The organism is Halopseudomonas sp. SMJS2, assembly GCF_029866945.1.
GTDB lineage: Bacteria > Pseudomonadota > Gammaproteobacteria > Pseudomonadales > Pseudomonadaceae > Halopseudomonas > Halopseudomonas bauzanensis.
Map to the genome: position 1 here is coordinate 795,903 of NZ_CP123445.1, position 57,671 is coordinate 853,573.

The 57,671-nt window shown below is 60.6% G+C and carries 47 protein-coding genes and 2 pseudogenes (2 of these 49 cut by a window edge); 33 read left to right on the plus strand and 16 right to left on the minus strand.

The features are described 5' to 3' along the window. From dapE to rlmF, 5 genes are all read right to left on the minus strand, one after another. Positions 1-364 carry the 5' portion of a succinyl-diaminopimelate desuccinylase gene (gene dapE, locus QAO71_RS03935; RefSeq protein ID WP_036990913.1) on the minus strand. Its footprint begins 776 nt before the window's first position, so 364 of the gene's 1,140 nt are visible here — the first part of the coding sequence; it begins with the start codon at positions 362-364; its stop codon lies beyond the left edge, outside the window. An 82-nt stretch (positions 365-446) separates the two neighbouring features. Then, positions 447-779 (minus strand): YgaP-like transmembrane domain, encoded by a 333-nt coding sequence (locus QAO71_RS03940; RefSeq protein ID WP_036990912.1) that lies wholly within the window; start codon positions 777-779, stop codon positions 447-449. Between the two features lie 72 nt (positions 780-851). Further along, positions 852-1,625 carry an OmpA family protein gene (locus QAO71_RS03945; protein WP_036990911.1) on the minus strand — a complete coding sequence of 258 codons (774 nt, stop codon included), beginning with the start codon at positions 1,623-1,625 and terminating at the stop codon, positions 852-854. Positions 1,626-1,730: 105 nt separating this feature from the next. Next, on the minus strand, positions 1,731-2,051 hold the full coding sequence (locus tag QAO71_RS03950; RefSeq protein ID WP_280165285.1) for a DUF4398 domain-containing protein: 321 nt from the start codon (positions 2,049-2,051) through the stop codon (positions 1,731-1,733). 220 nt (positions 2,052-2,271) lie between these two features. Beyond that, the gene (gene rlmF / locus QAO71_RS03955; protein WP_280165286.1) at positions 2,272-3,255 is read right to left on the minus strand and encodes a 23S rRNA (adenine(1618)-N(6))-methyltransferase RlmF; all 984 of its coding nucleotides are present in this window, start codon (positions 3,253-3,255) and stop codon (positions 2,272-2,274) included. Between the two features lie 222 nt (positions 3,256-3,477). Here rlmF and tcdA point away from each other — a divergent pair, with 222 nt between their 5' ends. The 5 genes from tcdA (at position 3,478) to QAO71_RS03980 (ending at position 11,512) form a co-directional block, all read left to right on the plus strand. Beyond that, complete coding sequence (gene tcdA, locus QAO71_RS03960; protein ID WP_036990906.1) at positions 3,478-4,254, plus strand: tRNA cyclic N6-threonylcarbamoyladenosine(37) synthase TcdA; 777 nt, start codon at positions 3,478-3,480, stop codon at positions 4,252-4,254. Between the two features lie 201 nt (positions 4,255-4,455). After that, positions 4,456-6,489, plus strand: coding sequence for a type VI secretion system tip protein VgrG (locus QAO71_RS03965; RefSeq protein WP_280165287.1), 2,034 nt, complete (start codon positions 4,456-4,458; stop codon positions 6,487-6,489). Then, positions 6,486-7,109: a DUF4123 domain-containing protein gene (locus QAO71_RS03970; RefSeq protein WP_280165288.1), complete on the plus strand. Its 624-nt coding sequence runs from the start codon at positions 6,486-6,488 to the stop codon at positions 7,107-7,109. Before QAO71_RS03965 ends, QAO71_RS03970 begins: the two co-directional genes overlap by 4 nt. 225 nt (positions 7,110-7,334) lie before the next feature. Then, positions 7,335-10,742 (plus strand): T6SS effector BTH_I2691 family protein, encoded by a 3,408-nt coding sequence (locus QAO71_RS03975; RefSeq protein ID WP_280165289.1) that lies wholly within the window; start codon positions 7,335-7,337, stop codon positions 10,740-10,742. Further along, positions 10,742-11,512 carry a hypothetical protein gene (locus QAO71_RS03980; RefSeq protein ID WP_280165290.1) on the plus strand — a complete coding sequence of 257 codons (771 nt, stop codon included), beginning with the start codon at positions 10,742-10,744 and terminating at the stop codon, positions 11,510-11,512. The genes QAO71_RS03975 and QAO71_RS03980 overlap by 1 nt, the downstream gene beginning before the upstream one ends. A 149-nt stretch (positions 11,513-11,661) precedes the next feature. Here QAO71_RS03980 and dapD read toward each other — a convergent pair whose 3' ends face one another. Genes dapD through map form a run of 5 tightly spaced genes read right to left on the minus strand, consistent with a single transcriptional unit; the run spans position 11,662 to position 17,790 of the window. Next, positions 11,662-12,699, minus strand: coding sequence for a 2,3,4,5-tetrahydropyridine-2,6-dicarboxylate N-succinyltransferase (gene dapD / locus QAO71_RS03985; protein ID WP_211242638.1), 1,038 nt, complete (start codon positions 12,697-12,699; stop codon positions 11,662-11,664). Between the two features lie 23 nt (positions 12,700-12,722). Next, the gene (locus QAO71_RS03990) at positions 12,723-13,064 is read right to left on the minus strand and encodes an ArsC family reductase (protein ID WP_074780878.1); all 342 of its coding nucleotides are present in this window, start codon (positions 13,062-13,064) and stop codon (positions 12,723-12,725) included. Positions 13,065-13,066: 2 nt separating this feature from the next. Beyond that, positions 13,067-14,263: a succinyldiaminopimelate transaminase gene (dapC, locus tag QAO71_RS03995; protein WP_280165291.1), complete on the minus strand. Its 1,197-nt coding sequence runs from the start codon at positions 14,261-14,263 to the stop codon at positions 13,067-13,069. A 13-nt stretch (positions 14,264-14,276) separates the two neighbouring features. Continuing rightward, positions 14,277-16,976: a [protein-PII] uridylyltransferase gene (locus QAO71_RS04000; protein ID WP_280165292.1), complete on the minus strand. Its 2,700-nt coding sequence runs from the start codon at positions 16,974-16,976 to the stop codon at positions 14,277-14,279. Between the two features lie 25 nt (positions 16,977-17,001). Next, entirely contained in the window at positions 17,002-17,790 is a 789-nt protein-coding gene (gene map / locus QAO71_RS04005; protein WP_074780869.1) for a type I methionyl aminopeptidase, read from the minus strand. 288 nt (positions 17,791-18,078) lie between these two features. Here map and rpsB point away from each other — a divergent pair, with 288 nt between their 5' ends. The 26 genes and pseudogenes from rpsB to QAO71_RS04135 all read left to right on the plus strand — a co-directional run bounded on the left by rpsB (position 18,079) and on the right by QAO71_RS04135 (position 48,929). Next, entirely contained in the window at positions 18,079-18,819 is a 741-nt protein-coding gene (gene rpsB / locus QAO71_RS04010; protein ID WP_036990884.1) for a 30S ribosomal protein S2, read from the plus strand. Between the two features lie 146 nt (positions 18,820-18,965). Continuing rightward, complete coding sequence (gene tsf / locus QAO71_RS04015; protein ID WP_036990882.1) at positions 18,966-19,835, plus strand: translation elongation factor Ts; 870 nt, start codon at positions 18,966-18,968, stop codon at positions 19,833-19,835. Positions 19,836-20,016: 181 nt separating this feature from the next. After that, on the plus strand, positions 20,017-20,751 hold the full coding sequence (gene pyrH / locus QAO71_RS04020; protein WP_036990880.1) for a UMP kinase: 735 nt from the start codon (positions 20,017-20,019) through the stop codon (positions 20,749-20,751). A 3-nt stretch (positions 20,752-20,754) separates the two neighbouring features. Beyond that, a complete protein-coding gene (gene frr / locus QAO71_RS04025) occupies positions 20,755-21,312 on the plus strand; it encodes a ribosome recycling factor (protein ID WP_036990877.1) in 558 nt (185 codons plus the stop codon). Positions 21,313-21,410: 98 nt separating this feature from the next. After that, the gene (gene uppS, locus QAO71_RS04030; protein WP_074780863.1) at positions 21,411-22,157 is read left to right on the plus strand and encodes a polyprenyl diphosphate synthase; all 747 of its coding nucleotides are present in this window, start codon (positions 21,411-21,413) and stop codon (positions 22,155-22,157) included. Further along, a complete protein-coding gene (locus tag QAO71_RS04035; RefSeq protein WP_136869152.1) occupies positions 22,157-22,972 on the plus strand; it encodes a phosphatidate cytidylyltransferase in 816 nt (271 codons plus the stop codon). Before uppS ends, QAO71_RS04035 begins: the two co-directional genes overlap by 1 nt. Further along, the gene (gene ispC / locus QAO71_RS04040; protein ID WP_280165293.1) at positions 22,969-24,153 is read left to right on the plus strand and encodes a 1-deoxy-D-xylulose-5-phosphate reductoisomerase; all 1,185 of its coding nucleotides are present in this window, start codon (positions 22,969-22,971) and stop codon (positions 24,151-24,153) included. The genes QAO71_RS04035 and ispC overlap by 4 nt, the downstream gene beginning before the upstream one ends. 37 nt (positions 24,154-24,190) lie before the next feature. Beyond that, positions 24,191-25,552, plus strand: a complete 1,362-nt coding sequence (gene rseP / locus QAO71_RS04045; protein WP_036990867.1) for a sigma E protease regulator RseP — start codon at positions 24,191-24,193, stop codon at positions 25,550-25,552. 106 nt (positions 25,553-25,658) lie between these two features. Continuing rightward, positions 25,659-27,977, plus strand: coding sequence for an outer membrane protein assembly factor BamA (gene bamA, locus QAO71_RS04050; RefSeq protein ID WP_036990864.1), 2,319 nt, complete (start codon positions 25,659-25,661; stop codon positions 27,975-27,977). Between the two features lie 37 nt (positions 27,978-28,014). Further along, positions 28,015-28,521 (plus strand): OmpH family outer membrane protein, encoded by a 507-nt coding sequence (locus QAO71_RS04055; RefSeq protein WP_036990861.1) that lies wholly within the window; start codon positions 28,015-28,017, stop codon positions 28,519-28,521. A gap of 5 nt (positions 28,522-28,526) precedes the next feature. After that, a complete protein-coding gene (gene lpxD / locus QAO71_RS04060) occupies positions 28,527-29,588 on the plus strand; it encodes a UDP-3-O-(3-hydroxymyristoyl)glucosamine N-acyltransferase (protein ID WP_036990859.1) in 1,062 nt (353 codons plus the stop codon). A gap of 46 nt (positions 29,589-29,634) precedes the next feature. Continuing rightward, a complete protein-coding gene (gene fabZ / locus QAO71_RS04065; protein ID WP_036991225.1) occupies positions 29,635-30,075 on the plus strand; it encodes a 3-hydroxyacyl-ACP dehydratase FabZ in 441 nt (146 codons plus the stop codon). After that, positions 30,072-30,848 carry an acyl-ACP--UDP-N-acetylglucosamine O-acyltransferase gene (lpxA, locus tag QAO71_RS04070; RefSeq protein WP_036990858.1) on the plus strand — a complete coding sequence of 259 codons (777 nt, stop codon included), beginning with the start codon at positions 30,072-30,074 and terminating at the stop codon, positions 30,846-30,848. Before fabZ ends, lpxA begins: the two co-directional genes overlap by 4 nt. 3 nt (positions 30,849-30,851) lie before the next feature. Then, positions 30,852-32,033: a lipid-A-disaccharide synthase gene (lpxB, locus tag QAO71_RS04075; RefSeq protein ID WP_280165294.1), complete on the plus strand. Its 1,182-nt coding sequence runs from the start codon at positions 30,852-30,854 to the stop codon at positions 32,031-32,033. Then, positions 32,030-32,698 (plus strand): ribonuclease HII, encoded by a 669-nt coding sequence (gene rnhB, locus QAO71_RS04080; RefSeq protein WP_280165295.1) that lies wholly within the window; start codon positions 32,030-32,032, stop codon positions 32,696-32,698. The genes lpxB and rnhB overlap by 4 nt, the downstream gene beginning before the upstream one ends. A 111-nt stretch (positions 32,699-32,809) precedes the next feature. Further along, positions 32,810-36,333, plus strand: a pseudogene (gene dnaE, locus QAO71_RS04085) (DNA polymerase III subunit alpha). A 115-nt stretch (positions 36,334-36,448) separates the two neighbouring features. Beyond that, entirely contained in the window at positions 36,449-37,405 is a 957-nt protein-coding gene (gene accA, locus QAO71_RS04090) for an acetyl-CoA carboxylase carboxyl transferase subunit alpha (protein ID WP_036990853.1), read from the plus strand. Position 37,406: 1 nt separating this feature from the next. After that, a complete protein-coding gene (gene tilS, locus QAO71_RS04095) occupies positions 37,407-38,732 on the plus strand; it encodes a tRNA lysidine(34) synthetase TilS (protein ID WP_280165296.1) in 1,326 nt (441 codons plus the stop codon). 106 nt (positions 38,733-38,838) lie between these two features. Further along, positions 38,839-40,473, plus strand: coding sequence for a CTP synthase (locus QAO71_RS04100; RefSeq protein ID WP_036990848.1), 1,635 nt, complete (start codon positions 38,839-38,841; stop codon positions 40,471-40,473). 11 nt (positions 40,474-40,484) lie between these two features. Continuing rightward, positions 40,485-41,330: a 3-deoxy-8-phosphooctulonate synthase gene (kdsA, locus tag QAO71_RS04105; RefSeq protein ID WP_074780839.1), complete on the plus strand. Its 846-nt coding sequence runs from the start codon at positions 40,485-40,487 to the stop codon at positions 41,328-41,330. Between the two features lie 59 nt (positions 41,331-41,389). Beyond that, entirely contained in the window at positions 41,390-42,679 is a 1,290-nt protein-coding gene (gene eno / locus QAO71_RS04110) for a phosphopyruvate hydratase (RefSeq protein ID WP_136869160.1), read from the plus strand. Positions 42,680-42,706: 27 nt separating this feature from the next. Continuing rightward, positions 42,707-42,982: a cell division protein FtsB gene (gene ftsB / locus QAO71_RS04115; protein ID WP_036990845.1), complete on the plus strand. Its 276-nt coding sequence runs from the start codon at positions 42,707-42,709 to the stop codon at positions 42,980-42,982. Beyond that, complete coding sequence (ispD, locus tag QAO71_RS04120; protein ID WP_136869161.1) at positions 42,975-43,667, plus strand: 2-C-methyl-D-erythritol 4-phosphate cytidylyltransferase; 693 nt, start codon at positions 42,975-42,977, stop codon at positions 43,665-43,667. The genes ftsB and ispD overlap by 8 nt, the downstream gene beginning before the upstream one ends. A 168-nt stretch (positions 43,668-43,835) precedes the next feature. Beyond that, on the plus strand, positions 43,836-44,441 hold the full coding sequence (gene imuA / locus QAO71_RS04125) for a translesion DNA synthesis-associated protein ImuA (protein WP_280165297.1): 606 nt from the start codon (positions 43,836-43,838) through the stop codon (positions 44,439-44,441). Between the two features lie 2 nt (positions 44,442-44,443). Continuing rightward, positions 44,444-45,856, plus strand: coding sequence for a DNA polymerase Y family protein (locus QAO71_RS04130; protein ID WP_280165655.1), 1,413 nt, complete (start codon positions 44,444-44,446; stop codon positions 45,854-45,856). Beyond that, positions 45,853-48,929, plus strand: a pseudogene (locus tag QAO71_RS04135) (error-prone DNA polymerase). Before QAO71_RS04130 ends, QAO71_RS04135 begins: the two are co-directional and overlap by 4 nt. A 4-nt stretch (positions 48,930-48,933) precedes the next feature. Here QAO71_RS04135 and QAO71_RS04140 read toward each other — a convergent pair. From QAO71_RS04140 to QAO71_RS04150, 3 genes are all read right to left on the minus strand, one after another. Next, positions 48,934-49,803 (minus strand): MBL fold metallo-hydrolase, encoded by an 870-nt coding sequence (locus QAO71_RS04140; RefSeq protein ID WP_280165298.1) that lies wholly within the window; start codon positions 49,801-49,803, stop codon positions 48,934-48,936. A gap of 126 nt (positions 49,804-49,929) precedes the next feature. Then, entirely contained in the window at positions 49,930-51,312 is a 1,383-nt protein-coding gene (locus tag QAO71_RS04145) for a solute carrier family 23 protein (protein WP_280165299.1), read from the minus strand. A 145-nt stretch (positions 51,313-51,457) separates the two neighbouring features. Then, entirely contained in the window at positions 51,458-53,077 is a 1,620-nt protein-coding gene (locus QAO71_RS04150) for an acyl-CoA synthetase (RefSeq protein ID WP_280165300.1), read from the minus strand. A gap of 145 nt (positions 53,078-53,222) precedes the next feature. On the opposite strand from QAO71_RS04150, the gene QAO71_RS04155 reads away from it, so the two are divergent. Both QAO71_RS04155 and QAO71_RS04160 read left to right on the plus strand, forming a co-directional pair. After that, a complete protein-coding gene (locus QAO71_RS04155) occupies positions 53,223-54,689 on the plus strand; it encodes a PAS domain S-box protein (RefSeq protein WP_280165301.1) in 1,467 nt (488 codons plus the stop codon). A gap of 17 nt (positions 54,690-54,706) precedes the next feature. Beyond that, positions 54,707-55,348 (plus strand): response regulator transcription factor, encoded by a 642-nt coding sequence (locus QAO71_RS04160; protein WP_280165302.1) that lies wholly within the window; start codon positions 54,707-54,709, stop codon positions 55,346-55,348. A 7-nt stretch (positions 55,349-55,355) separates the two neighbouring features. Here QAO71_RS04160 and QAO71_RS04165 read toward each other — a convergent pair whose 3' ends face one another. The 3 genes from QAO71_RS04165 to QAO71_RS04175 all read right to left on the minus strand — a co-directional run. Further along, a complete protein-coding gene (locus QAO71_RS04165) occupies positions 55,356-55,529 on the minus strand; it encodes a hypothetical protein (RefSeq protein WP_280165303.1) in 174 nt (57 codons plus the stop codon). Positions 55,530-55,693: 164 nt separating this feature from the next. Next, positions 55,694-56,845, minus strand: coding sequence for an acyl-CoA dehydrogenase family protein (locus QAO71_RS04170; RefSeq protein WP_280165304.1), 1,152 nt, complete (start codon positions 56,843-56,845; stop codon positions 55,694-55,696). Positions 56,846-56,865: 20 nt separating this feature from the next. Then, a protein-coding gene (locus QAO71_RS04175) for an enoyl-CoA hydratase/isomerase family protein (protein WP_280165305.1) crosses the window boundary here: on the minus strand, positions 56,866-57,671 show its 3' portion. The gene runs 277 nt beyond the window's last position; 806 of the gene's 1,083 nt are visible here — the last part of the coding sequence; its start codon lies off the right edge, out of view; the stop codon is at positions 56,866-56,868.

A 57,671-nucleotide genomic window follows, 5' to 3' on the forward strand; every position in this document is an offset into this window, starting at 1 on the left:
GGGCGGCGACAAAGCGTTCCACAGCCACCACCATCGCCGCCAGGCTGCCTTTCATATCCGCTGCGCCACGCCCATACAGCATGCCATCGCGCATGATTGGCTCGAAGGGCGGATTGTCCCATTGCTCCAGCGGGCCGCTGGGTACCACATCGGTATGGCCGGCGAAGCAGAGCACTGGCGATTGGGTGCCGCGGCGTGCCCAGAGATTGTCTACCTCACCGAAACGCAGGGACTCCAGGGTGAAACCACAGGCGGCCAGACGATTGCCCATCAACTGCTGGCAACCGGCATCGTCCGGGGTGGTGGAATCGCGGGCAATCAGCTCGCAGGCGAGGGCAAGGGTAGGGGAGAGCGTGGTGGTCATGGTCGCTGGCCGGGTCTGAAATCGGCCGTCATGATAGCAGAGTTGAGTAGCACCACGCTCTCGTGTCGGTCGCGGACCCGGGCTACGGCTTGGCCGGATGGGTTTCGTGGCCCATCGGTGTGCTGTCCGGCAAAGCGGTCTGGCTGCGGAAGTCCGGGCTGTGGGTTTCCGAATCCAGGGGCATGTGACTGTAGCGCTGGATATTGGCCGAATCGTGCTTGTTCTCGTCCAGTATGCGCTTGAGTTCGCAGTGGCCAGTGGCGCCACGGAAAATGGCCATACCGCCCAGAGCCATCTGTAGCACGCCAGTCAGGCCGCCGGTGCGCAAGCCATTGCCCAGCAGCGCGAGGCCACCGATGATCGAGGCGGCGCGCTCTGCGCCGTCTACATTCTTGGGTGTGGTCAGGTGAAGCATGGTAGGAGTCCTCTGATTGAAGAGCAGGGCGGCTCGCGTCGGTCAATTACCGAACGCGGCCCCCGATGGATGTCAACGCGCGGGCACTTGTTGCGCGTCATGGGAAATGGTGACTTCAACCCGGCGGTTCATCGCCCGGGAAGCCGGCGTGTTGTTGTCCGATACCGGGTGAGCTTCACCCAGCCCCACGGTCTGGATACGGCTGGCATCGACGCCCTCCTGTACCAGTGCGCGGCGTACCGAGTCTGCCCTGGCCTGGGACAATGTCAGGTTGTAGGCATCGGGGCCGGTGCTGTCAGTGAAGCCTTCGATCAGCACCTTGCGTTGCTCGTTTTCCTGCAGGAATTGCGCAAGCTTGCGCACACTGGAGTTGGCTGCCGGTTTCAACTCGGACTTGTCCAGATCGAACAATACGTTGCTGAAGGTTACCACCGAACCACGGTCGGTCTGTTTGGCGTTCAGCTCTTCCTGCAACTTGCGGATCTGCGCATCGCGCGCCTCCAGGCGGGTGCGGGCCCGTTTCTCGGATACTCCTTCGAGTTCTTGTTCGGCTGAACGCAACGCTATGGTCTGGCGTGCCAGCTCGACCCGCCGCTCGGTCAGGTAGGCCAGGTGGTCGATTTCGTGGGGCTCGGCACCTTCCTTCTGGGCGAGCTCGGCGCGGCCGAGTGCGTCGCGCGCATCTTCGGTTTCGACGGCGGCGAGCTGCCGTGACTGTGGATGATTCTGCAGCTCGGTCACGTCCAGTCTTGCCTGTTCCAGATTGGGGTTGAGTTCATTGGAAGCACAGGCCGTCAACAGCAGCCCCATAGCCAGGCAGGCAGGGATGGTCAGTTGAGTACGCATGGGGTCTTCTCCTCGCAATTGGATAGGGTGGCCGCAATCACTGCAGGCCGCGCAGGGTTTCTTCGCGCAGTTCCTGGGTGCCCCGTTCGGCTTCTCCCACGACCTTCAACGCCTTTTCCGCGCGGCCTTGCGTTCAGCAACGCGGGCATCCCATTCGGCTTGTTCGGCAAGATAGCGAGCGCGCTCATACTCTTCGGCCACATTGGCCTGTTCGGCCTGGAGCATCTTTTCCCGTGCCTTGCGCAACTCCACCGGGGCGTAGCGGGCGCTTTCCGCGGTATCGGCGGCATTGAGCGCCTGCTGCGCGGTGGCAAGCTGGCTGGTTGGCGGTGGGGTGCTGGCACAACCAACCAGCGCTGCTGCAGCGCCGATGGTCGCGATGGCAATCAGATGTTTGGGGACGTGTAACAGAGCGTGATTTGACATGGTTCCGACTCCAGATTGAATGCATTGCGTCAACAATGGTTGCGGAAAACGAACTGTGCTTTCTTACTGGCTGGACCGGTCCGGGCCATGAGCATTGCGCTGCCAATGCGCTGTAATCGACCAGTGTGAGGCTGTTGCAATCACAGTGTGTACAGAGATTCTGACCGCCGGGGGTGGGGGCTGTTCAACAAAAACGTGCGGCTTGGCTGCGGTGGAAAGCTCAGATGACGGTGGATTCAGCCCAGCGGGCTTTGCGCCAGGCGCGTCGCTGTTTCTTATCGAGGAAGGTCCAGGCGAGCAATCGGCTGTGTTTTTGCCCTTGCGCCATGGGGATGACGCGCACGTTCGTGGTAGGTAAAGCGGCGAGCTGCTGCTGCAGCGCCGGCAGGTTGGCAGCCTTGGAAACCAGGCTGGTGAACCAGAACACCTGGCCGGCCAGGGCGGCACTTTCATCGATCATGCGAGCCAGGAACCCGGCCTCGCCACCGTCGCACATCAGCTCGTTGGCCTGGCCGCCGAAATTCAGTGCCGGCTGCCTGCCGGAGCGGTCCTTGCCGAGGTTGCGCCATTTGCGTTGGCTACCGGCACTGGCCTCGGCCTGACTGCCATGGAAGGGCGGATTGCACAGGGTAAAGTCAAACTGCTCATCGGCGCCGACCAGCCCGGTGAATATCCGGGATGGCACGGTCTGGCGGCGCAACTGGATACCCGCCGCCAGCCCTGGATTGGCTGCCAGAATATGCGCCGCATTATCGAGTGCCTGGGGATCGATATCAGCGCCGACGAAGCGCCAGCGGTATTCCACCCGGCCGAGCAGTGGATAGATCAGATTGGCGCCGGTACCGATGTCCAGGCCCATGAGTCGCTCGCCTGTGGGTATGTTGCCGTCATGACTTTCACCCAGCAAGTCCGCCAGGGCGTGAATATAGTCGGCGCGGCCGGGCACGGGCGGGCAGAGATAGCCATCGGGAATAGTCCAGTCGCGAACGCCGTACTGATGCAGCAGCAAGGCGCTGTTCAATACCGTCACTGCTCGGGTATCGGCGAAGTCCACCGTGGATGAACCATCCGCAGCCCTGATGATATGGGGCTTCAGCGCCGGGCAGGTACGGACCAGCGCATCCAGATCGTAATGGCCCTGGTGGCGATTACGCGGATGCAGGCCGGTTTTCTGCGGGCGACGCTGGTTTGGTCTGGTTGACATGGCTGGGTCTCTCGGGCAAGCGGATGATTGTCCCACAGCGGCGCGGGAGGATCATCCAGCTTGTGCACAATTAGCGTGGATGAATCTGTGGATAACCCTGTGATAGAAGGAGCGAGGCCGCATTCACGATGGTCTTGCGGGAACTGGTGATTTATTGACCAGCTGCGGATATCCACTATGGCCATGCGTTATACTGCGCGGTCTCATTTGTGCGAGGTGTACATGGCGATTGATGATCCCCGTTTCGGCGGTATAGCGCGGCTGTATGGTACCGAGGCGTTGGCTCGCCTGCAGGCCAGCCATGTGGCGGTGGTCGGCATCGGTGGTGTCGGCAGTTGGGCCGCCGAAGCGCTGGCGCGTACCGGGCTGGGCCGCATCACGTTGATCGATATGGATGACATCTGCGTCACCAACACCAATCGCCAGCTGCCCGCCATGAAAGGCAATATCGGCCGGTTGAAGGTCGAGGTGATGGCGGAGCGTTTGCAGGCCATCAACCCGGCCTGCGAGGTGCGCCCGATCATGGGCTTTGTGACGCCGGATACCCTTGCTGAATACATTACCGATGACATCGATTGCGTAGTGGATTGCATCGACAGTGTGGCGTCCAAGGTCGCGCTGATCGCCTGGTGCCGGCGGCGCAAGATCGGCATCGTTACCACCGGCGGCGCTGGTGGTCAGATCGATCCGACCATGATCAAGGTCGCGGACCTGTCGAAAACCGTGAATGATCCACTGGCAGCCAAGGCCCGCTCGCTGCTGCGGCGCGATCACAACTTCCCCCGGGCCGACAGCAAGCGCAGCTTCGGCGTGCCCTGCGTCTATTCCACCGAACAACTGCGCTACCCCAAGCCGGACGGCTCGGTATGCCAGCAGAAGACCTTTGTCGGGGAGGGCGTGAAGCTGGATTGTTCCGGCGGCTTCGGTTCCGTGACCATGGTCACCGCGACCTTTGGCATGGTGGCCGCCTCCAAGGCGGTGGAGCGGTTGCTGCGTTAGGCTGGCCTGAATATCCGGCCAGCCTGGTTTACCGCAGCCACCCCATAGCTGCGTAGCGCTGGTTCTTGACTGCGCGAAGAGATTTTCCGATAGCTTGCCAGTATTTTGCCAACTGACTCACAACCCTGTTTCCCAAGGGCGGCCTTGACGGCTGCGGTCTGATATAACGGCGGCTTTGTTCGTCAGACAAGGGAATACAGGATGTTCGCCCCGGCCAATACCGCGCACTTCAGCCTCGCCATTCCGCACCTGGAACACGACTTCAAGGTGCTGGCCTTCCAGGGCACCGAAGCCATCAGCCAGCCTTATTGCTTCGAACTGGACCTGGTCAGTGAGCGACCGGACCTGGATATCGAAGGGTTGCTGCATCAGCCGGCGTTTCTCAGTTACGCCGGGCCGGACCAGGGCGTGCACGGCCTGATCCACAGCGTCGCCCAGGGCGAATCCGGCAAACGCCTGACCCGCTATCGCATCACCCTGGTCCCCCGGCTGGCCTATCTGCAGCACGCCACCAACCAGCGCATCTTCCAGCACCGCACTGTGCCGCAGATCATCACCGAGGTGCTCAAGGGCCACGGCATTTTCACTGATTCGTTCCGCTTCCAATTGCGCGAAGACGGGCCCGAGCGGATCTACTGCACCCAGTACAACGAAACCGACCTGCACTTCATCCAGCGTTTATGTGAAGAAGAAGGCATCCACTACCACTTCCAGCACAGCCCCGAAGGCCACCAGCTGGTGTTCGGCGAAGACCAGACCGTCTTCCCCAAACTGACCCCGACCCGCTTCAACCAGGGCAGCGGCATGGTCGCCGACGAGCCGGTCATCAAACGCTTCAACCTGCGCCTGCAAACCCGCCCCAGCCAGGTCAGTCGCCGCGACTACAACTTTGAGAAGCCGCGCCTGCTGATGGAAAGCAAAGCGCAAAGCGAAGCCCTGCCCGCACTGGAATACTACGACTACCCCGGCCGCTTCCAAGACCGCACCCGCGGCCAACATCTGGCCACCAGAACCCTCGAAGCCCACCGCAGCGACTACCGTGTGGCGCAAGGCGACAGCGACCAGCCAACCCTGATCAGTGGCCACTTTCTGGCTTTGACCGAACACCCAAGAGCAGACTGGAATGATCTTTGGCTATTAACCGCCGTCAAACATGAAGGCAAACAGCCCCAAGTGTTGGAAGAATCGGTGACCAGCGCCACCAACCCCGGGGATGACTTCACCCAGGGCTACCGCAACACCTTCACCGCCACCCCGTGGGACGTTATCCACCGCCCTCAGATAAGCCACCCCAAACACCCCATCAACGGCACCCAAACCGCCGTCGTCACCGGCCCCGAAACCGAAGAAATCCACTGCGACGAGTACGGCCGCGTCAAAGTCCAATTCCATTGGGACCGCCAAGGCCAGGCCGATGCAAACACCAGTTGCTGGCTCCGCGTCGCCAACAACTGGGCCGGCGACCGCTACGGCGGCATCGCCATCCCAAGAGTCGGCATGGAAGTGCTGATCACCTTCCTCGAAGGCGACCCCGACCAACCACTGATCACCGGCTGCCTGTATCACAAGACCCACCAGGTCCCGTACAGCCTGCCGGAGCACAAGACCCGCAGCGTCTTCAAAACCCTCAGCAGCCCCGGCGGCGACGGCTTCAACGAACTGCGTATCGAAGACAAGGCCGGTGAAGAACAGATATTCATCCACGCCCAGCGCGACTGGGACCAGAACATCCAGCACGATCAGCACATCCGCGTTGGCAATGAGCGCCACGACCGTGTCGAAGCCAACAGCTACACCGAGCTGCTGGCCGAAGAACACTGCACCACCCATGCCGACCGCAAAACCGAGATCACGGCCGACGACCACCTGACCGTTGCCAACAACCAGCACATCAAGATTGGCACCGGCCAGTTCATCGAAGCCGGTCAGGAAATCCACCTGTCCAGCGGCATGAAAGTCGTCCTCGAGTCCGGCAGCGAGATCACCTTCAAGGCCGGCGGCAGCTTCGTCAAGATCGACCCCAGTGGGATATCGATGGTCGGACCGCAGGTGCGGATGAACTCGGGTGGGAGTGCGGGTAAGGGGAGTGGGGCGGCGCCGGCGCTACCCGGGGAGACCGCAGCAGCACCTGACGCTTTCTCCGGCAATCTATTGGTACCAGCGCAGCGGCAGGCACTGTCGTTGGCGCCCCCGTTGTGCGCTATCTGTACCCCAAATAATGGGGGCGACGCGTGAGCACACGGTATCTGTTACTGGATGGTGTGCGTTATGAGCAAGCGCTGGAGCGCCTATACCGGCGTGATGAAGAACTGCAAATAGAACCGCTCTACGCCGGCACGCCTTGGCAGGATCTGGCTGACCTGGGGCCCATCCTGCTCGGCCTGCATCAGGACTCAACACTATGGCAGGAGGTCGATGATGAGCCGGAATGGCACGCGGCTGCGGCTATATTGACCAGCCCTGCACCCATGACACAGATAGCCGACCATCTACGTCAGTTCAATCAGGTGACCGATACCCAGGGTAGCGCCTACCTGCTGCGCTATGCCGATCCACTGGTTGCCTGGTTCTGGCTGAACAGTTTCGGCAGTGACACCGCAATACACGTGCTTGGCCCAATCAGCCAATGGCATATCGTGCGACCGCAGGTAACCTGGCAGCCAGCCGACGCAGGTTGGCAGGTATTTGACGGCCCGGCCCGGAGCCATTGCATCGCCATGCAATCCATTTGGCGAGGCACAACAACAAGGGCTGGATCAGGCTTATCGTTGGCAATTGAAATCCCGCCTCTATGCATGCCTGCAAGCCAACCACCCCGTTGCATTACAGCATCTGGCACCAAACGCTCTGGATAGCTGGTTGGATAACCGGCTACTCACCGCTGAGGCTTGGGGGCTGGCCAGTGAACGCAGCCAGGTTATCTGGTGCGCATTGAGCCTGACCCATGGCGATGACTTCGCCACCGCCACTGATGGGTGCTACCAGCATTGGCTAAGCCTTCATCAAACTGCCGCATTCACCCCCGACCAACGCCTCCAACAGTATTACCGGACTATGGCTGAGCCAGAAGGACTACCGACATGACCAGCATGCGCACGCCCAGCGAGATCAGAGACAACCTTTTCGCCACGTTTGCTGACAAGCCCATGACCAGTATCGGACAGTGCCCTTTGCAGCAGGTAGAAATAGCTATTTTCCCGGTGCGCTATGCACTCGATGAAGCCGCGCACACCAGCGGTGAACCGGGCCCGCATCCGATACCCGCCACTTGGCAAGGCGCAGCCTCCTTACCTGTTCTGCACACGCGGACCTATACCCAGCGTCAGTTGCGTGATGGGTGGCTGTACGTCATCGACCAGACCGCCAACACACTGGATGAATACCGTGTGCAAGACGCGACCTTCAGCAAGCAGGCTGCAGCAGCTGGGGGTAGCGCGGAGCCCGCGCTGGGCCATCTGTTGTATCCACGAGGGCACCAGTTGCTACTGGCTTACTCCAGTGTGAAGTGGAGTGAGTACACTCACGAACGTATGGCTGATCCAGCAGAGCAAGCGCGCTGGATGCGCCCCCTCGATCTGGCCGGATATGCCCACACCATGCAGGCACCCCACTGTGCTGCACTGACTGAAATAGCAGAGCATGTCGCTGATATTGACCCCGGCACGGCGAAGGCGGACTTGCGTTTCGACAGCACCTTGGTGGCCACCCAGGCCCAGGATGCGGAGCAGGCCTGCAAACCGGCTCTGGGGAGTGACCGGGTGTTGGCCTGCGTGCCGGATCAGGACTCAGCCCTGTTCATTGCACTGGATGACCCGCTGGGCATACTTGAAGACCTGAGCATGCAAGCGGCTGGCCCAGCACTGGCCCTGGCCCAGTTTGAAGAACAGCATATGCACCGGCTGACAGTGGCTCAGTATGTGGAAATGCTGGCGGGAGCGGACTTTTCTGATCTGGAAACCACACTCAATGTGGATGACCAAGCCTTTCACACCTTCAAACGGAAAGCCCAGCGTTATCTGGATGCGAGGGTCATGCAGCAGTTCGATGCCGCCAATGGAGGAACCGTCGGGCTCCAGCAGGCCATCAAAGAGCGGGACTTGCTGATCGCCGAATATGGCGAAGACATCGTCGATCGCGTGGATAGGCTGTTGGCCCAGTGGCGGGCCAGAGACTCCTTGCGCGGGCAGGTGCGCTTTGGCGAAGCTCAGCAATATGTACTGGAAAAGCGTGCAGAGCTCGACGGCCATCAGGCCTCACTGAACATCTGTCTTGAAGACCTGATCGTCTGGCTGAAGCGTTTGGGGACAGACCCCCTCTGTGTATTTCATGATCAGACCGAGGAGAGTCAATGCCTGAGCCTGATAGAACACGCGGATGCCTGGCTGGGTCTACTCACTCAACATGAAGCCGGTCGTGACTGGGTTATCAAGGACTACGCCGAACCAAACACCCTGATGGGCTTGGCACACTACAACTTCGACAAGGAACTGGCGTCGAATATTGACCGATTGGCACAGGAATTTACCGAGCAGGAAGGTATCAACCTGGCGGTAGCCGGTTCAGTTGCGAAGCGCTCCCAGGAAATCACCGACGTACTCAGCAACGAAACCATCCGCAACAGCGCCCTGTTTCAGCGTATGAGCCAACCGGCCCAACGCGCCTATGACACACTATTGAAGGTCGCCAGCCAACATTTCGAAGACCTCTGGGAAGCCTTCGAGTACAAACTGCTGCCCGCCGTCAGCAGCCGGCTTGGCCCGCAATGGAAACCCGTTGCCTATCTGACCATCAGCGTGGCAGTGCAAAGCACAGTCGATGAAATCAAACCCTATCTCATCCTCGACCCAGAGTACCGACAGAAACATGCACGCTGGACGCGACAGGTCGTCATGGTCACCCGTAAACTCAATGCCCAGAGCCACGTAGCGCGCACCGGAGCACGCCATGATCGTCAAGCTGCCACCCGGGATGTGAGACAGCTCAAACAACAACTGGATAGCCTGATGCTGGAAATGCCCGCCAAAATTCTTGCGCGTGGCGAGATCCACCAGCAAACGCAGCACACCGCCATTCAGCAGCGGACTTTCACCATCGAAACTCTCGGTCGAGCTGAGCTGGCCCAACAGCTGGAAGCCAAAGCCAAGGATTATGGCAGCTATATCAAACGAGCCAACGACTGGGTCAAGAACAATATCAACAAGGGGTTGGCAGGGTTGGTCACGGTACTAAACTTCTGGAACGTCCACACCGCCATGGCCGACGCCGGAGCCAGCGGCGAATGGACTACCAAGGACCAGCTATCAGTCAGCACAGCCGCGGCCACCATGCTCAGTGGTTTGACTGCGCTGGCGATAATGCCGGCTTGGGCGAGGATGGCTGGCCTTACTGGTGAGGCAACCGTTAAAGGTAAGGCTGTTCAGGTGCGTCTTGTGGATGCCGCAGCCAAGTACTGGCATCCGGACCACGGACAGCATAAGGCCCTGTTCAAGACATTTGCCAAGCGAGCCTTTGCTATGTCGGGGTTGGCGGTGATTGCATCGGTGGCTGAGACCTTCCAGATAAAAGAAGAAATCGACAATGCGGACTCTGAAGCTGAAAAGCTGGCACTCCAATCCAAACGTGTTCTGACTATTGGGATGGGAGGGGTAGGGACATTCCAAGTGTTTCGTTCTTTAGGAGTGTTCTTTGGAAGCCGCGCAGCAGGGCTTGTTTTCGCGCCGTGGATCATTGTCGCGTTTGCAATTGCGGGTGCCGCCTATCTGATCATTTCATTGGTGGCTGATAGCCTCAAGCTGGAAGGCCTGAAGCTCTGGTTATACCGTAGCAGTTGGAGTAACTCACAAGCAGATTACTGGCCAGATACGGAGGAGGGCAACAAGGATGAGTTACGTGCCCTGCAAGAGGTGCTGCTGCGTCCGACCATCGTAGCGCAAACCCTGAAGGGGAAAATGAGCGACCTCAACAACCCCAACCGAAATGGCGTCTGGCTGAAGCTGGTACTGCCGCCTGACGTAGCAGGGCAAGATATCCGTATCTATCCGATCATGGTGGCAGAAGGAGGCTGGTTCAGCAGGGACAGACAGACCGGGTATCGAGCCAATCTCTATGCCGAGTACTTTGCTGAAGGTAACTGGATCGGGCTTGAGCAACTTGGCGATTGGGAATCGCTGGACGTACGAAAATATAGAGACCAACTGCCCGCACAGTACGCTCCAGAGGACTGGCGAGTCTGGCTTGTTCATCTGCCCCATCGCTGGGGAATGGATAGGCTGGAAGTTGAGATCCATTATCCGCCAGCAATGTTGGACCGTCCCGATACCCTTGGTTATCGTTTCAATATCGACCTTAATGGTATGAAGGCAGGCAGCCTGCACGAGAACCCTTATGTACACGGGCAGGTCACCGAGCCAGATGGGGGTAGTAGGCCTTTGGTGATTGACAGCATTCCGGCTGGTACGCGGAATATCCTTACCTTGGGAGTAATTTAATGAGACGTACCGGCTGGCGTAAAACACCAGACTTATCTGACAGAATGGAATGGGAATATAGCACCGAGCCCCAGGTATTAACCTGGACGGTGAAAGCTATCGATAAAAGTATTCTCGGCGACGGGCTTCCGGCCATGATTCCTGGATTCTTAATGTTTGTCGGCGGGATGTATGGGCTTTTTAAAAACGATATGGAAATATCCCTTATGTTTTTTTTGCCCATGCTTCTTATGGTTTTCTTGTTCGTTAAAATTGGTATGGAAAAAACCGTCTTCGTCTACCGCGCCACCGAAGAGCGCTTGGAAATCTGCCAGTGGCAGGATATCCCTGATCTGGTGTTTACCTTCCTCAAGGTATTTCCCTTTATTGTAGTCGGCATCATCTTGATGGCACTGATCAGTAACCCTGCACTATCCATTGCCGCACTGGCAGGGCCGGCGTTGGTGGGAATTCTGCTGGCATCCGTGGGTGGCGACTCAAACTACAAGGCAATCTACAAACGATTTCGTCGTGATGAGGTCATCTGGTCAGAGATTCGCAAGGCCTTATTGGATGAACGGAAAGGGCTGCTTGCATTGAGTGTTGACTGGGAAAATAAGGTGATTGACCCAGCAGAGGTTGATCTTGCCAATAAAGAGCACCATCTACACCTGTATCCTATTTATTTCCGCAAAGACCAGGAACAAGCCGTTCTTTCGCTAATAAAGGAGAAGATGGCGGAGGATACACCCTTGATGGATGGCAGTTACAAATACCCATTTTCAGGCTGATGGTGACTACATCACATCGAGTGACAGCAAGGCCGCCCTTATATTATGGCAAGTAGCCGATCTCAACTGGATATATGAAGTTAGAGCCGATCAGTAAGTAGTACTTAAGGAAAAGCCCGGCGAGCCGGGCTTTTCCATCACTCAATCACTCAATTGTGCGCATGCAAGATGCTATTCAACTGAATAGCGCTCTTGTTGGTCTTGCACTCGATTGAGCCGGTCTGTGAGTTGCGGCGGAACAGCAGGTCGGGCTGGTTGGCCAGGTCGCGGGCCTTGATGATTTCCACCAGGTTGTCGGCGTCGTCCAGCAGCGCGACCTTGAGGCCCGCGGTGATGTACAGGCCGGCTTCGACGGTGCAGCGATCACCCAGCGGGATGCCGATACCGGCGTTGGCGCCGATCAGACAGCCTTCACCCACCGAGATGACGATATTGCCGCCGCCGGAGAGTGTACCCATGGTCGAGCTGCCGCCACCCAGGTCCGAGCCCTTGCCGACGAATACGCCAGCGGAGATGCGGCCTTCCACCATGCTGGTACCGGCGGTACCCGCATTGAAGTTGATGAAGCCTTCATGCATGACGGTGGTGCCTTCGCCGATATAGGCGCCCAGGCGGACCCGGGCGGTGTCGGCGATGCGTACACCGCTGGGCACGACGTAGTTGGTCATCAGCGGGAATTTGTCGACGCTGTGCACCTGCAGATCGCGGCCCTCAAGGCGGGCTGCCAGCTGGCGCTGGGGCAGCTCGGTCAGGTCGATGGCGCCTTCGTTGGTCCAGGCGACATTGGGCAGCAGCGGGAACAGGCCAGCCAGCACCACTTCATGGGGCTTGACCAGACGATGCGACAGCAGGTGCAGCTTGAGATAGGCACCGGGGGTGGTGATGGGTGCGTCATCGGTTTCCAGGATGGTGGCGACCAGCGGACGGGTGCTGTGCTCCAACTGGTTGGCCAATGCGCCGAGCTCGGCAAAGCCTGCATCGATAAGGGCTTTGCCCAGTGCGGCGCACTGACTGGCGTTAAAGTTGATGGCCTGGTTGCCACCGTCGTAGCCGAGCTGTTCGGCGAAAACGGCAACGATACGGCGATCGGGTTTCAGGAGTGGTTGGGGATAGTACACTTCCAACCAGTCACCGGCATTGTTCTGGGTGCCGATGCCCAGGGCCAGGCTGAAATGGTCACTCATCAGGGGTGGTTCCTTTGTGCATGTAGTCAGAAGGCAGCGGCGTAGAGATCGGGCTTGAAGCCGACCAGACGCTGTGAGCCGGTATCCAGTACCGGTCTTTTTATCATTGAGGGGTTGGCCTGCATGAGAGCGACGGCCTTGTTCTGGTCGATGTCCTGCTTGTCTGCGTCATCGAGTTTGCGGAAGGTCGTGCCCTGGCGGTTGAGAATCTTCTCCCAGCCATGTTCGGTGCACCAGGTGTGCAGCCGGTTAGCATCAATGCCTTCCTTCTTGTAGTCGTGAAACTGGTATTCGACGCCATGTTCGTCCAGCCAGGTGCGGGCTTTTTTCATGGTGTCACAGGCCTTGATGCCGTAGAGGGTGATCATGGTCAGAGGCTCCTGATAAAGGTACGAATGCGTTGCGCTGCTTCGATGCAGTCGCCGAGCGGTGCAACCAGCGCCAGGCGCACACGACCGGCGCCGGGGTTATGGCCCTCGACATCGCGTGACAGGTAGCGTCCCGGTACCACGGCCACATTCTGCTCGGCCAGCAGGCGGCGGGTGAAGGTTTCGTCATCGATGGGCGTGACGGGCCACAGATAGAAGCCGGCATCCGGACGCTGGACGTCCATGACATCACCGAGGATGTCCAGTACGGCATCGAACTTGTCCTGGTACAGGCTGCGGTTGGTCTGTACATGCGCTTCGTCTTGCCAGGCGGCGAGACTGGCCAATTGAGTCTGGACCGGCATGGCGCAGCCGTGATACGTGCGATAGGTCAGATAGGGTTCGAGCAGACGGGCGTCGCCGGCAATGAAGCCGGAGCGCAGACCGGGCAGGTTGGAGCGCTTGGACAGACTGTGAAACACCACGCAGCGGGAAAAGTCCGTGCGTCCCAGACTGGCACAGGCCTGCAGCAGACCGACCGGAGCCGGTTGGGCCGGTGAGTAGATTTCGCTGTAGCACTCATCCGAGGCGATGACGAAGTCGTACTCGTCCGCCAGCGCGATGAGTTTCTGCAGGGTGTGCAGTGAGGTGACTGCGCCAGTGGGGTTGCCGGGGGAGCAGATGAACAGCAACTGGCAGCGCCGCCAGATATCTGCCGGCACCTTGTCGAAATCGGGGATGAACCCATTGCTGGCATCGCAAGCCAGATAATGTGGCTGTACGCCGGCCAGCAGCGCTGCGCCCTCGTAGATCTGATAGAAGGGGTTGGGGCTGACCACCAGACCTTGCGGGTCCCGCTGCACCACGGCCTGGGTAAAGGAGAACAGCGCTTCGCGGGTACCGGTGACCGGCAATACGTTCCGGTCGGCGTCGAGCATGCCGGTGGGCAGTTGGAAACGCTGGCTCAGCCAGTCAGCGATACCCTGGCGCAGCGCCGGCAGACCTGCGGTCGAGGGGTAGATGGCCGCCTTGTCCAGGTGTGCCGCCATGGCGTCCAGCACGAAGGCCGGCGAAGCATGCTTGGGTTCGCCGATCGACAGGGATATCGGTGACAGCGCCGGGTTGGGGGTGATATCGGCGACCAGTGCCCGCAACTTTTCAAAGGGGTAGGGTTGCAGTTGCTGCAGGTCCTGGTTCATCCGGGGTCGATCCTCAAAACACGATTGAATGGGGTATGCCGTTATCCGACTGCTGGGTGTGGGGGCCGAGTGTACGGATGATGGTGCTCTGCAATCGCTCGCACAATTGCGGATCGGACAGTGGTTGATTGTCCGCATCGGTGATCACGAATACGTCGTCCACACGCTCACCCAGCGTGACGATGCGCGCATTTTGCACGCTGATGTCGAAATCGAGAAATATTTTTCCCATTCTGGCCAATAGGCCTGGCCTATCGGGCGCGCTCAATTCCAGCGTGGTGTGCTGTCCACTATGGTCAGTGAAGATGGTGACCTCGGGCTCGAAGGCGAAGTGCTTGAGCTGTCGCGGCACCCGGCGCTGGATGATGGCGGGGTAGGCGTCGGGGTCGGAAAGTGCCTCAAGCAGCCCGGCCTTGATCTCGCGGATGCGTTCGGGATGATCGCCGATCGGGCCGCCATCGGCGTCCAGCACAATATAGGTATCCAGGCTGAAGCGGTTGGTGGTGGTGATCACCCGGGCGTCCTGAATGCTCAGGTTGAGCTGATCCATGGCTGCGGCAGTCACGGCGAATAGATCGTGCTGCTCGGGCGTGTAGAGGAATATCTGGGTGGCGCCCTCGAATTCACGCTGGGCTGTTTCCTTGATCAGCACCAGCGGGCCGCGGTGCTCGGGATGTTGCACGATGGCTTCGGTATGCCAGGCGATATCGCTGGCGGTGTGGCGCAGGAAGTAATCGTCACCCAGTTGTGCCCAGAGCGCTTCGGCGTCCTCCTCGTCGATGCCCGTGCGTACCAGGATATCCATGGCGGCATGTTGAGTGTCGGCGATCAATTGCGCGCGATTGGGCGGATTGTCCAGCCCGCGGCGCAGGGCGCGCTTGGTCTCGGTATACAACTGGCGCAGCAGCGAGGCCCGCCAGGAGTTCCACATATTGGGGTTGGTGGCGTTGATATCGGCGATGGTCAGCACATACAGGTAGTCCAGGCGCACCTGGTTGCCCAGCTGGACGGCGAAGTCGTGGATCACCTGGGGGTCGGAGATATCCTTGCGCTGGGCGGTAGTGGACATCAGCAGATGATGCTCCACCAGCCAACTGACCAGGTGGGTATCCCAGGCGGGCAATTGATGACGCTGGCAGAACAGCGTAGCGTCGATCGCACCCAGCTCGGAATGATCGCCGCCACGGCCCTTGGCGATGTCGTGGTACAGTCCGGCCATGTACAGCAGGTCCGGCTTGGGCAGGCGGCAGAAGATCTTCCAGGCCAGCGGATACTTTTCCTGATAATCGGGGCGGCCCAGCTTGCGCAGGTGCTTGATCAGGTTGAGCGTGTGGGCGTCCACGGTATAGATGTGGAACAGGTCGTGCTGCATCTGCCCGACGATACGGCCGAATTCCGGCAGATAACGCCCGAGAATGCCGTAGCGATTCATGCGCCGCAGGTTGCGGTGCACGCCTTCGCGGCAGCGCAGCAGTTCGACGAACAGGCTGGTGTTGCGGATGTCGCTGCGAAAGTTGTCATCGATCAGGTGGCGATGGTCACGCAGCAAGCGGATGCTGTCGGCGCGCACGCCACGGATCTCCGGATGTTGGGCCATCAGCACGAAGATTTCCAGCAGCGCGAAGGGCGTGCGCTTGAATACTTGCGGATGCGTCACTTCGATGTAGTGATTGCGTACCTGGAAGCGGGAATTGAGCGGCTGGATCTCTGCCGACTCGGCATCGCGCAGCAGGATCTCCTCGAAATGCTGCATCAGCAGGTCGTTGAGTTCCGACAGCGACATGACGATGCGGTAGTACTTCTGCATGAAGCGCTCGACCGCAAGCTTGGCGTCGTTATCCTCAAAGCCGAACAGACGGGCGATGGCGCGCTGGTGATCAAACAGCAACCGGTCCTCGGCGCGCCCGGCCAGGGCATGCAGGGCAAAGCGTACCTGCCAGAGAAAGGTGCGACCGCCAGCGAGGATGTTGTACTCGGGTTCGTTCAGGAAGCCCTGCTCGACCAGTTCGCGCAGGTCGCTGGTGCCGAAGTGGCGCAGGGCGACCCAGCCGATGGTCTGGATATCACGCAGCCCGCCGGGTGAACTCTTGACGTTGGGTTCGAGGTTGTACTCGGTGTCATTGAACTTGGCGTGACGGGCATGTTGCTCGGCGCGCTTGGCACGGAAGAATTCGGCGCTGGTCCACATGTGCTGCGGCCCGACAGCGTCGAGCATGGCCTGGCGCAAGGCTTCGTCACCAACCAGTGTCCGTGATTCCATCAGGTTGGTGATCACGGTGACATCGGCGCGCGCCTCGTCCTGGCATTCGCTGATCGTCCGCACGCTCTGGCCAACTTCCAGGCCGATGTCCCAGAGCAGCGTGAGAAAGTGGCTGATAGCCTCGTTGTAGCGATCGCCGGTGCCATCGCGTAGCAGGATCAGCAGGTCGATGTCCGAATGGGGGTGTAATTCCCCGCGCCCGTAGCCGCCGCCAGCCAGCAAGGCGATATCGGCTTCGTCGGGGCAGCCGAGGGTAGTCCACGCCTGGCGCAGGATCTGATCGACCAGCCAGGCCCGATCGTGAATCAGCTTGTGAATGTCCCGGCCGCCCTCAAAACGTGCCTGCAACACCTCGCGGGCATGGCGCAGGGCTTTCTTGAAAGCCGGAATCGGGCTGCGCTTGAGGGCCAGGTCCGCCTGGAATTGGCCAGGGTCAAACAGTTCGTGATCCACAATGATTCCTCGGCAGAGTTGGCCTTTAGCGGAAGTCTTCTTCCTTGCGCAGAGTCAGCACCTCATAGCCATCGGCAGTGACCAGGATAGTGTGCTCCCACTGGGCAGAGAGTTTGCGATCCTTGGTGATGGCGGTCCAGCCATCGCCCAGCAGCCGAGTTTCGGCACGCCCCTGATTGAGCATGGGCTCGATGGTGAAGATCATGCCTTCCTTCAGCTCCAGTCCGGTGCCGGCCTTGCCGTAGTGCAGCACCTGGGGCTCTTCGTGGAAGACCTTGCCGATGCCGTGGCCGCAATAGTCGCGCACCACGCTGTAACGGTTGGCGTGGGCATGGTCCTGGATGATCTGGCCGATATCACCGAGGTGGGCGCCGGGGCGAACCACGGAGATACCCTTGTACAGGCACTCCTGGGTAACGCGGGACAGTCGGGTGACCCAGTCGGGTACCTCGCCAACATGGAACATCTTGCTGGTGTCACCGTGGTAGCCATCCTTGATCACAGTGATATCGATATTCATCGCGTCGCCATTCTTCAGCGGCTTGTCGTTGGGAATACCATGGCAGACCACGTGATTGAGCGAGGTGCAGATGGACTTGGGGAAGGGGATGCGACCGTGCCCGCCGCCGTAGTTCAGCGGCGCGGGAATGGCTTTCTGTTCATTGATGATGAAGTCGTGACAACGCTGGTTCAGCTCATCGGTGGTCACGCCCGGCTTGACGTATTCCCCGATCATTTCCAGCACTTCGGCGGCCAGTCGGCCGGCGACGCGCATGCCGGCGATGTCTTCGGGGGTCTTGATGGATACGCTCATGATTGGGGGAATTCTCTCGTCTTGCCACGCCGACTGGCGTGCGGAATGGATTGATTGGGCGTGAGTTTATCAGATAGAAAGGCTGCCCGGGGCAGGCGCCGTTCGGCACGCCAGCCTTTATTCGGCATCCCACTCTATGGTATAAAGCGCCGCGCCTGAGAGAACCGCAGATTTTTACCTCAGGTATTTACTGAAACCGCACACGTATCGACACGTTGTCCTGGGTGCCCTTCGGGGTTGGATAGCGGGATGCGTGGAGGCCCAACCCGATCTATATATGGAGTTATCATGACCCAAGTTTCCATGCGTGACATGCTGAAGGCCGGTGCGCACTTTGGCCACCAGACCCGTTACTGGAACCCGAAAATGGGCAAGTTCATTTTCGGCGCTCGCAACAAGATTCACATCATCAACCTGGAAAAGACCATGCCGATGTTCCATGAAGCCCTGAGCTTCGTGGAGAAACTGGCCAGTGGCAAGAACAAGCTGCTGTTCGTCGGTACCAAGCGCGCTGCCAGCAAGATCATTGCTGAAGAAGCCACCCGCGCTGGCATGCCCTACGTTGATCATCGCTGGCTCGGCGGCATGCTGACCAACTACAAGACCATCCGTCAGTCCATCAAGCGTCTGCGTGACCTGGAAGTTCAGTCCCAGGACGGCACTTTCACCAAGCTGACCAAGAAAGAAGCCCTGATGCGCACCCGCGACCTGGAAAAGCTGGATCGCGGCCTGGGTGGTATCAAGGACATGGGCGGCCTGCCTGACGCCATCTTCGTCATCGACGTCGAGCACGAGCGCATTGCTATCACCGAAGCCAACAAGCTGGGCATCCCGGTCATCGGCATCGTCGATACCAACAGCAGCCCCGAAGGCATCGACTACGTGATCCCCGGTAACGATGACGCCATCCGCGCCATCAAGCTGTACGCCGGCGCCATGGCTGATGCTGTACTGCGCGGCAAAAACAGCGGCGGTGTCGACGAGTTCGTCGAAGAAGCTGCTGCGGCTCCCGAGGCCTCCGAAGGCTGAGCAGGAACCGGCGTGGTCTCAATGCCGTAACCAAGAAGGGGGCCTTGCCCCCTTTTTGCACTATGTTGAAATATCTTGAAAGCAACATGATGAGGCTACCCTGTGGTCCGGGTGGCTCCCAATCAAGCAAGCCAGAGGAATAATTCATGTCACAGATTACTGCAGCCATGGTCAAGGAACTGCGTGAGCGTACCGGCCAGGGCATGATGGATTGCAAAAAGGCGCTTGCCGCAGCGGATGGCGACATCGAGAAAGCCATCGACGACATGCGTGCTGCCGGTGCGATCAAGGCCGCCAAGAAAGCTGGCAACATTGCCGCTGAAGGCTCCATTGCTGTCAAGGTGGCGGACGACAACAAGTCAGCCATTATCATCGAAGTCAACTCCCAGACCGACTTCCTGGCGCTGCAAGACGACTTCAAGGGCTTCGTCAACGATAGCCTGGAGAAGGGTTTCGCTGCCGGTTACACCGACGCTGCTCCGCTGATCGCCGATCAGGAAACCGCCCGTGAGGCGCTGGTTGCCAAGTGTGGTGAGAACGTCAACATCCGTCGTCTGACCCGTGTTGAAGGCGACGTGGTGGGTGCCTACCTGCACGGTCATCGTATCGGTGTACTGGTTGTCCTGAAAGGCGGCGACGCCGAGCTGGCCCGTGACATCGCCATGCACGTGGCTGCCAGTAACCCGCAGCTGCTTGATCCTTCCCAGGTATCTCCTGAAGTGATCGAGAAGGAAAAGGAAATCTTCCTGAGCCTGAATGCTGACAAGATCGCCGGCAAGCCGGAGAATATTGTTGAGAATATGGTCAAAGGCCGGATCAACAAATTCCTCGCCGAAGCCAGTCTGGTCGAGCAGGCCTTCGTCAAGGATCCGGAAATCAAGGTCGGCGAGCTGGCCAAGAAAGCTGGTGCTGAAATCGTTTCCTTCACCCGCTTTGAAGTGGGCGAGGGCATCGAGCGTGCCGAGGTTGACTTCGCTGCCGAAGTAGCTGCCCAGATTGCTGCCTCCAAGCAGTAATTGCGCGGCGTGACCAGCGCTCTGCAGACTCCCTGCGCGGAGTCTGCAACCAGAGTAGTATCGGAAGGCTTCCCGCGCAGGCGTGAAGCCTTCTTTTTAAGAAATACTGAACAAGTCGCCATCCTGATGGTCTGGGTGTGACTTGTTGAGTGTTTCACCAGCCACAGCAGGAGAGTGATGAATGGCCCAGGTACCTAGCAGCCGTCAGCCCAAGTACAAGCGAATCCTTCTCAAACTCAGCGGAGAGGCCCTGATGGGTACCGAAGACTTCGGTATCGATCCCAAGGTGCTGGACCGCATGGCGCTGGAAATCGGCCAACTGATTGGCATTGGTGTACAGGTGGGACTGGTGATCGGTGGCGGCAATCTGTTCCGCGGCGCCGCTCTCAGTGCCGCTGGCATGGACCGGGTTACCGGTGACCACATGGGCATGCTGGCCACCGTAATGAACGGTCTGGCCATGCGCGACTCCCTCGAGCGCTCCAATATCCAGACCCGGGTGATGTCAGCCATCACCATGGAAGGCGTCACCGAGCATTATGATCGACGCAAGGCCATGCGCTATCTGGCTGGTGGCGACGTGGTAATATTTTCCGCTGGTACCGGTAACCCCTTCTTCACCACCGACACTGCCGCCTGCCTGCGCGGTATCGAGGTGGATGCGGATGTGGTATTGAAGGCAACCAAGGTGGACGGCGTCTATAACCGCGATCCGATGAAGGATCCGAATGCCGAACGTTTCGACAAGCTCAGCTATGACCAGGTGCTGGACCTCAAGCTGGGTGTAATGGATCTGACAGCCATCTGTCTGATCCGCGATCACCAGATGCCCTTGCGGGTATTCAACATGAACAAGCCTGGCGCGCTGCTCAATGCAGTGGTAGGAAGCGCCGAGGGAACATTGATCGAGGGCTGAGTAATGATCAACGAAATCAAGCAAGAAGCGCAGGAACGTATGAAGAAGTCGGCCGAGTCGCTGGACGTCGCCTTCGCCAAGATCCGCACTGGTCGGGCACACCCGAGCATTCTCGACAGCGTTATGGTGTCCTACTACGGGTCCGACACGCCGCTGCGTCAGGTGGCCAACGTCACCGTCGAAGACTCGCGTACGCTGGCCCTGAGCGTATTCGACAAGAGCATGATTCAGGCCGTGGAAAAGGCCATCATGACTTCCGACCTGGGTCTGAACCCGGCGACTGCCGGCACCACCATCCGTGTGCCGATGCCCGCACTGACCGAGGAAACCCGCAAGGGTTATACCAAGCAGGCGCGCAGCGAAGCGGAGAACGCGCGGGTGGCGGTACGCAATATCCGTCGTGATGCGCTGGGTCAGCTGAAGGACCTGCAGAAGGAAAAGGAAATCAGCGAAGACGACGAGCGTCGTGCCGCAGATGAGGTGCAGAAACTCACCGACAAGTACATTGCCGAGATCGACAAGGCGCTGGAAGCCAAAGAAACGGACCTGATGGCCATCTGAGGCAGATCCCGCCCTGGCGGGTGCTGCCCAAGGGCGCGCCTGATCGGGGCAGGGGCACCAGGAGATGAATTTGTTCAGCACACCAGCAGACCCTGATCATGACTGATAATAAAGCTGCAACCGGGTCCGTCCCTCGCCATGTCGCCATCATCATGGATGGCAACAACCGCTGGGCACGCAAACGTTTCCTGCCCGGTGTGGCAGGGCACAAAGCGGGCGTGGATGCCGTCCGTGCGGTCATCGAGGTGTGCGCCCGGGAAGGGGTGGAAGTACTCACGCTGTTCGCCTTCTCCAGTGAGAACTGGGCCCGGCCGCAGGCTGAGGTCGGCGCCTTGATGGAGCTGTTCCTGCTGGCACTGCACCGGGAAGTGCGCAAGCTGCGGGATAACGACATCCGTCTGAGCATCATTGGTGAGCGCAGCCGCTTTACGCCAAAGTTGCAGCAGGCGATGGCGGATGCCGAGGCCTACACTGCTGAATGTCGGGGTCTGCGACTGCTGGTGGCAGCCAATTACGGCGGGCAATGGGATATCACCCAGGCGGCCCGTTCGCTGGCGCGCGATGCCGCAGCGGGCATTCTGGACGCTGATACCATCGAAGCGGATGATCTTGCAGCCCGGCTCAGTACTGCCGGTCTGCCGCTGCCCGATCTGTGTATTCGCACCGGCGGCGAGCGGCGTATCAGCAACTTCGTGCTGTGGCAGATGGCCTATGCCGAACTCTATTTTTCCGATCTCTTCTGGCCTGATTTCAAACACGATGCCATGCGCGAGGCACTGGCGGATTTTGCTCGCCGGCAGCGGCGCTTTGGCAAGACCAGCGAACAAGTGGCAGCGGAGTCCTGATGCTCAAGCAACGCATTCTCACCGGCGTGATTCTAGCGCCCCTGGTCATCGCCGGCTTTGTGCTGCTCGACCATCTCTGGTTTGCCGTGATGATCGGCTTCATTGTTACTCTGGGAGCCTGGGAGTGGGCCCGGCTTGCCGGTGAGGCCTCGCAGAAAGGGCGGGTAATCTATGCTCTGGCGGTGGCGCTGATGCTGGTCGGCCTGTATCGCGATGCCTGGGCGCCGCATTTTCTGCTGGCGCCGGCACTGGGCTGGTGGCTGCTGGCGACCAGTATGATCATACGCTACCCCAACGGTCGCGGACTCTGGACCGGCTCACTGATTGCGCAGCTGTTCGGTTTGCTGATATTGCTGCCGGCGTGGTACGGACTGGTCTGGCTGCGTGCGCTGGACGGCGGGCTATGGCTGATACTGGCTGTGGTGGTGATGGTCTGGGCGGCGGATATCGGCGCTTATTTTGCCGGCAAGACCTTCGGCCGCAACAAACTGCTGCCGCGGGTCAGCCCCGGCAAGACCATCGAGGGTCTACTTGGTGGTGTGCTGTTGACCCAGTTGCTTGCCGTGGCGGCGATGCTCTATCTCGGCTGGTCCATGCAATCTATTCTGATCGGTATGGTCGGTACCCTGGTAGTCGTCCTGTTTTCGGTCGTGGGTGATCTGACCGAAAGTCTGTTCAAGCGCGAGCAGGGTCTGAAAGACAGCAGCAACCTGTTGCCCGGGCATGGAGGTGTGATGGACCGCATCGACAGCCTGACGGCGGCGGTACCGGTTTTCTCCCTGGGCTGGTATCTGTTCGGGAGTCTGCTGGGTTGAGTCACGAATGGATTACAGTGTTGGGTGCAACCGGCTCGATCGGCGTCAGCACTCTGGATGTGCTGGCCCGGCACGTTGACCGCTACAGTGTTTTCGCTCTGACCGGGCACAGCCGCATGGCTGTGCTGGAGGCGCAGTGTCAACAGCACCGGCCGGTGTTCGCTGTGGTGGCGGACGCGGCCCAGGCCGCTGAACTGCAGCCGCGTCTGGCGGCGGCCGGTGTGCTGACCCGGGTGCTGCATGGGTCCGAGGCGCTGGCCGACGTGGCAGCCGATCAGCGTGTCCAGGTGGTCATGGCGGCCATTGTGGGCGCGGCCGGACTGGCCCCGACGCTGGCGGCGGTACGTGCCGGCAAGCGCGTATTGCTGGCCAACAAGGAAGCACTGGTCATGTCTGGCGCCCTGTTCATGCAGGCGGTGAGCCAGTCCGGCGCGCAGCTGCTGCCGATCGACAGCGAGCACAACGCCATCTTTCAGTGCATGCCGCAGAACTACGGCGCCGGCCTCGGCAAGGTAGGCGTGCGGCGTATTCTGCTCACCGCTTCTGGCGGACCCTTCCGCGATTATGCGCTGGAAGACCTGGCCGGGGTAACACCAGCACAGGCCTGCGCGCACCCCAACTGGTCGATGGGACAGAAAATCTCTGTGGACTCGGCCAGCATGATGAACAAGGGCCTGGAGCTGATCGAGGCCTGCTGGCTGTTCGATGCGCGACCCGAGCAGGTCGAGGTGGTGGTGCACCCACAGAGCGTGGTGCATTCGCTGGTCGATTACGTCGATGGGTCGGTGCTGGCGCAGCTGGGCAATCCCGATATGCGTACCCCCATCGCCCACGCACTGGCGTGGCCGGAGCGGATCGATTCCGGGGTCAGTGCGCTCGACCTGTTGCGGACCGCGCGGTTGGACTTCCAGGCCCCTGATCCGCTGCGTTTCCCCTGTCTGTCCTTGGCTCGGCAGGCTTTTGACGCTGGCGGCACCGCCTGCGCCATCCTCAACGCCGCCAACGAGGTGGCCGTGCAGGCCTTTCTCGGTGGACGCATTGGTTTCACCGACATCCCTGTTATTATCGAGCACACATTGAACTGCCTTCCGCCCGAGCGGGTCGAAGAGCTGCCACAGGTCATGCTGGCTGATCAGCAGGCCCGTGAACAGGCGGAAACATGGCTGGTCAAGCGGGTCTGAGTATGAGACTCAGACCGGTCCCCGAATGAGGCGCTGAATGGATCTTTTGTTTACTCTGCTGGCCACCATCGTGGCATTGGGGCTGCTGGTCACCATTCACGAATACGGCCATTTCTGGGTCGCGCGTCGGTGCGGCGTCAAAGTGCTGCGCTTTTCCATCGGCTTCGGGCCAGCTTTGTATAGCTGGCATGATCGCCAAGGCACCGAGTATGTGATTGCCGGCATCCCGTTGGGCGGCTACGTCAAGATGCTCGATGAACGCGAGAGTCCGGTGCCGGAGCAGGAACTGGATCAAGCGTTCAACCGCAAGAGCGTCAAGCAGCGCATTGCCATCGTCGCTGCCGGCCCGTTGGCCAACTTCCTGCTGGCTATCCTGGCATTCTGGATCATTGCGGTGCTGGGTATCACCACGGTCGCACCGGTAACCGGCCCGGTCGAGCCCGGCAGTATCGCCGAGCGCGCCGGTATGCGCGAAGGGCTGGAGATCCTCGAGATTGACGGTACCGCGACGCCCACCTGGCATGAAGTCAATCTGCAGCTGATCCGCCGCCTTGGCGAAACGGGACAGCTGCAGCTGCTGGCGCGGGAAGGTGAGGGCGGCGCGCCGCAGAGTTATACCCTGCAGTTGCAGAGCTGGCTGCGCGGGGCCGAACAGCCGGACCCGGTAGCGGCGCTGGGTCTGACCAGCTGGAAGCCGGCGGTGCCACCGCTGATCGGGCAGATCAGTCCGGATGGCGCGGCCGCGGCGGCTGGACTGCAAGCGGGCGATCTGATCGTGGCGATCGATGGCGAGCCGGTCAGCGACTGGCTGGTGGACGTGGTGCCGGCTATTCAGGCCAGCGCCGGTCAGACACTGGAATTGACCGTGGAGCGTGAGGGAGGCATCCGCACGTTGGCCCTGACTCCCGCAGCCCGTGAGCAGGATGGCCGGCTGATCGGTTTCATCGGTGCCGGTATCGAAGCCTTCGAATGGCCCGAGCACATGATGCGCAGCATCAGCCACAATCCGCTGACGGCGATCCCGGTGGCAGTGATGAAAACCTGGGACATGACCGCGCTGACCCTCGATTCGCTGAAAAAGATGGTCACCGGGCTGGTCTCGGCAAAAAACTTGAGCGGCCCGATAACCATTGCTAAAGTGGCGGGCGCCTCGGCCAAGTCTGGAGTCGAAAGCTTTCTCGGTTTCATTGCCTATCTGAGCATCAGTCTGGGGGTGTTGAATCTGCTGCCCATTCCGGTGCTCGACGGTGGTCATCTGGTGTATTACGTGGCCGAGTGGATCAGAGGCAAGCCCCTTTCCGAGCGTATCCAGGGGTGGGGATTGCAGATAGGATTGACCATGATTGTCGGCGTGATGTTATTCGCCATCTACAACGATATAAGCCGGTTGGGCAGCTGAGCGGCATAGAGATACGGAAGCGGGAATGTCCTGGTGACACCCGCTCCAATACCCGAGCTGTCGCATGCGGCAGATAAGAATTAACCAGTCAGCCAGAACGGATTTCATGAAACGTTACCTATTGCCTGCGCTATTGCTGATACTCCTGGCGCCGGGAGTTTATGCCGATGCCTTCCAGATCTCCGACATACGCGTCAATGGATTGCAACGTGTTTCCGCTGGCAGTGTGTTCAGTGCCTTGCCTCTCAACATCGGCGACGATGTGGATGATCAGTCGCTGGTCGATGCTACCCGTTCCCTGTTTCGTACCGGCTTCTTCCAGGACATCCAGCTGGGTCGAGAAGGCGATGTGCTGGTCATCAATGTAGTTGAGCGGCCATCCATTGCTTCCATCGAACTGGAAGGTAACAAGGCGATCAAGTCCGAGGACTTGCTCGACGGCCTGCGCATGGCCGGGCTGGCTGAGGGGGAGATCTTCCAGCAGGCGACGCTGGAAGGCGTACGCAACGAATTGCTGCGCCAGTATGTAGCCCAGGGCCGCTATTCCGCCGATATCGATGCCCAGGTGATTGCCGAGCCGCGCAACCGGGTGGCGCTGAAAATCGTCGTGGATGAAGGCTCGGTCGCCTCCATCAAGCACGTCAATGTGGTCGGCAACTCGGTGTTTTCCGACGAAGAGCTGATTCCGCTGTTCGAACTCAAGACCACCGGCTGGCTGTCCTTCATCCGTAACGATGACAAGTATTCCCGTGAAAAACTGTCCGGCGACCTGGAGCGGCTGCGCTCCTGGTACCTGGACCGCGGCTATATCAATATGGATATCACCTCCACCCAGGTATCCATCACCCCGGACAAGAAGCACGTCTATGTCACCGTCAACGTCAACGAAGGCGAGCTGTATACCGTCAATGACGTGAAGCTGTCGGGCGACCTGGTGGTGTCCGAGGCGGACGTTCGCCGCTTGCTGCTGGTTGAGCCGGGCCAGGTGTTCTCGCGCCAGGTAATGACAGCGACCTCGGACCTGATCGGTCGCCGCCTGGGTAACGAGGGTTACACCTTCGCCAACGTCAACGGTATTCCTCAGGTCAACGAGGAAGATCGCACCGTCGATGTAACCTTCGTTGTCGATCCTGGACAGCGTGCCTATGTCAACCGCATCAACTTCCGTGGCAACACCAAGACCGATGACGAAGTGCTGCGTCGCGAGATGCGCCAGATGGAAGGTGGTTGGGCATCAACCTACCTGATCGACCAATCCAAGGTGCGTCTCGAGCGCCTGGGCTTCTTCAAGGAAGTGAACGTTGAAACCGTGCCGGTTCCCGGCGCTGACGACCTGATCGACGTCAACTACACCGTGGAAGAGCAGCCCTCCGGCTCGGTGACTGCCAGCCTCGGTTTTGCCCAGGGCACCGGCCTGATTCTCGGTGGCTCGATCAGCCAGAACAACTTCTTCGGTACCGGTAACCGCGTCAGCTTCAGCGCCAACCGCTCGGCCTACCAGACCGCGCTGTCGTTCGGTTTCCTCAACCCCTATTTCACCGCCGATGGTGTCAGCCTGGGCTACAACGCCTTCTACCGCACTACCGATTACGATGAGCTGGATGTGGATATCTCCAGCTACTCGGTCGACTCCTATGGTGCCGGCTTCAATATCGGTTATCCGATCAGCGATACTTCGCGTCTGTCCTTCGGTCTGTCATTGCAAGAAGACAAGATCAAGGAAGGGGTCTACACCGTGCAGGAGATCGGTGAGTTCCTCGATGCCGAAGGCGACAACTTCTTCAGCGTCAAGGCCAATATCGGCTGGTCGCAATCCACGCTCAACCGAGGTGTGTTCCCGGATCGCGGTTACTCGCAGAGCCTGGGGCTGGAAACCACCATGCCGGGCAGCGACCTGTATTTCTACAAGGTCGGTTACCGCGGCCAGCGGTTCTTCCCGATCACCCAGGACTGGACCCTGCGTCTGCACACCGACAGCGGTTTCGCCCGGCGTTTCGGTTCGACCAAGCAGGTGCCGTTCTACGAGCACTACTTTGCCGGCGGTATCGGCTCGGTGCGCGGGTTCGAAGACAGTACCCTGGGTCCCAAGAGCACCCCTCACCCGGATGACCCGGATCGCGACGAGTTACCCTTCGGTGGTAACGTCAAGATCACCGGTGGTGCCGAGCTGATTTTCCCCGCGCCCTTCGTCCAGGACCAACGCTCGCTGCGCACAGTGCTGTTCCTTGATGCCGGTAACGTCTTCAACACCTATTGCAGCAGTTGCCCTGATGTGGCCGCTAGCGAAATCCGTTACAGTGTCGGCGTTGGCTTGTCGTGGTTGACTGCCCTGGGTCCGCTGGGCTTCAGCCTTGGTGTGCCGCTGAACGACGAGTCTGACGATGATCGGCAGGTCTTCCAGTTCACCCTGGGTCAGACGTTCTGAAACCGGGTACCCCATTTTTCATCAGGAGTGTCACAGAGTGCGCAAGTTTATTTCCGTAGCAATATTGTCCGTGTTTGCGCTGGCCAGTTTCCCGGCTGCCGCGCAGATGAAAATCGCTGTGCTGGACTATCAGATGGCCTTGCTTGAGTCGGACGCAGCCAAGCGCTATTCCGTGGACGCAGAAAAGAAATTCGGTAGCCAGTTGCAGCGTCTGAAGAACCTCGAATCTGAAGCCAAGCGTCTGCAGGATCGCATGCAGCGTGACGGTGAGAAGCTGGGGCAGAGCGAGGTGGAGAAAATCGAACTGGAGTTTCGCCAGAAGGCCCGTGAGTTCCAGGTCCAGTCCAAGGAGCTGAACGATGCCAAGGCCCAATCCGACCGCGAGATGCTGGAGCAGCTCAAGCCGAAGCTGGACAAGGCAGTGGAAAGTGTCCTGCAGGCCGGTGCCTATGATCTGGTCATTGATCGCAGCGCAGTAGTGGACGTGAAACCGGAATTCGATATTACCCGTCAGGTCATCGAGCGCCTGAATAGCGCGCGCTGATCGGGATGGCGGATTCAATCAGTTTCACCCTGGCGCAGCTGGCTGACGGCCTGGGTGCGCGACTGGTCGGTGATGGCAGCAAGGTAGTCAGTGGTCTGTCTACCTTGCAGGACGCCAGCGCGGACCAGCTGAGCTTCCTCGCCAATCGTCAGTACCGCAAGTTGCTGGCCACCACCCAGGCTGGTGCCCTGCTGTTGACCGAGGCGGATGCCGCTGACTTTGCCGGTAACGCCTTGATTGTCGACGATCCCTACCTGGCCTATGCCCGGTTATCGCATCGCTTCGACCCCAAGCCGCGTCCGCAGCCGGGGATTCACCCGACGGCGGTGATCGCGGAGTCGGCCCAGATCGATGGCACGGCATCCATCGGCGCCGGTGCGGTGATCGAGGCGGACGCGGTTATCGGTGCCCACGTCACTCTGGGCGCGCAATGCTTCGTCGGCGCGCGCAGCCGTGTCGGTGCCGACAGCTGGCTGGCACCGCGCGTCACCCTGTACCACGACGTGCGCATGGGTGAGCGGGTGGTCATTCAGTCCGGTGCAGTGATCGGTGGCGAAGGCTTCGGCTTTGCCAACGACCGCGGCAGTTGGCAGAAGATCGCCCAGATCGGCGGCGTGCTGATTGGTGATGACGTGGAGATCGGTGCCAATACCACCATCGATCGTGGCGCTATCAGCGATACCGTCATCGGCAACGGCGTCAAGCTGGATAACCAGATCCAGATCGCCCATAACGTCCAGATCGGTGAACACACGGCCATGGCGGCCTGCGTCGGTATTTCCGGCAGCACCCGCATCGGTCGCCATTGCACCATCGCCGGCGGTGTGGGCATGGTTGGCCATATCGAGATTTGCGACAACGTATTTGTCAGCGGCATGACCATGGTCACGCGCTCCATTACCGAACCGGGAGCCTATTCCTCCGGTACCGCAATGCAGCCTGCCGCTGAATGGAAGAAAAGTGCCGCACGCTTCCGCCAGCTCGATGGGCTGGCCAAGCGTGTGCAACAACTGGAGAAGCAGTTGCCCGCGGTGACTCAGGCGACGCAGGGCTCATCTGAGTCCTGAGCTGTGCGTATTGCGCATCCAACCCTTCACTGCAAGGCCTCAAGACATAATGGATATCAACGAAATCAAAGAATACCTGCCCCACCGCTATCCTTTCCTGCTGGTGGATCGGGTAGTCGAGCTGGACCTCGAGGGCAAGCGTATTCGCGCCTACAAGAATGTGTCGGTCAACGAACCTTTCTTCAATGGTCACTTTCCGGGTCACCCGATCATGCCGGGCGTGCTGATCATCGAGGCCATGGCCCAGGCAGCCGGTCTGCTGGGGTTCAAGATGATGAACACCAAGGCCGAAGATGGCACCCTGTATTATTTCGTCGGCTCCGACAAGCTGCGTTTCCGCCAGCCCGTAGTCCCCGGCGATCAGCTGCAACTGGAAGCAGCCTACCTGAGTAACAAGCGCGGCATCTGGAAGTTCGCCTGCCGTGCTCTGGTGGATGGCAAGGAAGCCTGTTCCGGTGAAATCATCTGTGCGGAACACAAGGTATGAGTCGAATTCACCCTCAGGCGATCGTTGATCCAGCCGCACGGCTGGCTGATGACGTCGAGGTCGGCCCCTGGACCCTGATCGGGCCGGATGTCGAGATTGGTGCGGGAACGGTCATTGGACCTCACGTGGTGGTCCGTGGGCCGACGACCATCGGCCAGGGCAACCGGATTTTCCAGTTCGCCTCCGTCGGCGAGGATTGCCAGGACAAGAAATACCATGGTGAGCCGACCCGGCTGGTCATCGGCGACAACAATGTCATTCGCGAAGGCTGCACCCTGCATCGGGGCACCGTGCAGGACCGTGGCGTGACCACCATCGGCAGCAACAACCTGCTGATGGCCTATGTGCATATCGCCCATGATTGCATCGTCGGTGACAACATCATCATGGCCAACAACGCGACCATCGCCGGCCATGTGCATGTGGGGGATGGCGTCATTCTCGGCGGCTACACCACTGTTCATCAGTTCTGCCACATCGGCGCCTGGTCCATGAGTGCGGCCAACAGTGCGGTGTTCAAGGACATTCCGGCCTTCGTCATGGTCGGCGGCAATCCGGCCAGTGCCCATGGCATGAATTTCGAGGGCATGCGCCGTCGGGGTTACAGCCAGGAGCTGATCGCCGCGCTGCGCCGGGCCTACAAGGTGGTCTACCGCCAGGGCAAGACGCTGCAGGAAGCGTTGCAGTTGCTTGATGACGAGGCCAGCCAATATCCCGAAGTTGCTTTGTATCGTGATTCGATTCTGGCGTCGACCCGCGGCATCACGCGCTGAGCCATGAATACCTCTGCGGTGCCATCCCTACGTCCCCTGTGTATCGCCCTGGTTGCTGGTGAAGCATCCGGCGATACCCTGGGCGCAGGGTTGATCCGGGCGCTGAAGGAAATACATCCAGACGCCGAATTCATCGGTATCGGCGGGCCGCGCATGCAGGCCGAAGGGCTGATTACCCAGGTGCCGATGGAGCGGCTGGCGGTGATGGGGCTGGTCGAAGTGCTGGGACGTTTGCGCGAGCTGTTGCGCATACGCCGTGACCTGGTGAGTTTTCTTCAGCAACGCCGCCCCGATGTCTTCATTGGTATCGATGCGCCGGATTTTACCCTCGGTGTCGAGCGGCGGCTGCGTGAAGTGGGTATCCCGACCGTGCATTATGTCAGCCCCTCGGTCTGGGCCTGGCGGAAGAAGCGCGTGCTGGGCATCCGCCAATCCACCGACCTGATGCTGACGTTGTTTCCATTCGAAGAACAAGTCTATCGCGAGCATGACGTGGCGGTACGCTGCGTCGGGCATACTCTGGCTGATCGCATTCCACTGCGGCCGGACCGCAGCGGTGCCCGACAGACGCTGGGCCTGAGCGAGAGCGCAACCGTTGTGGCGCTGCTGCCCGGTAGCCGCAACGGTGAGCTGCGCAAGCTTGGCCTGCTGTTCCTGCAGACTGCGCACTGGTGTCTGCAGCGCAACCCCGATCTGCAGTTCGTCCTGCCTTGCGCCAATCCCGAGCGGCGTCAGCAGATGGAGGCGATACTGGCCGAGAGCGACCTGCAACTGCCGCTGACGCTGCTCGACGGTCAGGCCCATGAAGCCCTGGCCGCTTGCGATGCCGTGCTGATTGCCTCGGGTACGGCGACCTTGGAGGCGATGCTGTTCAAACGGCCCATGGTGGTCGCCTACCGCATGGCGCCGCTGACCTTCAGGATCCTCAAGCGTCTGGTCAAGGTTGGCCATGTGGCGCTGCCGAACCTGCTGGCCGGACGCGAAGTCGCTCCCGAGTTTCTACAGGACGATGCTACGCCCGAGGCTATGGGCCAGGCATTGCTGGCGCGTCTGGGACCCACGCCCGAGCGGGAGCAGACCGAGGCAGTCTTCCTGGAGCTGCACCAGATGTTGCGCCGCGACGCCGATCACACTGCAGCGGCGGCGATCCTCGAACTGCTGCAACGCAAGGGCCGGCTAGCATGACCCAGATGCTCATGGACTGGACTCTGCCCGAGGGTGATGAGCTGATCGCCGGCGTTGATGAAGTAGGCCGTGGTCCGCTCTGTGGCGCAGTGGTGACCGCCGCGGTGATCCTTGATCCGCTGCGGCCCATTGAGGGGCTGAACGATTCGAAGAAACTGAACGAGGCGCGCCGCGAAGAGCTGTTTCCATTGATCCAGGAGCGCGCGCTGGCATGGTTTATCGCCCGTGCCGAGGTCGAGGAAATCGATCAGCTGAACATCCTGCACGCTACCATGCTGGCCATGCAGCGCGCGGTGCTGGGTTTGTCCATTCGCCCGGACCGGGTGCTGGTGGACGGCAATCGGTGCCCGGTATTGCCGATGCCGAGCGAGCCGGTGATCCAGGGCGACGGCCGGGTGCCAGCCATCGCTGCTGCGTCGATTCTGGCCAAGGTCGCCCGTGATCGAGAGATGCAAGAGCTGGAGCTGCTCTATCCCGGCTACGGTATCGGCAAGCACAAGGGTTATCCGACGCCCGAACACCTGTCTTCTCTCAAAGTGCTCGGCGCGACGCCGATTCATCGCCGCTCCTTCGCGCCGGTGCGTGAGGCGTTGGCGGCAGGGCCGGTTACGACGGTGATGGAAGAAGTAACGACTGGCGGCTCGGGAGTGGTGGTGATTCCCTGATTTTTTGTAGGAGCGGTCTTGGCCGCGAAGCTTTTCTGCCAGACTGGCCCCCGGCTCCCCCCACCGTTACAATCACCCGGCTAATTCCCCAGCCTCCGAATCAGGACAGACATGAGCGTTTCCTTCATCCATTTGCGTGTCCACAGCGAGTATTCATTGGTCGATGGCCTGGTCAGGATCAAGCCGTTGATCAAGGCGGTGGGCGGGGCAGGGATGCCGGCGGTCGCAGTGACCGATCAGAACAACATGTGCAGCCTGGTCAAGTTCTACAAGACCGCCATGGGTGCTGGTATCAAGCCGATTTCCGGGGTGGACATCTGGCTGACCGGCGAGGAGGATGAGAACCACCTCAGCCGCATGACCCTGCTGGCCATGGATCGTCAGGGCTACCGCAATCTCACCGAGCTGATATCTCGCGGCTACACGCATGGCCAGCGTAATGGTCTGGTCACTATCCGCCGCGAATGGGTAGCCGAGGCCAGCGAAGGCGTGATTGCCCTGTCCGGCGCGAAGGAGGGGGAAATCGGGCAGACCCTGCTATCCAGTGATCCTGCCCATGCCGACAGCCTGCTGCGGTACTGGATGGAAGTCTTCCCCGGCCGTTTCTATATTGAACTGCAGCGCACCAAACGGCCCAATGATGAAGAGCACCTGCACGCCGCGGTCGCCCTGGCCGCGCGGCATGATTGTCCGGTGGTGGCCACCAACGATGTGCGTTTCATCTACCGGGAGGATTACGAAGCCCACGAAACCCGCGTCTGCATTGGCGAAGGCCGGGCGCTGGATGATCCGCGCCGGGTTCGCCAGTACAGCGAAGAGCAGTATCTGAAGTCACCCGAGGAAATGGCCGAGCTGTTCTCGGACATTCCCGAAGCGCTGGCCAACAGCGTGGAAATCGCCAAGCGCTGCAATATCGACGTGCAACTGGGTACCTACTATCTGCCGGACTTCCCGGTGCCCGACGGCCTGACCATGGACGACTATTTCCGCCAGGTCTCGCTGGAAGGGTTGGAAGAGCGCTTCAAGAAAGTATTGCCGCCCGAGTCGGAAAACTACGAAGCACGCCGCCAGGTCTACCTCGATCGCTTGAAGTTCGAGCTGGATATCATCATCGAGATGGGCTTTCCCGGTTACTTCCTGGTGGTCATGGACTTCATCAAGTGGGCCAAGAACAACGGCGTGCCGGTCGGCCGCCGGGTCCGGGTCGAGCAGGTTCGCTGGTCGCCTATGCGTTGTTGATCACTGACCTGGATCCGCTGGAATACGACTTGCTGTTCGAGCGCTTTCTAAACCCGGAACGGGTTTCCATGCCTGACTTCGATATCGACTTCTGCATGGAGGGTCGCGATCGGGTGATCGAGTATGTGGCCGATACCTACGGTCGCGATGCGGTATCGCAGATCATCACCTTCGGGACCATGGCGGCCAAGGCGGTGGTACGTGACGTGGCGCGGGTGCAAGGCAAGTCCTACGGTCTGGCCGACAAGCTATCGAAGATGATCCCCTTTGAAGTCGGCATGACGTTGGCCAAGGCCCATGAGCAGGAAGAAATCCTGCGCGATTTCCTGCAGGTTGATGAGGAAGCCCAGGAAATCTGGGACATGGCGCTGAAGCTGGAGGGCATCACCCGTAACGTCGGTAAGCACGCCGGGGGCGTGGTAATTGCGCCGACCAAACTGACTGACTTTGCGCCGCTGTATTGCGATGAGGCCGGTGAGGGCCTGGTAACCCAGTTTGACAAGGATGATGTCGAGGCTGCCGGTCTGGTGAAGTTCGACTTCCTGGGCCTGCGTACCCTGACCATCATCGATTGGGCAATGGAGACCATCAACCGTGAACAGGCGCGCAAAGGCCTGGAGCCGGTAGATATCGACCGCATCCCGCTGGATGATCCGCCCACCTACGCGATGCTGCAAAAGGCCGAGACCACCGCGGTATTCCAGCTGGAATCGCGCGGGATGAAGGAGCTGATCAAGAAGCTCAAGCCTGACTGCCTGGAAGACATGATCGCCCTGGTGGCCCTGTTCCGCCCCGGCCCGCTGCAATCGGGCATGGTCGATGATTTCATCAACCGTAAACACGGCCGCGAACAGATTTCCTACCCGCACCCGAATTATCAGTATCCCGGTCTGGAACCGGTGCTCAAGCCGACTTATGGCATCATCCTGTATCAGGAACAGGTGATGCAGATTGCCCAGGTGATGGCTGGTTACACCCTTGGCGGCGCGGACATGCTGCGCCGGGCCATGGGTAAGAAGAAGCCCGAGGAAATGGCCAAACAGCGGGCGATCTTCCTTGAAGGCTGCCAGAACAACGGCATTCACGCCGACCTGGCGGGCAATATCTTCGACCTGGTGGAAAAGTTCGCCGGTTACGGTTTCAACAAGTCGCACTCGGCGGCGTACGGTCTTGTCTCTTACCAGACCGCCTGGCTCAAGGCCCACTATCCGGCTCCGTTCATGGCCGCGGTGCTTTCGGCGGATATGCACAACACCGACAAGGTGGTGACGCTGATCGAGGAGTGCCGCAGCATGAAGCTGCGGATGAAGGCGCCGGATGTGAACCTCTCCGAATACAAGTTCACTGTGGATGACAGCGGCAGCGTGGTCTACGGTCTCGGCGCCATCAAGGGCGTGGGGGAGGGGCCGGTGGAAACGATCGTCAACACCCGTCTGGAAGGTGGTCCCTTCGCCGACCTGTTCGACTTCTGCGCCAGGGTCGACCTCAAACGAATCAACAAGCGGGTCATGGAAGCGCTGATCCGCTCCGGCGCGCTGGATTCGCTGGGCCCCTTCTTCGATACCGAACAGCAGGCCTATCTGCAACAGGTCGACCGCAATCGCGCCGCCCTGGCAGCTGCCATGGAAGAGGCGATCGCCGCCGCCGAACAGACCCACCGCAGCGCCGACAGTGGTCACGACGACCTGTTTGGCGACCTGCTCGGGCCGTCCACCGAGCGGGATGTGTATGAAGCCTATCGTCAGGCGCGGGAGTGGACCTTCAAGGAGCGCCTGCGCGGTGAGAAGGATACCCTGGGGTTGTACCTGACCGGCCACCCCATCGATGAATACGAAAAGGAGGTTCGCCGTTTCGCCCGGCAGCGGATCATCGACCTCAAGCCCTCGCGCGAGTCGCAGACCATCGCCGGTCTGGTGTTCGATCTGCGGGTAATGAAAAGCAAGCGTGGTGACAAGGTCGGCTTCGTGACGCTGGATGACCGCTCGGCCCGGGTCGAGGTCTCGCTGTTTGCCGAGGCTTATCAGGCGGCGCAATCGCTGTTGCAGAAAGATGCGCTGCTGGTGGTGGAAGGCGAGGTGGCGGTGGATGATTTCTCCGGTGGCATGCGTGTGCGTGCCAAGCGGGTCATGAGCCTGGAAGAGGCGCGCACCTCGCTGCTGGACAGTGTGCGCATCAATCTCGATACGCGCCGGCACGGTCCGGACTGTCTCAACCGGCTGGCCGGCGTGTTGCAGAAGTATAAGGGCGAATGTGCAGTCACCATCGAAGTGCAGCGCCCTGATGCGCTGGCCATGCTGCGTCTGGGCGAAGCCTGGCGGGTGGAGCCGGCTGATGACCTGGTGCAGACGCTACGTGACCAGTTGGGTAAAGGCAGCGTCTCCCTGCACTATAGATAAACCGAATTCAGACATTCTCACGGGACCGGGCTGCTCGACGCAGCCGAGGCAATCCCGTAAGGTAACGCAAAAAACAGGATGCCCCGACGCGGGGCCACGCGGATAATCGACGCTTATGATCAAGAGCCAGAAATACCTCGAATTTGAACAGCCGATTGCCGACTTGCAGGCCAAGATCGAAGAGCTGCGTCTGGTGGGCAGCGACAATTCGCTGAATATCACCGAAGAAATCACCCGTCTGCAGGACAAGAGCCGTTCGCTCACCGAGAGCATTTTCTCCAACCTGTCGAGCTGGCAGGTGGCTCAGATGTCCCGGCATCCGCAGCGCCCTTATACGTTGGACTACATCCGCCACATCTTTACCGATTTCGAAGAGCTGCATGGCGATCGTCACTTTGCCGATGATGCCGCCATCGTGGGTGGTATTGCCCGCCTGGACGGCCGGCCGGTGATGATTATCGGCCATCAGAAGGGCCGTGACGTGAAGGAAAAGGTCCGTCGCAACTTCGGCATGCCCAAGCCCGAAGGCTATCGCAAGGCCTGCCGCCTGATGCAGATGGCCGAGCGCTTCAATATGCCAATCCTGACATTCATCGACACCCCCGGCGCTTATCCCGGCATTGATGCCGAAGAGCGTGGCCAGAGTGAGGCCATCGCCTGGAACCTGCAGGTCATGTCGCGTCTGAAGACACCGATCATCTCTACCGTTATCGGTGAGGGCGGCTCCGGTGGCGCGCTGGCTATCGGTGTCTGCGACCGGCTGATGATGCTGCAGTATTCCATCTACTCGGTGATCTCGCCCGAAGGCTGCGCCTCGATTCTGTGGAAGAAGGCCGAGAAGGCGTCCGACGCTGCTGAGGCCATGGGGGTTACCGCCAGCCGCCTGCAGGAACTGGGTCTGGTCGATAATCTGATCCCCGAACCGCTGGGTGGCGCTCATCGCGAGCCGGAAACCATGGCGGCGCGGATCAAGCAGCAACTGCTTGCCGAGCTGGCGAAGCTGGACGAGCAGTCTGCCGAAGAACTGCTGGACAGTCGCTACGAGCGCCTGATGGCTTTCGGTATCAAGTAACATGTTCACTCTGCAGGGGCTGCTGCAACAGCTGGCGCCCTGTAGGGACGCCCCGGCCTGCTGGTTGGGGTTGTCCGGTGGGCTGGATTCCATGGTGCTGCTGGACGCCCTGGTGCAGCTGCGCCGCGACCATCCGCTGCCCCCTCTCAAAGCCATTCATGTACATCACGGCCTGCACACCGATGCGGACCGCTGGACTGAGCATTGCGCACGCGAATGTGCTGCCCGGGATATTCCCCTGCATATCGAGCGGGTGCAGCTGCCAGGCGGCGGTAGTATCGAGGAGCTGGCGCGGGATGCCCGCTATGGCGTATTCGAGCGGTTGCTGGAGACCGGAGACTGGCTGCTGTTGGCCCATCACGCCGATGACCAGCTGGAAACCCTGTTGTTTCGCCTGCTGCGCGGCACCGGTTTGCGCGGGCTGGCAGGTATGCCGAGCAGTCGCGTATTGGGCGCAGGTCAGCTGTTGCGGCCGCTGCTGCCCTGGTCGCGTCAACAGCTCGCTGACTGGGCTCACCAGCGACAATTGAACTGGATCGATGATCCGGCCAACGCCGATCCGCGTTACGCCCGCACCACCTTGCGTCACGAGCTGCTGCCACAGTTACGCCAGCGCTGGCCGAGCATGCCGCAGAACCTGCTGCGATTGGCCGAGCATGCTACCGAAGCTAACGAACTGCTGGATGAGCGGGCCGCTGAAGACCTATCGCTGGCGGCGGGTGGAGTGATCGATGACTGGCTGTGTTGCTGGCCCAGTCTGGACATGACGATCCTCGCCACCTTGACTGCGGCACGGCAAAAGAACCTGCTGCGCTATTGGTTGCACAGCCATGCCATCAGGCTGCCGGACCAGCGCCATCTGCACAGCTTGATGAGTCAGCTCGGCGCTGCGGCGGACGGTCAGCCGATCGTGCAGCTGGACGGCGCGCAGCTACACCGTTCGTCGGGACGCCTGTGGTTGTTGCCGGCCGGGGGCGTGCCCGCCGGGGTCGATCAGCCGCTGGCGCAATTGACCGACACCCGGCTGACGGCAGGCAATGGCCGCCTGTATCTGCGGCCCGGTGCTGGCATCGCGATCCGGGAGGGTGTCTGGCGCATCGGCTATCGATGTGGTGGTGAGCAAATCAAGCTGCCCGGTCGGCCGCGTCAGAGTCTCAAGGATCTGTTCCAGCAGGCTGGCATTCCAGTCTGGCTGCGGCCGGCAATCCCCTTGCTATACTGCGACAACCAACTGATTTCGGTGGCTGGCCGCTGGACGGCCGAAGGGGCAGCAGCAGGCTCCAGTGAGGCCGGATTCAGTGTGTGCTGGGAGCCGGTTTTAGATTGAGCAAGGTGGGGCTGTCTGGTATCCTGACTTCCCATCTTGACGAGACTTTGGTCTCCCTTCGATTCCTTGCGACTGCGGTCGCCTAACTTCAATCTACGGGTTTTTCATGACGCGCTACATCTTCGTCACGGGTGGTGTTGTATCTTCTTTGGGCAAGGGCATCGCCTCGGCATCCCTGGCGGCGATTCTCGAAGCACGTGGCCTCAAGGTCACCATGCTCAAGCTGGATCCCTACATCAACGTGGATCCGGGTACCATGAGCCCGTTCCAGCACGGCGAAGTCTTCGTCACCCATGATGGGGCCGAGACCGATCTGGACCTGGGGCACTACGAGCGCTTCATTCGTACCCGCATGACCCAGAACAACAATTTCACCACCGGTCGCGTCTATGAAGACGTGCTGCGCAAGGAGCGCCGTGGTGATTATCTGGGTGCCACCATCCAGGTGATTCCGCATATCACCGATGAAATCAAGACCCGCATCATCCGTGGCGCCGGCGATGCCGATGTGGCCATGGTTGAAGTGGGCGGCACCGTGGGTGACATCGAGTCGCAACCGTTCCTCGAAGCCATCCGTCAGCTGCGTCTGGAAGTGGGCGCCAAACGCGCCATGCTGATGCACCTGACACTCGTGCCCTATATCGCCACCGCCGGCGAAACCAAGACCAAGCCGACCCAGCATTCGGTCAAGGAACTGCGCTCCATTGGTCTGCAGCCCGACGTGCTGGTGTGCCGCTCCGATCATCCGATCGACCTGGCCTCCCGGCGCAAGATCGCCCTGTTCACCAACGTCGAGGAGCGTGCGGTCATCAGCCTGCCGGACGCCGACACCATCTACCGCATCCCCGGCATCCTGCATGCCCAGGGCCTGGATGATTATGTCGCCGAGCGTTTCGGGTTGGAATGCGGCAGTGCCGATCTGTCCGAGTGGGAGCGGGTGGTGGATGCCAAGCTGCATCCGGAGAAGGAAGTCACCATCGCCATGGTCGGTAAGTACATGGAGTTGCTGGATGCCTACAAATCGCTGATCGAAGCCCTGAGCCACGCTGGCATCCAGAGCCGCACCAAGGTCAATGTGCGTTATATCGACTCGGAAATCATCGAGGAGAATGGCACTGGCCAGTTGGAAGACGTGGATGCCATTCTGGTGCCGGGTGGTTTCGGCCTGCGCGGCGTGGAAGGCAAGATTGCCGCCGTGCGCTATGCCCGGGAAAACAAGATTCCCTATCTGGGTATCTGCCTGGGTATGCAGGTGGCAGTCATCGAGTTCGCCCGCAATATCCTGGGTTGGGATGATGCCAACTCCACTGAATTCGACAAGACTTCCAAGCATCCGGTAGTTGGTCTGATCACCGAATGGCAGACCGCCACCGGCGAGATGCAGACCCGTGACGAGTCTTCCGACCTGGGCGGTACCATGCGTCTGGGCGCGCAGGAATGTGCCCTGGAAGCCGGCAGCAAGGCCCGCGACTGCTACGGCCAGGATGTGATCGTCGAGCGTCACCGTCACCGCTACGAGGTCAACAACAACCTGTTGCCTGAATTGCAGAAGAGTGGCCTGAAAGTGTCCGGGCGGTCGATGGATGGTGCGCTGGTGGAAATGGTCGAGGTCGAGGATCACCCCTGGTTCGTCGCCTGTCAGTTCCACCCCGAGTTCACCTCCACGCCGCGTGATGGTCATCCGCTGTTCAGCGGCTTCGTCAATGCCGCGCTGAAGCAGCGTGCAGCCAAGAAAGCCTGAGGATCTACGCTATGGCGCAGAAGATAGTCCGCGTTGGCGACATCGATATAGCCAACGATAAGCCGTTCGTGCTGTTTGGCGGCATGAACGTGCTGGAGTCCCGTGATCTGGCCATGCGTATCTGCGAAGAATACGTCGAGGTGACCCGCAAGCTGGGCATCCCGTACGTGTTCAAGGCCAGCTTCGACAAGGCCAATCGCTCGTCGATCAACTCCTATCGTGGTCCGGGCATGGAAGCAGGTTTGAAGATCTTCGAAGAGATCAAACAGACCTTCAAGGTACCGGTCATTACCGACGTGCACGAGCCTCATCAGGCAGCGCCGGTGGCCGAAGTGTGTGACATCATCCAGTTGCCAGCCTTCCTGTCCCGGCAGACCGATCTGGTGGTGGCCATGGCCAAGACCGACGCGGTTATCAATATCAAGAAGGCGCAGTTTCTGGCGCCCCAGGAAATGCAGCATATCCTGACCAAATGCGAAGAGGCCGGTAACGATCAGCTGATTCTCTGCGAACGCGGTTCCAGCTTCGGTTACAACAACCTGGTAGTGGACATGCTCGGCTTCGGCATCATGAAGCAGTTCGAGTACCCGGTATTCTTCGATGTGACCCACGCGCTGCAGATGCCCGGAGGGCGCAGCGACTCGGCGGGCGGACGGCGCGCCCAGGTCACTGATCTGGCCAAGGCCGGCATGAGCCAGGGCCTGGCCGGTCTGTTTCTCGAAGCGCACCCGGACCCGGACAATGCCAAGTGCGACGGCCCCTGCGCCCTGCGGCTGGACAAGCTGGAACCCTTTCTCACCCAGCTCAAGGCGCTGGATGATCTGGTAAAGGGCTTCCCGCAACTTGAAACTGCCTGAGCGGCAGGCAAACCCCTTTAACTTCTTAAAGCATGTTTCAGATGGAGAAAGCAGCAATCATGGCGAAGATCATTGAAATCAAGGGTCGTGAAGTACTGGACTCGCGCGGTAACCCGACCGTTGAAGCGGATGTGATTCTGGAAGGCGGCATCCTCGGCAGTGCCTGTGCCCCCTCCGGTGCCTCCACCGGTTCCCGTGAAGCGCTGGAACTGCGCGATGGCGACAAGAGCCGCTACCTGGGCAAGGGCGTATTGAAAGCCGTTGCCAATATCAATGGTCCCATCCGTGAACTGCTGGTCGGCCGTGATGCGCTGGATCAGACCGGTCTGGATCGCGCCATGATTGAGCTGGATGGTACCGAGAACAAAGCCAAGCTGGGCGCCAACGCCGTTCTCGCGGTCTCCCTGGCCGCTGCCAAGGCCGCTGCCAAGGCCAAGGGCGTGCCACTGTATGCGCACATTGCCGATCTGAACGGCACACCCGGCCAGTACAGCATGCCGGTGCCGATGATGAATATCATCAACGGTGGTGAGCACGCCGACAATAACGTCGATATCCAGGAGTTCATGGTCCAGCCGGTAGGCGCCAAGACATTCGCTGATGCGCTGCGCATGGGCACCGAGATCTTCCATCATCTCAAGGCGGTACTGCAGGCGCGCGGTCTGAGCACCTCGGTAGGTGACGAGGGTGGTTTCGCACCGAACCTGGCCTCCAACGAAGATGCTCTGGGTGCCATTGCCGAAGCGGTTGCCAATGCCGGTTACAAGCTGGGTGAAGACGTAACCCTGGCCTTGGATTGTGCTGCCAGCGAGTTCTACAAGGATGGAAAGTATGACCTGGCCGGTGAAGGCAAGGCATTCGATGCTGCCGGTTTTGCTGACTACCTCGCGGGCCTGAGCCAACGTTATCCGATCATCTCCATCGAAGACGGCATGGACGAATCCGACTGGGCTGGCTGGAAAGTGCTGACCGACAAGATCGGGGCCAAGGTGCAACTGGTCGGTGACGATCTGTTCGTGACCAATACCAAGATCCTCAAGCGCGGTATTGACGAGAAAATCGGCAATTCCATCCTGATCAAGTTCAACCAGATCGGCTCGCTGACAGAAACCCTGGAAGCCATCCAGATGGCCAAGGCGGCTGGCTTCACCGCGGTGATTTCGCATCGCAGCGGTGAAACCGAAGATCACACCATCGCCGACCTGGCGGTGGGTACCGCTGCTGGTCAGATCAAGACCGGCTCGCTGTGCCGCTCCGACCGGGTGTCCAAGTACAACCAGCTGCTGCGTATCGAAGAGCAACTGGCTGGTCAGGCGCCTTACAAGGGCCGTGCCGAGTTTCGTGGCTGATAATCGGCTTCCGGGGAGACTGCCCGTTTGAAATGGCTCTGGGTGATATCACTGGCCTTGCTCGCCGCCCTACAGTATCGACTGTGGGTGGGCGAGGGTAGTCTGGCGCATGTCACCCAGCTCAAGCAGGACATCGCCAGTCAGCAGAGCGAGAATGAGAAGCTGCTGGAGCGCAATCGCGTGCTCACCGCAGAGGTCATCGAGCTTAAGCAGGGGCTGGAAACCATCGAAGAGCGTGCCCGGCATGAGCTGGGCATGGTCAAGGAAGGCGAAACCCTGTTCCAGCTGAGCGGTAATGACTGACCACCCGCTGTCTTTCTGGGTGGCCATTCCTGCTGCCGGCGTCGGCTCGCGCATGCGCGCCGATCGTCCCAAGCAATATCTGCCCTTGAATGGGCGCTGTCTGATCGAACATACCCTCGACTGTTTTCTCGACCAGCCCGGCTTGTCCGGCCTGGTGGTTTGCCTGTCGCCAGATGATGAATGGTGGCCGGAACTGGCCTGCGCGTGTGATCCGCGCATTACCCGGGCCGATGGTGGCCGTGAACGGGCCGACTCGGTGCTCAACGGACTGCAGGCGCTCACGGCGCTGGGCGCCGGGGAGCAGGACTGGGTGCTGGTGCATGACGCCGCCCGGCCCAATCTGGCTCAGTCCGATCTGCAGACGCTGCTGGCTACGCTGCAGCATGATCCCATCGGCGGGCTGCTGGCGGTGCCGGTGCGCGATACCCTGAAACTGGCCGGGCCGGATGGCCGGGTCAGTTCTACTCCGGATCGTTCACTGTTCTGGCAGGCCTATACCCCACAAATGTTCCGCCTCGGTGCGCTGCGCACAGCGTTAAGCGACGCGCTGGCGGCCGGCGTGGCGATCACCGATGAAGCCTCGGCCATGGAATGGGCCGGCCAGGCGCCGCGGCTGGTGGAAGGGCGAGCGGATAATATCAAGGTGACCCGGCCGGAAGATCTGGAGTTTCTCCGGCGGCGTTGAGTTGATGACCACCCCAGGCATCCATTCATCCACTGCAGATTGACCGCGGTTGGGGTACTCAATATGCTGTATTCCTATACAGTGTAACGGTGTCCTCATGGTTGGCTATTCCTCTCCTATTCGGTTTGTGCAGGTTGACTCTGCTGCCTTGTTTTTGGAGCAGGGCCGATGAGTGCGGTGGTGTCGCTCGATGCCCTGTTGCGCCAGCAGCGGGTATGGAAAGGGCGGGGCGAGGCCACGCCAGCTGCGGCTCAGCCCACCGGTCACCCGCAGTTGGATGCGCTGCTGCCCGGCGGTGGTTGGCCGGAGGCGGCGCTCAGTGAAATTCTGCTGGCGGCGCCTGGCGCGGGAGAGCTGCAGTTGTTGTGGCCGACTTTGGCGCGGCTGACCCGGGCGGGGGAACGGATCGTGCTGGTGGCACCGCCTCATGTTCCCTATCCCCACGCCTGGCTCCAGGCCGGCGTCGATCTGCGCTGGATGACCTTGATCGGTGCGCCCGAGCGGGAGTCGCTGTGGGCGGCGGAGCAATGTCTGCGCTCGGGCAGCTGCGCGGCGGTGTTGTGCTGGCCGCAGCGCATCGATGATCGTGGATTGCGCCGCTTGCAACTGGCGGCGGCGACCGGTCAGACCCTGGGGTTTGCCTGCCGTTCTCTGCGCGAGGCGGTCAATCCGTCGCCAGCCGCCCTGCGTCTGGCAGTGGATTGCCAGCCACGACAAGTGCGGGTGCTCAAATGCCGGGGCGCGCTGGTGCCGGGTCAGTCGGTTGCGCTCTGACCATGCGCTGGGCCTGTATTCTGCTCACTCAACTGGCGCTGGATGGCGTATCGCGCAGCCGTGACGATCAGGCCCAGCCGCTGGTGCTGGTGGCCGGTCCGGCGCAGCGCCGAATCATCCGGGCAGTCAATCCCGCAGCCCGTCAGCTGGGGCTCAAGCCCGGTCAGACGTTGATTGCCGCGCAGGCGCTGACCAGTGGTTTTGCCGTGGCCGAGTATGATCAACAGCAGATCGATCACTGGCAACATTTCCTGGCCGCCTGGGCTTATCGTTTCAGCTCCCATGTCAGCCTGGATTATCCGCGGGCTCTGCTGTTGGAAATCGAGTCCAGTCTGGGGCTGTTCGGCCCCTGGCCACGTTTTGAAGAACGTTTGCGCACCGAACTGACTGAGCTGGGCTTTCAGCACCGCATCGTATTGGCGCCCAACCCGGCGGCGGCGCGGATGTTGGCCAATGTGCATGACGGCCTGGCGGTGGACGATGTTGCCCTGCAGAGGGAAGTCGAACGCCTGCCCATCAGTCGCTGTGGCTTGCCGGCCGACATCGTGTCAGCCCTGGCCCGCATGGGGCTGCGGCGGGTGAAACAGCTGCTGGTATTGCCCCGGGATACGCTGGGGCGGCGTTTCCCCAAGGATGTGCTGTGGCATCTGGATACGCTGCTGGGTCATCAGCCGCTGGCGCTCGGCAACTTCCAGCCGGCTGATGAATTTGCTGCCCGGATCGAATTCAACTTCGAGGTCAACAACCATCAGGCGTTGCTGTTTCCGCTGCGCCGGTTGATTGCCGATCTGCATGCCTTCCTTGCTGGCCGGGACTGCGGCGTGCAGCAATTCATGCTGACGCTGGAGCACCGCAGTCTGGCTGCCACCGCGGTGCCGGTGGGCCTGCTGACGCCGGAGCGCGATACCCAGTTATTGTTCGATGTGGCGCGCGGCCGCCTGGAACAGCTACAGCTGCCCGCCCCGGTGCTGGCGCTGCGCCTGTCGGCACCGAACCTGCCGGATTTCGTACCGCAGTCACAAACACTCTTTGTCGAACGGCCGCAACAATCCCAGCCCTGGGAGCAGCTGCGTGAACGATTGCGTGCCCGCCTGGGAGACCAGGCCGTGTATGGGCTGGCCGCCGTGGCTGATCACCGTCCGGAGCACAGTTGGCGTACCGATGTGACGGGCGGCAGAGCAGGGCAGCACGATGGCCGGCCGCGGCCGGGCTGGTTGCTGACCGAGCCGCAGCCGCTCAATGATCTGGTACCCGAGATTATCGCGGGCCCCGAGCGCATCGAGTCGGGCTGGTGGGATGCCGGCGATCTGCGGCGGGATTACTATCTGGTCCGCACCCGGGACGGGCGTCGGGCTTGGGTCTGGCGTGCGGTCGACGGCTCGGGGCCGTTCATGTTGCAAGGCTGGTTCGCATGAGCGCGGCTTATGCCGAGTTGCATTGCCTGAGCAACTTCAGCTTTCAGCGGGGCGCCTCCAGTGCCGATGAACTGTTTGCCCGGGCGCGTCAGCACGGCTACCAAGCCCTGGCGATCACTGACGAATGCACCCTGGCCGGCATCGTGCGGGCCTGGCAGGCGGCCAAGGAACACCAGTTGCCGTTGATCGTTGGCAGTGAAATGCAGATAGAGAACGGGCCGAAGCTGGTGTTGCTGGTGGAGAACCTGCAAGGCTATCAACGACTGTGCCAGTTGATCACCCTGGCCCGGCGGCGCGCGGAGAAGGGATGCTATCGGCTGCTGCGTGAGGATATCGACGCCGATATGTCCGGCTTGCTGGCGTTATGGTTGCCGACAGAGAAGGAGGACGTGAGTACCGGCGCCTGGCTGAAAGAGCGATTTCCCGCCACCCTGTGGTTGGCTATCGAGCTGCATCGAGGGCCCGATGATGATCAGCGCCTGGCCCGGCTGCAAGCATTGGCCGCCAAACTGGATATCCCGGCAGTGGCCGCCGGGGATGTGCATATGCACGCTCGTGGGCGTCGGGCATTGCAGGACACCATCACGTCCATTCGGCATCATTGCCGGGTGGACGAGGCCGGCCACCGCCTGTTTGCCAATGGTGAACGGCATCTGCGCAGTCGCGCGGGGCTGGTCGATGCCTATCCGGCGGCGTTGCTGGCCGAGACGCTACGTATCGCCGAACGCTGCCAGTTCGATTTTGATGATCTGAAATACCATTACCCCCGCGAACTGGTGCCGGCAGGGCATACCCCGGCGTCCTGGTTGCGACAGCTGACCGAGGAGGGCATCGCCTGGCGCTGGCCCCAAGGTATTTCTGCCAAGCTGCACGGGCAGATCGAGACAGAACTGACGCTGATTTGCGACCTGGAATATGAAAGCTATTTTCTGACCGTGCATGACATCGTCAGCTTCGCCCGCAGCCAGCATATTCTCTGTCAGGGACGTGGCTCGGCGGCCAACTCGGCAGTGTGCTTTGCCCTGGGCATCACCGAGATCGACCCGGTGCACAGCAACCTGCTGTTCGAACGCTTTTTGTCCCGCGAGCGCAATGAACCGCCGGACATCGACGTGGACTTCGAACACGAGCGGCGTGAAGAAGTGATCCAGTATGTGTTCCGCCGCTATGGCCGCCGCCGGGCCGCACTGACCGCCGTGGTCAGCAGCTACCACGCCGCTGGCGCCGTGCGCGATGTAGGCAAGGCGCTGGGGCTGCCGGCCGAGCAGGTCGACACCTTGGCCCGTTGTTGTGGGCGCTGGAGCGATCATATCCCCACACCGGAGCGGCTGCGCGAGGCCGGTTTCGATCCGGACAGTCCGATAGTGCACCGGGTGCTGACCCTGAGTGGACAACTGATCGGTTTTCCCCGGCATCTGTCCCAACATCCCGGCGGCTTCGTCATCTCCGAGCAACCGCTGGATACCCTGGTACCGGTGGAAAACGCCGCCATGGATGGGCGCACCATCATCCAGTGGGACAAGGATGACCTGGACGCCGTCGGCCTGCTCAAGGTGGATATCCTGGCGCTGGGCATGCTTACCGCGCTGCGCCGCTGCTTCGATCTGGTCCGTCATTACCGGGGGCGCGAACTGACCCTGGCGACCATTCCGGCGGATGACGAGCTGACCTATGACATGATCAGCCGGGCCGACACCATCGGTGTATTCCAGATCGAATCCCGGGCGCAGATGAGCATGTTGCCGAGACTCAAGCCGCGCACATTCTATGATCTGGTGATCGAGGTGGCGATCGTGCGACCGGGGCCGATCCAAGGCGATATGGTGCATCCGTATCTGCAACGGCGTAATGATAAGGCGCTGGTGACCTATCCTTCCCCCGCGCTGGAAAAGGTACTCAAACGCACTCTCGGCGTGCCCCTGTTCCAGGAGCAGGTCATGGAGATAGCCATAGTCGCCGCCGGTTACAGCGCCGGAGAAGCGGACGAGCTGCGCCGCTCCATGGCCGCCTGGAAGCGCCGTGGCGGGCTGGAACCGCACCGGGAAAAGCTCACCCAGGGCATGCTGGAGCGCGGTTATGACATCGAGTTCGCCGAGCGTATCTTCGAGCAGATCAAGGGCTTTGGCGAGTACGGCTTTCCTGAATCCCACTCGGCCAGTTTCGCCTTGCTGACCTACGCCAGCAGCTGGCTCAAATGCCATGAACCGGCGGCCTTTACCTGTGCGCTGATCAACAGCTGGCCGATGGGTTTCTACAGTCCCGATCAGTTGCTGCAGGATGCCCGGCGTCACGGTATCGAGACCTTTCCGGTGGATGTGCGTTACAGCGCCTGGGATTGCTCGCTGGAGCCTGGCCGGGATGGCGAACTGGGTATTCGTCTGGGGTTGCGTATGGTGCGCGGCTTCCATGTCGAGGATGCGGGGCGTATCGAGCAGGCCCGCCAGCAGCAACCCTTTACCGATGTCACCGACCTGAGCCGGCGAGCGGGGTTGCAGGCCGGGCCCGGGATCTGCTGGCGGACGCCGGAGCGTTGCGGGGATTGGCAGGTAATCGGCACCGGGCGCGCTGGGCTGTGGCTGGCATCGAACCCCAGCTGCCGCTGTTTGCCGGGCAGCCGGCAATCAGGGAAGCCGCAGTAACCTTACCCCTGCCATCGGAAGCCGAAGAGATGCAGGCCGACTATGCACTGGTCGGCACCACCATGGGACGCCATCCCATGGCTATCTTGCGACCAAAATTACGCCAGCTGCGCTGCCGGGATTCGAACGAATTGCGTAGCCTGGAGCACGGCCGCCCGGTGACGGTCGCCGGGTTGGTGACCGGTCGCCAGCGCCCCGGCACTGCCAGCGGGGTGACCTTCGTCACCCTGGAAGACGAGCATGGCATGGTCAATGTCGTGGTCTGGCGTGCGCTGGCCGAGCGCCAACGCAAGGAGCTGGTGCATTCCAGCATGTTGCAGGTCTATGGCCGGTTGGAAACCAAGGAGGGAGTGCGTCATCTGATCGCCTCCCGGCTGGTTGACCTGACAGACATGCTCAACGGTCTGGCGACCCGTAGCCGGGATTTTCACTGATGCGTCAGTTGCTGGCGTACTGCAGGTTGCCGGACGTATCACGCACCCGGAAGCGTCCGGATTCTCCGTCTCGCTCGATATGTGCCACGGCCATCTGCGCGTCGTGAGTGAAAACCAGTCGGCCGTTCGTGGCAACCATGTCATTGAGCAGCGCTTCTTTTTCCCCGATCAGGATCTCGGGAAAACGGTCATATCCCATGGTGATTGGCAGGTGCACCCAGGGCGCGCCGGGGATCAGATCGCCGGGAAACACCACCGGGCCGTCGGGCATATCGAATTCGGGCAGCATCAGCCCCGGGGTATGTCCGTCGCTGAAGCGGAACCGCCAGTCCGGCCCCAGCGTGGCGGAGCCATCACCGTCCTGGATCAGCTCCAGCCGGCCGCTGGCTTCGAGCAGCCCGAGCAGCTCGGGAATGAAGGACGCACGATCCCGCGGGTGCGGTCGGCGGGCTCGCGCCCAATGGCGCTGGCCGGTAATGAAGGTGGCCTTGGGAAACAACAATTGGGGTGGTTGATCGGCCTGCCAGGGACTCAGCAGGCCACCGGCGTGATCGAAATGCAGATGTGTCAACACCACCACATCAATGTCCGCATGACTCAATCCGATCTCGGCCAGATTGTCGAGCAGCACATGATGATCCTCGACCACGCCGTAGCGCTCTTTCATCTGCGGCGAGAAAAAGGCACCGATACCCGTCTCGATAAGAATATTGCGATCGTTTTCCTGCACCAGCAGGGCACGACAGCTCAGGGCGATGCGGTTGTGCTCATCGGTCTCGACCCAGCGTGACCAGAGGGCCTTGGGGGCGTTACCGAACATGGCCCCGCCATCCAGGCGCTGGCTGTTGCCTTCAAGGGTGGTGAAAGTACGCATAGCTATTCTCCAGCCGCCGCCGGCCCGGGCCGGCGGCGGTAATCAATTACCGCGTGAAAGTATTCTCGATCGACGCATGGAATGGCTGCCAGCTGAATCGGCGGAGTGGCAGTTCGGTAGTGTTACTCATCTGGGCTGCTCCTGTTCCGCTTCCGGCTGATCGAGGTCACTCGGGCTGCGGAACTTCAACAGGTGGGTACGCTCGATCAGGATATACAGCGCGGCGCCGGCGGCCAGCCCCCAGCCTGCGCCATACACCGCCAGTACCACGCCCATGGTGCCGGCAATGCCGCGCTCGGTATTATTGTTGAGCTGCTCGAAACCGACCATCAGGCAGATATAGCCGGTGAGAATCAGTGTCAGCGACAGGGCGATCGGCAGGACCGGCTGGAAGAAGCTCACCAGCGGCAGCAGAAACAGCGCCAGAAAGCCGGTAATCCAGAAGGTGCCGGCACCGCTGTAGATCGACTCCATGGCATGGCGCCCATATTTGTAGCGTTCCGCCATGGTGGCAGCAACGGCCGTCCACAAGGGGCCGGCCAAACCGGGAGAGGGCGCGAAAAAGGCATGCATCGCATTGCGGACGGCGGTCACCAGATGCACCCGGTCAATGTTGTTCTCGATCACTTCGTCGGTGCGCAGCTCGTCAGCGCGCTGCATCAGAGACTGGCCAACAATGATGTCGCCAAAGGCGATGATGTAGGCAATGACCGCCGTGGGTATGGCCAGCATGAACACTTTCGCATCCGGGAAGCCAAGGGTGAATGGCAGGTAGTTCCACATCTCGGCGAAGGCCGGTGCGGTGATGCCGAAGCGGACATCCGGCATCTCATATTCGCCGGTGGTGATACCTACGAAGATGGCCACAAGCATGCCGGGTACCATGCCGTAGTTGACCACTTTGCGCGCAAATGGAACCCGCTCGGTCAACCCCTTGAAGGACACTGAGAACATCAAGTAAAGACAGACCAGACTGCCGATTACCAGAGAAAAGGGTGTGGCAGCCAGCCGTCCACCGGTCTCGATTTCACCAATGAGTGCGGCAATACCGGCGCCAATGATGATGCCGCCCTTCATCGAGTTCGGAATCAGCCGGACCAGTACACTACCGAGGCGTGTGATACCGAGGAACAGGAAGATGACAAACACCAGAAACTGCAAGGCGAATAAGGCCTGAATGGCTTCCGGGCCGGGTTCGAAATCACCGAGGAACAGCAGAACCACGGGAATACCGGGGGTGATCCAACCGGGGACAAAAGGCACGCCGAGTAGCGCCGGCAGCATGAAACCGACACCACAGACCACCACATAGGCCAGCGCTACATCATAGGGCAGGCCGAGATAGGTCTGCAGTAGCGGGATCATGCCGAGGCTGACCACAAACATGATCAGGGCCTGGAGCATTTCGGCCATTTCCCAGCGGTAATGGATGAAGGGCAGGCGAATCTTGAAGGGGCCGCAAGGCCAGAAGGGTTGTTCGGCACCATCGGTGCGTTTGTAGACTTGCATGCAGTACTCCTGTGCCCAACGGAATGCGCAGGCCTCTTGGCCTGACCATCGGTCGGCTTATTGTTGTTGTGAAACAGAGTCTTGGCTGCCAGACGCCCCGAGGCGGTAGTCGCGGGACGCCTGGCGAGTTACGGCAGAGCTCGCATCAGACTGCCTTGGCCCAGTCGCGCAGAACGTATTTCTGGATCTTGCCAGTGGAAGTTTTCGGCAGCTCGGTAAAGACCACGTTCTTCGGTATCTTGAACGCGGCCAGATGATCCCGGCAGAAATGGATGATGTCTGCTTCGCTGGCCTGATGCCCGGCTTTCAAGGTGACGAATGCGCAGGGTGTTTCACCCCACTTCTCATCGGGCCTGGCCACCACTGCCGCTTCCAGGATATCGGGATGGCGGTAGAGCGTACCTTCCACCTCGATGGTGGAGATGTTTTCGCCACCGGAGATAATGATGTCCTTGAGCCGGTCCTTGACCTCGAGATAGCCATCGGCATGCCATACGCCCAGGTCGCCGGTGTGAAACCAGCCGCCTTCGAAGGCCTCAGCGGTCGCTGAGGGGTTCTTCAAATAACCTTTCATGACGGTGTTGCCGCGCATGAAGATCTCACCAATGGTTTCGCCATCGCGGGGCACCGGCTGCAGGGTCTGTGGATCAGCGACCATGACCCCTTCCAGAGTCGGGTAACGCACACCCTGGCGGGCCTTGATACGGGCGCGTTCGTCCAGTGGCAATTCATCCCAATGACCATGCCAGGCGCACACGGTGACCGGGCCGTAGGTCTCGGTCAGCCCGTATACATGGGTGACCTTGATGCCCATTTCTTCCACCGCACCAATCACCTTGGCGGGCGGCGCCGCACCGGCAACCATGGTATGTACCGGGTGGTCGATGGCAGCTTTGGCTTCCGGCGGCATGTTCACCAGGGCATTGAGCACGATGGGCGCGCCGCACATATGGGTGACCTGCTCATCATGGATCAGGTTGAGAATCTTCTGCGGATCGACCCGGCGCAGGAATACATGCACACCGGCCATGGCGGTGACTGTCCAGGGGTAGCACCAGCCATTGCAGTGGAACATGGGTAGCGTCCACAGGTAGACCGGATGCTGACCCATGTTCCAGGTCATCTGGTTGCCCATGGCATTGAGGAAGGCGCCGCGGTGATGGTAAACCACTCCCTTGGGGTTGCCGGTGGTCCCCGAGGTGTAGTTGAGACTGATCGCATCCCACTCATCATCCGGCCCCTGCCAGACGAACTCGGGATCGCCTTCGGCAAGGAATGCCTCGTAATCCAGGGCGCTGTTGGCTTGTCCCTCGCCGTACTCCGGGTCGTTTACGTCGATTACCAGCGGTGGGTGATCAAGCATGCCGATAGCGGCGTGCACGATATCGAAGAACTCGCGATCGGCGATCAGTACCTTGGCTTCACCGTGCTGCAGCATGAAGGCGATGGCCTCGGCATCCAGGCGTACGTTCAGAGTATTGAGCACCGCCCCGATCATCGGGACACCGAAATGCGCTTCGAGCATTTCCGGAATGTTCGGCAGCATGACCGCTACCGTGTCGCCCTTGCCGATGCCTCGGCCCTGCAACGCCGATCCCAGACGACGGCAACGGTCATAGGTCTGGGCCCAGGTGCGCCGAACGGCACCATGTACCACGGCAGGGTAGTGAGGATAGACGTTGGCAGCGCGTTCGATGAAACCGAGGGGCGACAAGGCGGTATGGTTGACCGCACCAGCGGACAGGCCTTCCTGATATATGGACATGGATCGTATCCTTGGCATTTGTTAGCTCTTGTTGATAACGGCCATTCGAGAATGCCGTATATTTATGGGGTAGTTTATATCCCAGCTGGAATTGTTATGGAAGTATTACCAAGGTCTATAGGTATAATTACTATAAGGTGGTCTGGTGCCTGATAAAATCATGTCCGACCAGGGGTATGCCTCCCTGCTGCAGGCTGCTGATCCGCAACCTACGTGCCTGTTCGATGCCAGCGGCAGGATGTGCGGTTGGAACCCGGCCATGCACGATCTGCTCGCTGCGGGTAATGCGCCGGATATTCTGTTGCCCCACAACCATGCGCAGCTGATAACGGCAGCGCTCGGCCAGCAGCGGGCTATCAGTGAGGTGCCCGTGCAAACGCCCGGTCAGCGACATCTGTTGTGGACCTTCATTCCGGTGGCCAGCGACCGGATACTGGCCCGTGCCCGAGACGCTACCGAGGCGTTGAACAATGAGCAGCAGGCAGTGGTCGCTCGGCGTCTGTACCGGTTGATCATCGAGAACACCACGGATCTGATTTCCCGGCATACGCCTGAAGGCACGTTTCTGGATGCTTCCCCTGCAGCCTGGGCACTGCTTGGCCGATGGCCGGAGCAATTGCGTGGTACGCAGATCCACGAGCTGTTCCATCCCCAGGAGCGGGACGAGATCAGGCAGCGCTATGACAGCGCGCTTGAGCAGGACGGCTATCTGACCATCAGTTACCGGATCCGCCATCGTGACGGCCACTATCTGTGGTTCGAAACCGCCAGCCGGGCGATACGGGAGACTTATACCGGCAAGGTGGTGGAGGTTGTCAGTGTGTCGCGGGATATTACCGAACGTATTCGCAGTGAAGAGCACAGCCGCCGTCTGCAGGATGAGCTGGCACATGCCACGCGATTGGCGACGCTCGGTGAGCTGGCCTCCGGTATCGCCCATGAAATCAACCAGCCGCTGGCCGCCATCGTCAATTACGCCGCCGCCAGTCAACGCTATCTGGCGGCGCTGGAGCCGGGTGGCGAGCCGGGCCGGCGTCTGGCCCAGGGACTTGAGCGTATTGCCAGTCATGCCCAGCATGCGGCAGAGGTGATCAAGCGCATGCGTGCCTTCCTGCGCAAAGGGCCGCGCCGCGGTCAGCGCATCAGCCCCGCACTGCTGGCGCAGGATGCAGTGCGCCTGTGCGCCTGGGAGGCGCAGCAACAGCAGGTGGAGATCATCCAGCAGATCGGCGAAGCTCTGCCGGATGTCCATGTCGATCCCATTCTGTTGCAGCAAGTGTTGCTCAATCTGCTACGCAATGCCATCGAGGCTAATCGGGACAAGTCTCCGGATACGCCATCACAGGTCTATCTGCGGCTGAGTGCAGACGAACGCCGGGTGGACCTGCAGGTTATCGATCAGGGGCCAGGTGCCAGTGATGAACAGTTGAACAGCATGTTCACGCCGTTCTATACCAGCAAGCCCGACGGCTTGGGGCTGGGATTATCCATGAGTCAGAGCATCGTCGAGAGCTTCGGTGGTGGATTGGAGGCGCTTCGCGATGAGCGGGGCGGGTTGTGCCTGCATAGCTGGCTGCCAGCGCTGCAGGATGCAGGCTTTATACAAGAGTAATGATCAGGAGAAATGATATGGAGCTGGATCGGCAGCAGCGAGTGTACGTGGTGGATGACGATCAGGGGATGTTGGACTCCACGGTGTGGCTGCTCGAATCGGTCGGGCTGCAAGCGCTGCCCTTCACGAGTGGCCAGGCATTTCTTGACCATTGTCTGGAAGAGCTGCCGGCCTGCGTGCTGCTGGATATACGCATGCCCGGCATGGGCGGGCTGGCAGTACAGGACGTGCTGCGTGAGCGGGGCAGCAAGCTGCCGGTGATTTTCGTCAGCGCCCATGCCGACGTGCCCATTGTGGTGCGGGCTTTTCGCGGTGGGGCAGCGGATTTCATCGAGAAGCCCTATAACGAGCAATTACTGCTCGACAGCGTCCAGCGTGCGCTGCGGCTGTACCAAGCGCCGGTGATGGATCAGAGGGAGGGTGATCCGGTGCGTGAACGCATGCAACAGCTCACCCCCCGCGAGCGCGACGTACTGCTGCCGCTGGTGCAGGGCTACAGCAACCGGGAGATTGCCGAGCAATTGGGCGTGAGCGTCAAGACCGTGGATTTGTACCGCTCACGGGTGATGAAGCGGATGCAGGCCACGAGCCTGCCGGCGCTGGTAGGTATGGCGATCGGCGTGGGGCTGATCGAGCCGTTCAAACTACAGGCGAGATGAGGTCAGGTTAGAGCCAGTGGCCTGGGTTCATGGCGTGACAGCTCAGGGTATGACAGGGAATGCTGGCCGGTTGGTTGGCATGGGCCACATTGGTGCGGTGCACGGCGAGAATGGACAGCACGGTCAGCAGGGCAATGAAAAAGGCGACGATGGTAACGGCATTGATATAGTTTTTATGCATGACATCAGTTCCTGCTTTATTTTTTGTTGTTTTTGTCTTGCGCTGGCTGAGTGTATCAGCTGCGCACTTTATTGTTATTGATATTAGTCGAGACTCCGTTAATAAACAATCTGGACGGTATTTTTTTATTGGCGGCCGGGCGCGGGGCCCGGCCGTTTCCATCCTTACAATGCGTAGTTCTTCAACTCCCGGGCAATCAATAGCCGCTGGATCTCGCTGGTACCTTCGTAGATCTGGGTAATCCGCGCGTCACGATACAGCCGCTCCACCGGGTAGTCCTCAAGATAACCGTAGCCGCCATGAATCTGCACCGCCTTGGAACAGACGTCTTCGGCCATCTCGCTGGCGAACAGCTTGGCCTGGGAGGCTTCCGAGAGGCAGGGTACGCCTTCGGTGCGCAGCCGTGCGGCATGCAGGATCAACAGGCGTGCCGCATTGAGGCGGGTATGCATGTCGGCCAGCATGTTGGCTATGCTCTGGTGCTCGGTCAGGGCCACACCAAATTGGGTGCGTTCGCGGGCGTAGGTCAGGGCGGCTTCGAAGGCCGAGCGGGCGATACCCAGGGCTTGGGCGGCGATGCCGATACGGCCGCCTTCCAGGTTGGACAGGGCGATGGCCAGTCCCTTGCCGCGCGGACCGAGCAGGTTGGCTTCGGGAATGCGGCAGTTATCCAGGGTCACGGCGCAGGTATCCGAGCCGCGGATGCCCATTTTGTGCTCCATGCGCTCGATCTTGAAGCCGGGATTGTCGGTGGGGACGAGAAATGCCGACAGGCCCTTCTTGCCCAGCTCCGGGTCGGTCACGGCAAAGACGATAGCCAGCTGTGCCCGCTTGGCGTTGCTGACGAACTGCTTGGCACCGTTGATTACCCATTCGCCATTGTCCAACACCGCCCGGGTGCGCAGATTATGGGCCTCGGAGCCGGCCTGGGGTTCGGTCAAGGCGAAGCAGCCGATGGCTCTGCCGGTAGCCAGGTCCGGCAACCAGGTCTCCTGCTGCTCGGCGTTGCCGAACTTGAGCAGCGGGCCGCAGCCCACCGAGTTGTGGATGCTCATCATCGCGCCGGTGGCGCTACAGCCGGCGGCGATTTCCTCCACGGCCAGGGCATAGGCGACATAGTCGACATAGCTGCCGCCCCATTCCTCGGGCACCACCATGCCCAGCAGGCCCAGCTCGCCCATCTGGCGTACCACGGCATCATCGATCCAGCCGGACTTGTCCCATTCCGCGGCGCGCGGCGCCAACTCGCTCTGGGCGAACTGGCGGGCCATGTCGCGGATCATGCGCTGGTCTTCGTTGAGTTCGATATCGTGCATGTGTTCCGTCTCCCTATCCGTCAGGCCTGGCGCCGTTCATCGGTGCTGTGTGCGGTGAAGCCGGCGAAGAAGTCCGCGACCTGTTCTGCTTTTACCTCGGCCAGCGTGGGCGGGTTCCAGCGGGGACTCTTGTCCTTGTCGACGATCAGCGCCCGCACGCCTTCCATGATGTCGCCCTTGGCGAACCACTGGCGGTCCAGATGCAGCTCCAGCGCGAAACAATCCGTCAGATCCAGCTCGCCGCCGCGACGCAGCAGTTCCAGGGTCACATTCATGGCCAGCGGCGACTTGCTGTCGATGGCCGCCAGGGTGCGTTCGGCCCAGTCCTGATAGGCGGGGCAGTCTTCGACAGCCAGGGAAGCCCGAATCCGGAGCATGTCCGGATGGCTGAAGTGCCGGTCGATGGCCGAGCGCAGCGCCTTGATTTCTGAGCCGGGGATTTTCTGCGAGGCGCGTTTGTGCAGCAACTGATCCAGATCGCGTGCCGGGTCATCCGACCAGCTCTGGCTGTTCAGTGCCTGATCCAGCTCCGTGACGAGGTCGCTGCTGATGCAGTGGTCGGCCAGGCCGCAGTACAGGGCATCGGCGGCGCGGATATGCGAGCCGGTTACGCCCAGGTACTGGCCGATGGCACCCTCCAGGCGGGACAGGAAAAAACTGCCGCCCACATCCGGGAAGTAGCCAATACCGGTTTCCGGCATGCCCATCTTCACCCGCTCGGTGACCACGCGATGCGAGGCAGCCTGGGCCAGGCCCATGCCGCCGCCGAGGACGAAGCCGTCCATCAGTGCCAGCACGGGCTTGGGGTAGCCATGGAGCACCTGGT

Excerpts from the sequence above, each read along its gene's own strand:
- QAO71_RS04035 (WP_136869152.1), top strand. The coding sequence starts at position 22,157 with ATGCTCAAGCAACGCATTCTCACCGGCGTGATTCTAGCGCCCCTGGTC.
- imuA (WP_280165297.1), top strand. The coding sequence starts at position 43,836 with ATGAGTGCGGTGGTGTCGCTCGATGCCCTGTTGCGCCAGCAGCGGGTA.
- rseP (WP_036990867.1), top strand. The coding sequence starts at position 24,191 with ATGGATCTTTTGTTTACTCTGCTGGCCACCATCGTGGCATTGGGGCTG.
- lpxA (WP_036990858.1), top strand. The coding sequence starts at position 30,072 with ATGAGTCGAATTCACCCTCAGGCGATCGTTGATCCAGCCGCACGGCTG.
- QAO71_RS03990 (WP_074780878.1), bottom strand. The coding sequence starts at position 13,064 with ATGATCACCCTCTACGGCATCAAGGCCTGTGACACCATGAAAAAAGCC.
- QAO71_RS03980 (WP_280165290.1), top strand. The coding sequence starts at position 10,742 with ATGAGACGTACCGGCTGGCGTAAAACACCAGACTTATCTGACAGAATG.
- QAO71_RS03945 (WP_036990911.1), bottom strand. The coding sequence starts at position 1,625 with ATGCGTACTCAACTGACCATCCCTGCCTGCCTGGCTATGGGGCTGCTG.
- tsf (WP_036990882.1), top strand. The coding sequence starts at position 18,966 with ATGTCACAGATTACTGCAGCCATGGTCAAGGAACTGCGTGAGCGTACC.
- tilS (WP_280165296.1), top strand. The coding sequence starts at position 37,407 with ATGTTCACTCTGCAGGGGCTGCTGCAACAGCTGGCGCCCTGTAGGGAC.
- QAO71_RS04140 (WP_280165298.1), bottom strand. The coding sequence starts at position 49,803 with ATGCGTACTTTCACCACCCTTGAAGGCAACAGCCAGCGCCTGGATGGC.
- QAO71_RS03940 (WP_036990912.1), bottom strand. The coding sequence starts at position 779 with ATGCTTCACCTGACCACACCCAAGAATGTAGACGGCGCAGAGCGCGCC.
- pyrH (WP_036990880.1), top strand. The coding sequence starts at position 20,017 with ATGGCCCAGGTACCTAGCAGCCGTCAGCCCAAGTACAAGCGAATCCTT.
- rpsB (WP_036990884.1), top strand. The coding sequence starts at position 18,079 with ATGACCCAAGTTTCCATGCGTGACATGCTGAAGGCCGGTGCGCACTTT.
- accA (WP_036990853.1), top strand. The coding sequence starts at position 36,449 with ATGATCAAGAGCCAGAAATACCTCGAATTTGAACAGCCGATTGCCGAC.
- QAO71_RS03950 (WP_280165285.1), bottom strand. The coding sequence starts at position 2,051 with ATGTCAAATCACGCTCTGTTACACGTCCCCAAACATCTGATTGCCATC.
- QAO71_RS03965 (WP_280165287.1), top strand. The coding sequence starts at position 4,456 with ATGTTCGCCCCGGCCAATACCGCGCACTTCAGCCTCGCCATTCCGCAC.
- uppS (WP_074780863.1), top strand. The coding sequence starts at position 21,411 with ATGACTGATAATAAAGCTGCAACCGGGTCCGTCCCTCGCCATGTCGCC.
- frr (WP_036990877.1), top strand. The coding sequence starts at position 20,755 with ATGATCAACGAAATCAAGCAAGAAGCGCAGGAACGTATGAAGAAGTCG.
- ispD (WP_136869161.1), top strand. The coding sequence starts at position 42,975 with ATGACTGACCACCCGCTGTCTTTCTGGGTGGCCATTCCTGCTGCCGGC.
- map (WP_074780869.1), bottom strand. The coding sequence starts at position 17,790 with ATGAGCGTATCCATCAAGACCCCCGAAGACATCGCCGGCATGCGCGTC.
- bamA (WP_036990864.1), top strand. The coding sequence starts at position 25,659 with ATGAAACGTTACCTATTGCCTGCGCTATTGCTGATACTCCTGGCGCCG.
- QAO71_RS04130 (WP_280165655.1), top strand. The coding sequence starts at position 44,444 with ATGCGCTGGGCCTGTATTCTGCTCACTCAACTGGCGCTGGATGGCGTA.
- QAO71_RS04165 (WP_280165303.1), bottom strand. The coding sequence starts at position 55,529 with ATGCATAAAAACTATATCAATGCCGTTACCATCGTCGCCTTTTTCATT.
- dapC (WP_280165291.1), bottom strand. The coding sequence starts at position 14,263 with ATGAACCAGGACCTGCAGCAACTGCAACCCTACCCCTTTGAAAAGTTG.
- QAO71_RS03975 (WP_280165289.1), top strand. The coding sequence starts at position 7,335 with ATGACCAGCATGCGCACGCCCAGCGAGATCAGAGACAACCTTTTCGCC.
- rnhB (WP_280165295.1), top strand. The coding sequence starts at position 32,030 with ATGACCCAGATGCTCATGGACTGGACTCTGCCCGAGGGTGATGAGCTG.
- lpxB (WP_280165294.1), top strand. The coding sequence starts at position 30,852 with ATGAATACCTCTGCGGTGCCATCCCTACGTCCCCTGTGTATCGCCCTG.
- eno (WP_136869160.1), top strand. The coding sequence starts at position 41,390 with ATGGCGAAGATCATTGAAATCAAGGGTCGTGAAGTACTGGACTCGCGC.
- QAO71_RS04170 (WP_280165304.1), bottom strand. The coding sequence starts at position 56,845 with ATGCACGATATCGAACTCAACGAAGACCAGCGCATGATCCGCGACATG.
- QAO71_RS04160 (WP_280165302.1), top strand. The coding sequence starts at position 54,707 with ATGGAGCTGGATCGGCAGCAGCGAGTGTACGTGGTGGATGACGATCAG.
- QAO71_RS04100 (WP_036990848.1), top strand. The coding sequence starts at position 38,839 with ATGACGCGCTACATCTTCGTCACGGGTGGTGTTGTATCTTCTTTGGGC.
- QAO71_RS04145 (WP_280165299.1), bottom strand. The coding sequence starts at position 51,312 with ATGCAAGTCTACAAACGCACCGATGGTGCCGAACAACCCTTCTGGCCT.
- tcdA (WP_036990906.1), top strand. The coding sequence starts at position 3,478 with ATGGCGATTGATGATCCCCGTTTCGGCGGTATAGCGCGGCTGTATGGT.
- rlmF (WP_280165286.1), bottom strand. The coding sequence starts at position 3,255 with ATGTCAACCAGACCAAACCAGCGTCGCCCGCAGAAAACCGGCCTGCAT.
- kdsA (WP_074780839.1), top strand. The coding sequence starts at position 40,485 with ATGGCGCAGAAGATAGTCCGCGTTGGCGACATCGATATAGCCAACGAT.
- QAO71_RS04150 (WP_280165300.1), bottom strand. The coding sequence starts at position 53,077 with ATGTCCATATATCAGGAAGGCCTGTCCGCTGGTGCGGTCAACCATACC.
- lpxD (WP_036990859.1), top strand. The coding sequence starts at position 28,527 with ATGGCGGATTCAATCAGTTTCACCCTGGCGCAGCTGGCTGACGGCCTG.